Source organism: Salmonella sp. NW1250 (assembly GCF_051812965.1).
GTDB classification, from domain to species: Bacteria; Pseudomonadota; Gammaproteobacteria; order Enterobacterales; family Enterobacteriaceae; genus Salmonella; species Salmonella enterica.
Map to the genome: position 1 here is coordinate 1 of NZ_JAMNDD010000013.1, position 57498 is coordinate 57498.

The following is a 57498-nucleotide window of genomic DNA, read 5'->3' on the forward strand; positions in this document are numbered from 1 at the left end:
GACGCCCGGCGGGCGGTGATAGAGCGCAGTATCCGGCTGGCGCAGGAGAAATAAGACCCTGACGGCCCGGTGGCGTGGCGCCATCGGGCCTGGCTTGTTACTGCATTCCGCGTGTTTGTAAAAATAGAATGGTCGCCGCGACGCGCGAGCGCACGTTTAGTTTGCGAAGTAGATTACGAATGTGCACCTTAACCGTCTGCTCAGAAATATTCAGTACTGACGCAATCTGTTTGTTAGAAAGCCCCTGCGCCAGCTCATGCAAGACATCTAACTCTCGTTCGGTCAGGATACTAAAGGGATCTTCCTGCGCGCCAAACCGTTCGCGCTCACGCAGATATTCATTGACCCGATCGCTAAAGACTTTACCGCCGTTAGCGCCTTTGCGAATGGCCTCCAGCAGCACTTCCGGATCGCTATCTTTGAGCAGATAACCGTCGGCGCCGGCGTCGATCAGCGCGTAGATGTCGCTGGCGGAATCCGAGACGGTAAGAATAATAATTTGCGCCGTCACACCATCCCGGCGTAGCGCGTTCAGGGTATCTAACCCGCTCAGACCTTTCATATTCAGATCCAGCAGGATCAGATCGGGCTCAATGCGATTCGCCAGATCGATCGCACTCGCCCCGTCACCCGCTTCGGCAACGACATAAAAAGCCGGGTCCAGTTCCAGTAATTGACGAATACCTCGCCGCATAAGTGGATGGTCGTCCACAATAAGCACCTGAAAAGGTGTTACTTCAGGCATGCTATATCTCCTGAGTTTTATTAGAATGATTATTGTTTTCAGCGCGGAAATCGTCCAGATTTGCCACATTGTCAAGCGCGTAAATTTTACCCTAATTAGTGCATGGGTAAGTAGTAAAACCTGTGACAGGCTAGTAATTAGCTGAACGATAGAAAGGATAAAACAACCCGTTGTGAGAGAAAACAGAATACTCCCTGAAGTTGAATACTGGTCTGGACGCTTTTTTCGGACAATGTGACATAACAGAAGTGTGGCATATGTAGCTGCGCCCTTGCCCCCGTAAGTCCAGACTATCTTTACTGGCAGGAAACTCCTTATTAAAAGTCATAGCGTCTAAAGCTTGTCATTATTAACAAATTATTTTAATTGAATTTATTTATGGTTTTATTAATGTCAATGAAATACATCTGAGCAGAACGAATAAACCGCGACATCTGTTAAATTAAATATTAAGTCAATAGCAGAGGTATTTTTATGCGATAAAGAGATTCTGACGATATTCTTATCATAAATGAAAATGTGGTCAGGAATGAGAGTCATTCACTTATAACTTATCCTGGATGTGCCTGAACAACACTCGCGGCGTTTTGAGCACCCGTTGGGGCGACTCAAGGGGAGAGCGTAGTGAGTATGTTTTGATTTCTGCACACAGTCCATGTCCAGCCTGTTTGCATCAAAAATGCTGGTTGGAGTAATTATGAAAATAATATTAATACTGGATGCTATATCAGCCGTTTCTGTGAGCGTAAGCGTGGGGTAGAAAATTTTAAATATGTTAGCCGGTTAAAAATAACTATTGACATTGAAATGGTGGTGGAGTGTATATGAAGAGAATATTTATATATATATTATTACTTTGCGCATTCGCATGTTCTGCTAATGATAATGTTTTTTTTGGCAAGGGCAACAAGCATCAGATCTCTTTTGCTGGGGGAGAAAGTATAAGGAGAGGAGGGGTTGAGCACTTATATACGGCATTTCTGACATACAGTGAACCCAGCGATTTTTTCTTTTTACAGGCAAGAAATAATCTGGAGTTAGGAGGATTTAAGGCTAAGGGTAGCGATGATTGCAGTAAACATTCTGGCAGCGTTCCCTGCAATAAATATAACCAGGGCGTATTGGGTATCTCGAAGGATGTGGCGCTGGTTCATTTCGCTGGTATCTATACCGGTATTGGTCTGGGGGCTTATATAAAATCTAAGTCGCGAGATGATATGCGTGTCAATTCTGCATTTACCTTTGGAGAAAAAGCGTTTCTTGGCTGGAACTTTGGGGCTTTTTCTACAGAAGCTTATATCCGGCATTTCTCGAATGGATCACTCACGGATAAAAATTCAGGGCATAATTTTGTAGGTGCTTCAATTAGTTATAATTTCTAAAGTTGAATAACAATTAGCGAGTTGCTGGCTGAAGGAGTAATTCATCACCGTACGTTGTCTACAAAAACGTGTTGTGACTAGCCGATCGTTATCGGCCCTATGGCGACAGGGAGGCTAATTGTTAGTGACAAAGAAGTGGTAGGCCGTTTACCTTACCAGAACGTTTTATTATTGCTGCGACAGATTGCTTACTCATTTACCAGCCACTACAAACATTTCTTCCAGCATAGGGTGTAGATGCGCTTTTTCTGTTTTAGTACAAACATGGTTTACGTTATTTGCCTGCATTGACTTTACGTTGACCACTGCACAGGAAAGATGTCCGATCAGTTCATGCAAAATAACGTCTCTGGCATCAGCTAACTTTTTAATTGCAGGCATAAAAAAACCAGCCCTGAGAGGCTGGTTTTTAAGGGGAATTTTGGTCGGCACGAGAGGATTTGAACCTCCGACCCCCGACACCCCATGACGGTGCGCTACCAGGCTGCGCTACGTGCCGACTTGTGGGTGCTAATACTACCTCTTTCCAACGCGAATGCAAGGGGAAACGGTGCTAACTGATTTATAATTAATCAGTTAGCGATAAAACGTTTCTCTTCTGTTAGCACTTGCAGCAGCAGACTGAGCTGCGGCTTCTGATCTTTGATCTTCTCGCCGTGTAAGTCATAGGTCTGATAATGACCGTTATTATTGAGCACCAGAGTCATTTGCGGCGTCGTGATTGCCAGCGTACTGCCGTCTGCCGCCGTTACCCAGTTATGGCGACGTGGAACGGTAAAGATGTCCTGGCCCTGTGAATATTCGTTCGCTGGCGTGCTGACATGTAACAGGCGTTGCATCAACGTGGTCATCACATCGGTATGATCGGTAAGCACATTAATACGCTGCGCAGGCGTCCCCGGCCAGTGGATCACCAGCGGTACTTGCAGATGACCTTGCGACCAGTCGAAGCGATTTTCTTCCGGCGTCAACGGTATGCCGCGTCCTGCGGTAATGATCACGACGGTATTGTCGAATTTACCGGCCTCTCGCAGCGCGTTCAGAACCCGATTGATTTGCGCATCCACGTCGCTGGCGGCGCTAGCGTAACGCTTAACAAAATTCTTCTGATTACTGTCATCAATGTTAGTACCGTTAAACGATACCCATGAGAACCAGCGGTTATCTTCCTGTGCGTAGCGTCCAAGCCAGTCTATCCACTGGCTGGCCGTTTGCGCATCAGACTGCGTCTGCGCTGTCGGCATCGAGAAATCGGACAGTAATGCCTGACGGTAGAGCGGGCTGGCGAAGCCATCCGAAGAAAACAGTCCCAGTTGATAGCCTTGCTGATTCAACGCGGTAATGAGCGCCGCAGGGGTTCTGGTGGATAACACGCCATCCATATAGCCTGGCGATATGCCATAGAACAGGCCGAAAATACCGTTATCAGTGGTATTCCCTGAACTCATATGACGGGTGAAGTCGATGTTTTGCTCGGCAAATGTAGCCAGCTCCGGCATCTGCTTCTCAAAGCGGGAATAGTTCAGGCCGTCTACGGTAATGAGCAGCACATTCTGACCGGTGCCCATATCGCGATAGTGCAAATTGCTGAGCGGGTACTGAACGGAGACCGCTTCCGGATTGCCTTGCTCTACCAGACGGCGCTGATATTCCTGCGCATCCAGCAGACCGTGTTTTTCAAGAAAACGTCGCGCCGTCATCGGATAAGAGAGCGGCAGGTTTGCCCGCTGCATGGTAATCGGCCGGTAAAAATTAGCGTCTGCCCAGATGTAGATAAGATGCGATGCGATAAAGGAGACGAAAAAGAATGCCGCAAGCGGCCTTGCGAAATGGCGACGGCGCGTGAGACTGCGCAGCTTTTGCCAACTCCATGTCGCAAATAGCATCTCAATCAATAAGATAACCGGCACGCTAATAAACATAAGCTGCCAGTCGCGCGCCATTTCGTTCTGGTCAGGGTTGATGACCAGCTCCCAGACAATGGGATTAAGGTGCAGGTGAAAACGGGTAAAGACTTCGCTGTCAATAAGCAACAACGTCATACCCGCGGTCGCCAGAATGGCTGATAAAAACCGCATCAGCCGCTGGGACATCACGATAAACGTGAGCGGAAAAAGAATAAGCAAATAGGTGGCGAACACCAGAAAGCTAAAGTGCCCGACAATGCTCAGGTAGGAGTATATGCGACCCGCAAGCGTTGTCGGCCAGTCGGCGACAAACAGGTAACGGCTGCCGAGCAACGTAGCCAACAGTATATTGAACAGAGCGAACCAGTGCCCCCAGCTAACCATCTGGGAGACTTTTTCACGGTAGCGCTGACGATGAGTTACCATACCTGTCGCTTGTTTCTCCGGAGTCGGCTTTTTAGTGCGCGTTGTCTTCGCTAATCGAAGACTGCAAGGCGCGGGCAAAAGAGTTCGCAATCGCCTGGCGTTGAGCCGGCGCAACACTGGTGTTGATAAGGTTGGTGACCATATTTCCCAGCACCATCAGGGAAAGATCGGTCGGCGCCTTATGTTTTTCCAGTACACTGAGCAGTTCGCTCAGCAGTTGTTCAACATGTTCATCACTATAGCGGGAGAGTTGTGGCATAAATCAAAATCTGTTTGTTCATGAAAGGGCAACATATTACCGTAGCAACAGTTTTTTTTCTGCATTTTTATCCCCTAAATCATTCGCGTTACGGATAACGCCTGAAATGACAGGGCGATTGCTTGCGTCTTCCGGCAGGCGGTGGTTGAATACCGCCCGGTCTTAAAGGAGAGTTTATCATGAGTCTGGATATCAACCAGATTGCCCTGCACCAGCTTATCAAGCGCGATGAGCAAAATCTTGAGCTGGTCTTGCGCGATTCATTGCTGGAGCCGACAACCACCGTTGTCGAGATGGTGGCTGAACTGCATCGGGTCTATAGCGCCAAGAATAAGGCGTATGGCCTGTTTAATGAAGAGAGTGAACTGGCGCAAGCGCTGCGGTTGCAACGTCAGGGGGAAGAAGATTTTCTTGCCTTTAGCCGGGCGGCGACCGGACGCCTGCGTGACGAACTGGCGAAATATCCCTTTGCGGACGGCGGCATTGTATTGTTCTGCCATTATCGCTACCTGGCGGTGGAGTATCTGCTGGTTACGGTACTGAACAACCTGAGTAGTATGCGGGTCAATGAAAATCTGGACATTAACCCGACGCATTATCTTGATATCAACCATGCGGATATCGTGGCGCGTATCGATCTTACCGAGTGGGAAACTAATCCGCAATCGACCCGCTATCTGACGTTCCTGAAAGGTCGGGTAGGGCGCAAGGTTGCTGACTTCTTTATGGATTTCCTCGGCGCCAGCGAAGGGTTGAACGCCAAAGCGCAGAATCGCGGCCTGTTGCAGGCAGTGGATGATTTCACCGCAGAAGCGCAGTTGGATAAAGCAGAACGTCAGAACGTGCGTCAGCAGGTGTACAGCTACTGCAACGAGCAGTTACAAGCCGGGGAAGAGATTGAGCTGGAATCACTGTCTAAAGAGCTTTCCGGCGTCAGTGAAGTCAGCTTCAGCGAATTTACCGCCGAAAAAGGCTATGAGCTGGAAGAGAGCTTTCCGGCGGATCGCAGTACGCTGCGCCAGCTAACCAAATATGCCGGCAGCGGCGGCGGGTTAACGATTAACTTTGATGCGATGCTGCTGGGCGAGCGGATTTTCTGGGACCCGGCGACCGATACCCTGACTATCAAAGGGACGCCGCCGAATCTGCGCGATCAGTTGCAGCGACGCACGTCGGGCGGGAAATAAAGGCATACGACATAAAAGGACGCTGTAGTGAGTAAAGGAATACGTCAGAAGCCGCCTGTTAATTTCAGTTTATTTCGGCAGGTTTTGTATGCGCACATTGTCGCATTTTTGATGATGTTGGTGCTCGGGATGGTGTTCACCGTTCTCTCGTTGGTACTGTTTTATACTTATGGCGCCAACTGGTTACTGAGCTTGTTCATATGCCCGCTGTTCTTGTTAAGTGGTTTATTCATTACTGGATTTGCTTTTAAATCAACCTGGTCCAGCATACGTTACTATTACGACAAGGGGCAGTTGAAACGGTATGGACTCAATCTTGATGCAACTTTGACGCATAAAGAGAAGGTGGAAATACGCATCGATAATGCAAAGCGTCAAGTGCGTGTAGATGAACTGGAGCTCCATGTCTTATTTGATTTTCAGTTTGATAGCAAGACATGGAGCTGCGGCGACTTACTGACCAATGAAAAGGTATTTGATGCGTTGAATGACGGGCAAACTATACCAATACGAATTTTGCCATGGAAACCGGAAAGTGCCAGCGTTCGTCAACGGGCATTATTCAATCGGCTTAAAGGTATGAATACCGCGGCGGAAACTACAGATCCTCGATTAGGGGAGGCGCTAATTGAATGTGGCGAGGTGTAAGAAAGCAGAAAAGCAAAGTGGGTTCTCGTTGCTCTGCATGTCGTCAAATTCAATTAAACGCATAAAAAAACCCCGCCGGGGCGGGGTTTTTCTTCAACTTCCAGGCGATTACGCGCGAACGAAGTCGATGTGAGTCAGCTTCGGTTTGTAAGCGTGACGCTGTACAGCCTGAGCTTTAACTTTTACTTCTTTACCGTCAACAACGAGGGTCAGAACTTCGCTGTAGAATTCAGCTTTAGCTTGCATGTTCATCACCTGGTCGTGGTCCAGTTCGATAGCAATCGGGGCTTCAGAACCGCCGTAGATGATTGCCGGGAACTTGTTAGCGGCGCGCAGGCGGCGGCTCGCACCCTTACCCTGCTCTTTACGTACTTCTGCGTTGATAGTAAACATTTAAATCTCTCTTTAATAATTCCTGCTACAGGCGACCCAGCAACAGGTAAGTGATCTGCTTTGCGTATGCAAAGGCGGGCGGGATTCTATACTCAAATCGCCGTTACATCAATGAAAAGTACAATTAACCACGTAATTCGTGCGCCCGGCGGAAGCGGCCTTCATAGTCGAACACTTTTTCACGCACCTGCCAGTACTGGCCTTTCATCCGCGCGACCACAAAATCGGGATGCCGCAACAGCGCCTGCTGCGCGACAATATCCGCCGCCGTGATCCAGCGTAAAGGAACGCCGGGCGTGCGCGTATGCGGGCGAATAAATAGCTGTTCGAAAGCGGTACGCTGGGCGGGCGTGTGCAAGCGGAAGCGCTCACTGACATCCGCGCCGTCCTCGTCATAGTAAGTGATTTTCAGCCATTCGCCTTTCTCATCTTGCCCATGCTGCATCGTCATTCCGCTACAGCGCAGGACTAACGCATCCTTGAGCCTGAGCGCCGCTTTTAACATATCGTCCGGGTCGACCAGAATAGCGTCACATTCCCGGCAGCGTCGGGCGGCAATATCGTTTTCGGCATTACACTGCGGGCAGTTTTTGAAGCGAAAGCGAAAATCGCACTGCTCGCGATGGCCGTCGTCATCCTCAAACCAGCCCTGGCAGCGACGACCAAAGTGTTCAATCAGCGTGCCGTCGGCAGTGGTTTTCCCCCAGAAGGTGTTGGCAAAGCCGCAGGCCGGGCAAAATACCTGGACAGGAACGTTATCGCTTTTTCCCTTCGGGCTACCGACCTCCGGGGCATACAGGTCGTGCGGGTTGCCAGCGTAATCAAGAATCAGGCAATCGGTCTTTCCCGGCGCAAGGCGCAGACCACGCCCGACAATTTGTTGGTAAAGACTAACTGACTCGGTGGGACGTAGAATCGCGATGAGATCAACGTGTGGGGCGTCAAAGCCGGTGGTCAGCACCGAGACGTTAACCAGATAGCGAAAACGCTGCGCCTTGAAATTATCAATCAGCGCATCGCGCTCGGGCCCTGGCGTATCGCCGGTAATCAGCGCCGCGTCTTCCGCCGGAAGCAGACCGACAATCTCTTTCGCATGTTCGACCGTGGCGGCGAAAATCATCACGCCTTTGCGCGTTTGCGCAAATTCCATAATCTGGCTGATGATGTGCGGCGTAATCCGCTGCTGCTTTTTCAGCTCGCGGTTCAGGTCGGCTTCGCTGAACAGCCCATTGCTTTGGGCCTGCAGGCGGCTGAAATCGTATTGGACCACTGGCATATCAAGCCGCTCAGGCGGCGTCAGATAGCCGTGTTTAATCATATAGCGCAGCGGCAGTTCATAAATACAGTCGCGAAACAGAGCGTTGTCGTTGCCGCGCACCATACCGTGATAATGAAATTGATAAATCCAGCCTTTTCCGAGGCGAAAAGGCGTGGCGGTGAGTCCAAGCAGACGTAAGTGAGGATTAACTTTACTCAGGTGAGTGAGGATTTGCTGATACTGACTATCTTCATCGTCACCGATGCGGTGGCATTCATCGACAATCAACAGCGAAAACTCCTCCTGGAAGGCGTCAAGATTACGCGCCACCGACTGTACGCTGCCGAACACGACTTTGCCCTGACTCTCTTTACGTTTGAGTCCGGCGGCGAAAATATCCGCTTCCAGCCCCAGCGCGCAATATTTGGCGTGGTTCTGCGCGACCAGCTCTTTCACATGCGCCAGCACCAGTACCCGTCCGCGGGCGACGCGCGCCAGTTCGGCGATCACCAGGCTTTTACCTGCGCCGGTCGGCAGAACAATCACGGCGGGCGTACGGTGGCGGCGAAAGTGGCTGAGCGTGGCGTCTACGGCTTCTTGCTGGTAGGGGCGGAGTGTAAAAATCATGGTCTCACTACGTTAAACGGTTCCGGGAATAGTATGCCATGAATCATTTCCCTTGAGGGATATAGTTAGCCCGCTATACTGAGCGGATAGCAATTCCCTTTTTTCGGGTAGAATGCCCGATTTCCGTATTATTACAGGCTAAATCACACACATGCGACTTGATAAATTTATCGCTCAGCAGCTTGGCGTCAGCCGCGCTATTGCCGGGCGTGAAATTCGTGGTAACCGCGTTACCGTCGATGGCGACATCATTAAAAATGCGGCCTTCAAACTGCTCCCGGAACATGCGGTTGCGTATGACGGCAATCCCTTAGCGCAGCAACACGGGCCACGCTATTTTATGCTTAACAAGCCGCAGGGATACGTTTGTTCAACCGATGATCCCGATCATCCAACGGTACTGTATTTCCTGGATGAGCCGGTGGCGTATAAGCTGCATGCCGCAGGACGTCTGGATATCGATACTACCGGTCTGGTGTTAATGACAGATGACGGTCAGTGGTCGCACCGCATTACGTCGCCGCGCCATCACTGTGAAAAAACCTATCTGGTGACCCTGGAGTCGCCGGTGGCCGACGATACGGCAGCGCAATTTGCGAAAGGCGTGCAGTTGCATAATGAAAAAGATCTCACTAAACCCGCTACGCTGGAGGTGATAACGCCTGTGCAGGTCCGTCTGACCATCAGCGAAGGCCGTTATCATCAGGTGAAGCGGATGTTTGCCGCAGTAGGCAATCGCGTTGTGGAACTGCACCGCGAACGGATTGGCGCCATTACGCTGGATGAGAATCTGGCTCCCGGCGAGTATCGCCCGTTGACTGAAGAAGAAATCGCCAGCGTCGGCTAACTATCTCGTTAATTTCAGGAGTTCGATGTGACCACCCGGCAGCACTCTTCCTTTGCCATTGTCTTTATCCTTGGCCTGTTGGCCATGTTAATGCCGCTGTCGATTGATATGTATCTTCCAGCGCTGCCGGTGATTTCTGCGCAATTCGGCGTGCCTGCCGGTAGCGCGCAGATGACGCTCAGCACCTATATTCTGGGGTTTGCGCTGGGTCAGCTTATCTATGGACCGATGGCGGATAGCCTCGGGCGTAAGCCGGTCATCCTGGGCGGGACGCTGGTATTTGCTGCTGCGGCGGTCGCCTGTGCGTTGGCGCAGACTATCGATCAACTGATCGTGATGCGTTTTTTCCACGGTTTAGCGGCCGCGGCGGCAAGCGTCGTCATCAATGCGCTGATGCGGGATATTTATCCAAAGGAAGAGTTTTCGCGCATGATGTCATTTGTCATGCTGGTCACTACGATAGCGCCGTTAATGGCGCCCATTGTTGGCGGCTGGGTGTTGGTATGGTTAAGCTGGCACTATATCTTCTGGATACTGGCCATTGCGGCGATTCTGGCGTCAGTCATGATCTTTGCTTTGATTAAAGAGACGCTGCCCGTTGAGCGGCGTCAGCCTTTTCATATTCGTACCACAATAGGTAACTTTGCCGCGTTGTTTCGCCACAAACGCGTACTGAGCTATATGCTGGCGAGCGGGTTTAGTTTTGCCGGTATGTTCTCTTTTTTGAGCGCGGGGCCGTTTGTTTATATCGAAATTAATCATGTTCCGCCGCAGGATTTCGGCTACTACTTCGCGTTGAACATCGTATTTCTGTTTGTGATGACGATTATCAACAGCCGTTTTGTCAGACGGGTAGGGGCGCTAAACATGTTTCGGGCCGGGCTATGGATTCAGTTTGCGATGGCGGTGTGGATGGTTTTCAGCGCGCTGATGGGCATTGGATTCTGGGCGCTGGTGGTCGGCGTTGCGGCGTTTGTCGGCTGTGTGTCGATGGTTTCGTCCAATGCGATGGCGGTCATTTTGGATGAGTTTCCGCATATGGCCGGAACGGCGTCTTCGTTGGCGGGCACTTTCCGCTTTGGTATTGGCGCTATCGTCGGCGCGTTGCTGTCGCTGGCTACCTTTACCAGTGCGTGGCCGATGATTTGGTCGATTGCGCTTTGCGCCGCCTGTTCCATTCTGTTTTATCTCTACGCCAGCCGTCCCAAAAAACGGTGACGGGCGCGCTGTCCCTCAATGGCGCCGAAGAATGCGCAGGCGGCGTTGGGGGACGCTATCCGCTACACGATGGCAAAGCCAAACGGCTTTCATAGTTGATGTATATCAATTACCAATTCATCATTTTCCTCCTTTATGTTTATTTTATGTAAAATCCATTTATGTAAAAAGTCACATCATTGTAGTTAAAAAGGTTGAGTTAGATCGCAGAAACGGGTACATATAGCCCGCCGCTATCTCCGCGTCGGTAAAACTATTTTAACTCCCGCTTGCTGTAGAGCCACTGACGGAGAGAAGGGCGTTAGCAATCTGTTTAAGGACGGGTTGTCAATGATGTGTTAATATAAATGTAAGTAAATTGTGAAGTAATTGTGCTTCCGGGGAAAGAAAGTGAATACATTACAGCTCTCAATTGTTCACCGTCTGCCGCAAAACTATCGCTGGTCGGCGGGTTTTGCGGGGTCAAAGGTTGAACCGATTCCGCAAAACGGGCAGAGCACCGAGAATAGTCTGGTGGCGCTTAAACTGTTGAGTCCGGCAGGCGATAGCGCGTGGTCAGTGATGCATAAGCTCAGCCAGGCGCTAAGCGATATTGAAGTTCCTTGCTCCGTGCTGGAATGCGAAGGGGAACCGTGCCTGTTCGTTAATCGTCAGGATGAGTTTGCCGCCACCTGTCGGCTGAAAAATTTCGGCGTGGCGATAGCGGAACCTTTTTCTAACAATAATCCTTTTTAGGCGTCAGCTTAACGCGAGTAGCTGACGCGTATAGGCCTGTTGCGGTGCGGTAAACACGCGCTCGCATTGCCCCTGTTCAACCACCTCCCCCTGCCGCAGCACGATAACCTGATGGCACAGCGCGCGTACTACATGCAGATCGTGGCTAATGAAGATATAGGCCAGACGGTGCTTTTGCTGGAGCGATTTCAGGAGGGCAAGAATCTGCGCCTGAACGGTTTTATCCAGCGATGAGGTCGGTTCATCCAGAATAATAAGGGACGGTTTTAAAATCAGCGCCCTGGCGACGGCGATACGTTGACGCTGGCCGCCGGAAAACTCAGCGGGATAACGATGCCGCGTTTCCGGGTCCAGGCCGACTTCCATCATGACCGCTTTCACCTGCTGTTCGCGCTGCGCGCCTGAAAGCGTAGGCTGGTGGACGCGCAGGCCTTCTTCGATAATTTGCAACACGTTTAAACGCGGGTTTAGCGATGAGTTCGGGTCCTGGAATACGACCTGGATACGGTGGCGAACAGGTAAAAGCTGGCGGCGGTTTAACGTATCCAGCGATTGACCGTCAAACACGATGCGGCCTTCGGAGCGGATAAGCCGTAACAGCGCCAGACCGGTGGTGCTTTTTCCCGATCCTGACTCGCCGACCAGACCCAGCGTTTCACCTGGATGCAGGGTGAAACTGATATTGTTAACCACCACATTATGATCCACGACGCGCTTCAGAATGCCTTTGCGGATCGGGAAGGCGACGCGCAGCCTGTCCACTTCCAGCAACGGCGTCTGCCTGGCGGGGAGCGGAACCGGATCGCCTGTGGGTTCGCTGTTGAGTAGTTTTTGCGTGTACGGATGGGTCGGCGCGGAGAGCAGCGTGTCGGCGCGTTGGTTCTCTACGCAATTACCGTGTTGCATTACCGCCACTGAATCCGCCAGTTTTTTTACAATGCTGAGGTTATGGGTGATAAACAGCAATCCCATATTGAGCTCGCGCTGGAGTTCCCGCAGTAGAGATAAAATCTGCGCCTGTACGGAGACGTCGAGGGCGGTGGTCGGCTCATCGGCGATCAGTAATTCCGGCCGTGTTAACAGCGCCATGGCTATCATGACGCGCTGGCGTTCGCCGCCGGAAAGCTGATGCGGATAATCGCGCAGACGCTGGCTCGCCTGGCGGATACCGACCCGATCCAGACAACCGATCATCTCCGCCCTTGCCGCCTCCCGACGCATTCCCCGATGGAGCGACAGCACTTCATAGAGCTGTTTTTCCAGCGTATGCAGCGGGTTAAGTGAAACCATCGGTTCCTGAAAAATCATGGCGATTTTATTGCCGCGCACGCCGCGTAGCGTCTGCTCGCTGGCATGAAGCAATGATTCGCCGTGAAAGCGAATATCGCCGGAGAGGTAGACAGCGGGAGGGGTAGGCAAAAGACGCAGAATGGAAAGCGCCGTCACACTTTTTCCTGACCCGGACTCGCCGACCAGCGCCAGCGTTTCCCCGGCGTTCACCTGTAACGAAATGGCGTTAACGACAGGGCGCACGTGCTGTTGCTGACGGAAACCTACCGATAAATTTTCAATCGCAAGCAATGGAGATGTCATCTTATACCGCCTTAGCAGGATCAAAGGCGTCGCGTACCGCTTCGCCGATAAAAATCAGCAGCGATAGCAGAATGGCGACAGACAGAAAGGCGGCGATCCCCAGCCAGGGAGCCTGTAAGTTGTTTTTCCCCTGTAAAAGAAGTTCGCCGAGAGAAGGGGAGCCAAGCGGCAGACCAAATCCCAGAAAATCCAGCGACGTCAGGGTGGTGATGGAGCTACATAAAATGAACGGTAAAAATGTCAGGGTAGCGACCATCGCATTAGGCAACATATGGCGCAGGATAATGTCACGATCGCTGACGCCAAGCGCCTGCGCGGCGCGGATATAGTCAAAATTGCGGGTCCGTAAAAACTCGGCGCGCACCACGCCCACCAGACTCATCCAGCCAAACAGTACGGTTATGGCCAGCAGCCACCAGAAGTTAGGCTGCACTACGCTGGAAAGTAAAATAATCAGAAACAGGGTCGGCATCCCCGACCAGACTTCGATGAGACGTTGCCCCCATAAATCGACTTTGCCGCCATAATAGCCCTGTAGCGCGCCCGCCAGTACGCCCATGACGCTGGAGCAAATCGTTAACATCAGGCCAAATAAAATAGAAATGCGGGTGCCGTACAGGATGCGGGCGAAAACGTCGCCGCCATTCGCATCGGTGCCCAGCCAGTTTTTCGCCGAAGGCGGGGAGGGGAAAGGCTGCGTGGTGGCAAAATTAATGGTATTGGCGCCAAAGCGTACGGGGGCCCACAACACCCAGCCCCGATTCTCAAGCTGCCGTTGGAGCCAGGGGTCCTGATAGTCTGCCGTTGTCGCCAGCGGGCCGCCGAAATCGCGCTCGCTGTAATTTTTTACCAGCGGAAAATACCACTGGCCTTCATAGCGCACCAGCAATGGCTTATCGTTAGCAATCAGTTCCGCGCATAAGCTCAGGCTGAACACGATCAGGAAAATCCATAGTGACCAGTAGCCCCGGCGATTATGGCGGAAACGCGCCCAGCGGGCCTGATTGACCGGGCTTAATCGCGGCATTATCGTCCCTCAAAATCAATGCGTGGATCGACCAGCGTATAGCTGATATCGCTCAGGATATTCAGTAATAAGCCAATCAGGGTAAAGATATAAAGCGTGCCGAACATCACCGGATAGTCGCGCGAAACAGTTGCTTCATAACCCAGCAGCCCCAGGCCGTTGAGCGAGAACATGACTTCAATTAGCAACGAGCCGGTGAAAAACATACTGATAAAAGTGGCGGGAAACCCGGCGATCACCAGCAGCATGGCGTTACGAAAAACATGTTTCCAGAGAATGTTTTTTTCACTCACGCCTTTAGCGCGAGCGGTAACGACATACTGTTTACGCACCTCGTCGAGAAACGAATTTTTCGTCAGCATCGTCAGGGCGGCAAAACCGCCGATGACGGTCGCCAACACTGGCAGCGTAATATGCCACAAATAATCGGTGATTTTCTGGTACCACGGTAACGTGTCAAAGTTGGCGGAGACCAGGCCACGTAGCGGAAAGATATCGTAGTAGCTGCCGCCGGCAAAAAAGACGATTAATAAAATAGCGAACAGAAAGGCGGGGATCGCATAACCGATAATGATAAACGCGCTGCTCCACACATCAAAGCGACTGCCGTTATGGACGGCTTTGCGAATCCCCAGCGGGATAGACACCAGATAAATAATCAGCGTGCTCCATAATCCCAGGGTAATGGAGACGGGAAGACTATCTTTGATCAGCGTTAGTACGGATGCGCTGCGAAACAGACTGTCGCCGAAGTCAAAAGAGAGATAGTCCCGTAGCATCTTGAAATAACGCTCATGCAGCGGTTTGTCGAAGCCGTAGCGATGGGTGATCTCCGCGATCACCTCCGGATCGAGTCCCCGGCCGCCGCGATAATGGCTGTCGCTGATATTGCCGACGCCGGTTTGCGCATGACTGGCGCGAACGCCTTCGCCGCTGGCACCGGGCAACGCGCCGCCCTGACCAAATTCAATCGCGGCAATCGCCTGATCGACAGGGCCGCCGGGAGCGATCTGCACGATAAAAAAGTTAATGGTAATAATAGCCCATAGCGTGGGGATCACCAGTAACAGACGGCGGATAAGATAGGCACCCATTGATTCTTACTACCTCCTGGCTGCCGGTAGCTTGGCGGCTTTGTTGACATCATACCACCAGGTATCTAACCCGATGGTATATACCGGGCGAATCGCCGGATGGGAGAATTTATCCCACCAGGCGAGCCTGTCTTGCGCCATATACCACATCGGCAGCATGTAATAGTTCCAGGTCAGCACGCGATCCAGCGCCCGTCCCAGCGGCACCAGTTTCGCTTTATCACCCTGCGCTGCGATAATTTGCGCGATCAGCTTATCCACCACCGGGCTTTGTACGCCGGGAGCGTTATAACTGGAGTCAATGTATTCCGACGCCCATGAGATTTGTAGATCGGAGCTGGGCCAGGGCATCGCCCGCCATAGCCTCGGCATCATGTCATAGTCGCGGCTACGCATCCGGTTGGTGAGCTGAGAATTATCAACCTGACGGATAGTCATCGTAATGCCCAGACGCTGAAGATTATGCTGGAAGGGCAGAACCCACTGGCTATTACTGCTGGCAGGAAGGAGAAGTTCAAACGTCAGGGGCTTACCGGTGACGCTATTGACCCGTTGCTGTCCGTTGATCACCCATCCGGCCTGCGTCAACAAGGCGTCAGCTTTAAGAAGATTTTCGCGATCGTAGCCGTCGCCGTTAGAGACCGGCGGCTGATAGATCTGAGTGAAGACTTCAGGAGGAAGATCTTTTTTCATCGGCGCGAGTAATACCAGCTCATCGGCGTCAGGGTAATTTCTGGCGGCGTACTCGGTATTCTGGAAGTAACTGTTGGTTCGGCTCCAGGCATTATAGAACAGCGCTTTATTCATCCACTCAAAATCGAAGGCCAGGGTGACAGCTTCACGTACCCGCCGGTCTTTAAATACCGGGCGCTGAATATTAAAGGCCAGCCAGCGTGTGTCCTGCGCCGACTCGTTTTTCTGCTCTTCTTTAATGATGTAATGATTATCGAAATTTTTACCGATGTAGCGCGTTGCCCAGTTTTTAGCGTCGTTTTCCAGCCGTAGATCAAATGCGCCCGCTTTAAACGCCTCGAAAGCGACATTGTCATCAAGGTAGTAATCGTAGCGGATAGTGTCGAGGTTAAAACGTCCACGATTGACCGGCAGATTAGCCGCCCAGTAGTTTTTGACGCGTGAATAGACAATGTACTGGCCCATTTTCCACTGAGTAATCCGGTATGGCCCGCTGGCTAAGGGCGGCGTTGAAAGTGGATCGCTGAGTTTGTGATTTTTCCAGAATTTTTCGGGCATGATCGGTAGTGAAAACAGACTAAGCATGTCTTCTTTACCAGGCTTCGCCAGCTCAATTCGCACGGTTAAAGGCGCAATCGCCTTCACGGTAGTACCTTTATAGACCAGACGGAACTGCGGTACGCCTTCGGTCATAAACTTATGAAAGGTAAAGGCCACATCGCGGGCGGTAATGGGCGTGCCATCGTGAAAACGAGCGCGGGGGTTAATCGAGATTTCCACCCAGGAATAGTCGGCTGCATAGCGGGCATGGTCGGCAATCAGCGGATAATAGCTTCCGGGCTCATCATCCGAGGTGGTAAAAAGCGTATCGTAAAGGGCTTCGGTACGTACGCCGGGATTGCCGCGCAGCGAATAGCGATTGAAATTATCGAACGTACCAATGGCGGAAAGCGTCATCTGACCGCCTTTCGGCGCAGCAGGATTCACATAATCAAAGTGATCAAAGTTAAAAGCATACTTAGGTTCGCCGAGTACGGCGAAAGCGTAGCTTTCTTTGATTTCCTGGGCCTGGGCGCCAGCGCTAACCAGTGCGACAAGCAGAAGCATTACGCGCGCAATCATCTGAAGGCGGTTTCCTTATCGTATTGCCCGCTGCAAACCGGCAGGCGTTTCGCTGAATAATAAGTGACGTTGCGTCTGATGTGAATCCGTTAAAACCGTAAGGGGACTACCATTCAGGCACGGAAGGCGCCGACATCCACAGCACGAAATCTTTTAGGGGTAAAGGACGGCTAATCCAGTATCCCTGCAAGTAATTAACACCGTGATCGCGTAGCCAACGGGCCTGCTCCGGCGTTTCAACGCCCTCGGCCACCGTCAGCATATTCAGGCGTCTGGAGAGCGTCAGCACGGTATCCAGAACCGGAGACGTGACGGTTTCCGTGCCGATCGCCTGGATAAAGCCGCGATCGATTTTCAGATAATCTAAAGTAAATCGCTCCAGATAAATCAGGGCGCTATGGCCTGTACCGAAATCATCTATAGCGATTTCAAACCCGGCGGAATGCAGCCATTCGAACAGTTTGGCCGCTTCATACTGCTGGAGCATATCGCGTTCAGTGATTTCCAGCACGATATGAAAATGGTGCGCGGGCAGGGCGTCCCTGAGCCGGTGCATATCCTCTTTAAAACTGTCGCTGTGCAGATGTTCCGGCGCGATGTTAATGCCAAATTTGGCACCGACGGGCATCACCTTCTGTAGCGTGGGTGCGTCGCGGGCGATCAGCTCGAACAGATGCTGCGTTAACGGTACGATAAGTTGCTGCGCTTCGGCATAGTGGATAAAGGCATCCGGCGGAATCTCGCCTGCCGTAGGGTGACGCCAGCGCAGTAAGACTTCAAGCCCGGTGACGCTTAGCGTACGAGTATCGACGACGGGCTGATAAACCACATAAAACTGCTCGTGTTTGATCGCCGTTAAAATCTCTTTGCCCGGTCGCGTCCGGAGGGCATAGATAAAGTAACAGATAAACCCCGCTACGATGCCGCTAATGCAGCCCAGCATCAACGCATACCACAAGTCATTGTAGGTCCAGCTATCGGCATAAAGCTGTATTTTAAGCGGCAGGCCGTTGATAGTTGCCTGTCGTGAAGGCGTGCCCGGCAGCTCCGCGACGGTCAGCAGACGCGAAGAAAAGGTCGACAGCGCGGTATTGCCGACAATCAGCGCGATGCCGTTAAAATCGTCCTGGCGCGTGGTATAGAGTAAGTAGGGCGTCAGGTTAATATTCAGCGATGTGAATACGCCGCTGTCATTTAATAATGGGTTTCGATACCAAATCACCATTGTCGGTTTGTTGGGCATCATTGGCGTGCCGGGCAGAATCGCCATAGCAACGTCTTTGCGGATATCTATATCCGGTACCAGTTGCTGAAGCGGCATATTCATGGCGCCAGTGGCGGAAGAGCAGAACACTTTTTTATCTTTAATCAATAAGAAGGCGCGGACATTAAGGCTAAAAGCGGCTCTTGAGGTGAGTTCTGCGCCAACCTGCTGACAGGTGTTGATCGTCAACGGCTGAAGAATATCGGTGGTGGCTTTCAGGTCGGCGAAATAGCTGGCCAGGTAATGTTGTACATCAGAAAGGAGCGTATTGTATTTAACATCCCGTTTATGCCACGACAGGAAAAATTGCAGGCTACCAATAAGTAATGCTGCTGCCATCCCCGTAATGATACAGGTAAGCAGGATTTTCCGACCGGAAGAGGAGTCGCGTGTAAGCATAATTCCTGGTATGACCTGAAAAGGCGGATGCCGGTTAAACTGGTTGATTTATAAGACTATAGCCTGGATTACCCTGGATAGTCATGCTTTTCTGTGATGCGCAGGAAAGCGTATTGTCGCAGTAGGCGTTGGGGGAAACGACCTGAATGCCTGATGGCGCTATGTTTATCAGGCCTACGTTCGTGTGTTGTAGGCTGGATAAGAGGCCACACGTCGCCATTCGGCAAAACGGATTCAGAAGGGATAATAAGCAAAAGCACTGCCGAAGCAGTGCTTTTTATGTCGTCTCATCAGGTAAGCCAAGGGAGGTGCTGCCTGATGAAGATTAACTGCGGCTCAGAACTCGACGCGCTTCATTGTAGCGTTTTTTCCAGTACGGTTCGTTCATACTGGAGATAATGACGCCGCTACTGGTAGACGCATGGACAAACTGGTTATTGCCGATATAAATACCGACATGACGACCAGTGGAACCGGCGCGGAACAGAACCAGATCGCCCGTACGCAGGTTATTGCGTGAAACCGCTTTGCCCATTTCCTGCTGTTCATAGGTTGAACGCGGAAGCTCTAAACCAAACTGTTCACGGAAGGTGCGCTGTACAAAGCTGGAACAGTCGACGCCTTTCTTAGTGCTGCCGCCCAGGCGGTAACGCACGCCTTTCCAGTCAGCATACTGATCCATAATCCGCGACTTAACGTCGAGGTTACGCACCATATTTTCAAATTCATCCTGAGAAGCTTGCAGTGAAGAGCTATCGCTATTGCCCACAGCATGCGTCTCAGAATGCATATTCTTTGCGGTATTGGTGGTTGTGCTACAAGCAGAAAGCAGAACCGCAACTGCAATCGCAGGAATCCCGCGCAAAATATATCTCAAAATCGGTTGAGATTTGACCATGTTGTTTGTTTTCCCTTGAAGTCCTTAACGATAAATATCGTTATAAAAATGCCAAACGTGATGAGACTAATTACCTGCACAGCTTGAGACAATTCTTTGTGCACAAATCTGTGGCGGAACGCACAAATTTATTCGCAATGAGAATAATTATCTGGCGAGGCAAAACGAGTTTGAGATTACCCGATTGTTGCTGTCATTGCGAGCGATTTCGCGTGATTTTTTATAAGAATTTATGATACGAAAAGTGAACTATCAGCACGGGTCAAATTAAGCGCAAATCGTTTAAAAATCGTGCAATCTGTTCATTTTGCAGAGGAATAATATGACCGAAAAATGATGGGCTGGGGGAATATCATCATAAATTACCTTCAACGATGTAAAACTATCGCTGAAGGTAATGTTAATTGCATGGGTTATTTGTTTAAAATTTGTTTATTTCCACCCGGGAGATAATTCTCAAAAAGCGCTATCGCCCGGTCGCTGAGCGGGGTCATCAGCCACCAGGGGAGGCCAATCAAAATAACCGTGAGTGACCCGACCACAATATCGGTGAACCAGTGAGCGCCAATCATAACGCGCGGAAACGCGAAAACCACAAATATAATAAGGGCGATAATCCCCGCCGTTTTGCCGAAATAACGCAGCATAAAGGCGGAAAATATCAGCAGCATCATACCGTGATCGCCTGGGAAACTGTCTTTTGACGCGTCTTTTGTCGGGATGTGCAGCAACTCGCTGACGCGATAAATATGCTCAAAAGAGAGCGTTGGGCTGGCGCGCTTGACGGGGATCAGCGCCTGACCGAGTTGGTTAAGCACCACCGCTGTTAGCAGCATGACCAATCCGATTATCACAATGCGCCGCCGGCCCGACGCGTCTTCTTTTAGCCAGAAACTGAGCATCAGTCCGCCCATCGCCAGCAGCGAACAGCCGTCAAACGCCCGATTATTGGTAATAGCGACCCACCAGAGGAACGCGTGGCTTTCCACCAGTTTCTGGTTAAAGAAGTGGAATATGCCGGAATCAATGGTGAACCAGAAGCCGTGATTGACGGGAAGATACCATGACAAAAACAGCGCCAGACCGGCGGCATTAAGCAGAATTATCAAGGAATAGCGGGTTTTCATCGTCATTTCGCCATAGTTTTTAAACGGTGGCAACCTTACGCGTGCGTCGCTAAACGAAGCTTCAACAAGGCCGTCTGTAACGTATTCCAGTCGGTTTCTGTGTTTGAGATAAGTTCAACCCGGCTATCCGGCGGCGCGACACTCTGTGTTTCGATGTGCAGGTCATCGCCCTGGCGATTGATGCGTACCAGCCCCTCTTGTATGCGCATAACGCCTTTCACCCGGCCCACCGGCGCCAGACGCGCCCATTCGAGTAGGCCAATGGTGTCAAACACGGTATCGGCATCGAAAATCCAGCCGCAGGCCTGATGACCTTGTCCGCTATTGAGGCTGCGTCGCCAGCGCTGCTGGGCGGGCAGATTTAGCGCGGCGAGTCCTTTTTTACTGGCATGAGTGTGAGAATGCGCGGCGCTGGCCGGCAGTTCCGCCAGATTTTGTCGTGGTAAATCCAGAAGCTTACCGTCTATCTGTCCATGTTCGGCATGAATCAGTTGACGATCGCCGCCGTACTGTCGCCACCACTGTTGCAGGGCGGCATCGCTCTGTGCCGTGGCGCGATCGGTCTTATTGGCGATGATAATATCGGCTGAGGCGAGCTGATCGCGGAAATTTTCATTGGCGACGCTCTGTTGGTCCAGTAGCAGGCGAGGGTCAAGGATGCAGAGCGTAGCGCGTAAATCAATCCACGGCTCATAAACCGGCGCAGTTAATAAATCCAGAATCTGTTTTGGGTGTCCCAGTCCGGTTGGTTCAATCAGCAACCGGTCAGGTTTGCCCTGGCGCAGCAGCGTGTTGAGCCCCACCTGCATAGGCAATCCGTTGACGCAGCACATGCAGCCGCCGGGGATCTCTTTTAGCAGTGCGCCGCTGTCGGCAAGCAGCGCGCCGTCAATACCCACTTCGCCAAATTCATTGACCAGGACGGCCCACTTTTCAGCCGGATCTTTATGGGCTAATAAATGAAGGATAGAGGTGGTTTTTCCGCTACCGAGAAATCCAGTAATAAGATTGGTTTTGGTCACGTCAGCTCCAGAATATTGATACAACATAACAACTTTAATAATCCTGGCGAATAAACGTGAAAAAGAGAAGCGCTGAGTTGACGAAGTTGTGCTTCTGCCATCTTAAGAGCAGAAAATGTTAAATTTTTAACGTTTCTCTTTCCGGGCGCAGAACAGTCAATAAACAAAAGGGTCAGGCTGCGCCCTGGGGCGCAGCCGAAAAATGCGAAACTTAATCCGCGCGCCCCATATAACGGCGCTCTTCGATATGAATGCGGATTTTCTCACCTGCGCTCAGGTATTCGGGAACCTGAATCACCAGACCGGTGCTTAATGTCGCGGGTTTGTTACGTGCGCTGGCGGACGCTCCTTTAATACCCGGCGCGGTTTCGACGATTTCCAGATCCACGGTCTGCGGAAGCTCTAGCGCCAGCAGTTGGCCGTCCCAGGTCAGAACCTGCATATCCGGCATTCCGCCTTCAGGCATAAACAGCAACTCTTCTTCAATCTGATCTTTGGTGAAGGTATACGGCGTATAGTCTTCTTTATCCATGAACACATATTCGTTGCCATCGACATAAGAAAAGTCAACGCCGCGACGGCTCAGGGTGACGGTATCAACGATATCGTCGCCTTTGAAACGTTCTTCCACTTTCAGACCGGTGCGGACATCGGAAAAACGCATTTTATACAGTGTGGCGGCGCCACGGGCGGTAGGCGACTGAATGTCGATATCTTTCACAATCAGCAATTTGCCGTTGTAGTTCAGTACCATACCTTTTTTGATTTCGTTCGCTCTTGGCATCGAGGAGATCCTGTTGTAGAGATTATCTAAAATATCGCGTAAAACTACTCGCGCCGGGCCGTCCAGGCAAGTGGAATTGTCACTTTTGCTGGTGCAAAAAAGGTGATACTGTTCGCCCGCTTTCCGCTCCGCGTTCAACGAGAATAGGCGATGGCATGTCGCCCGGAGGGGGGAAGTGTGCTGTGTTGTCCCTTCTGTTTCCAGCCTTGTCTTCGGAATGTCTGAGGGCAGGCCTGATCATGATGACGTCCACATTTTAAATCTGGATTTTTCTTTGGACAAATTCTGTTATCTTTCATTTGGTTATAAATAGAGGGCTGAGCATGGACTGTCGTAGCGGTTGTGGCGCTTGCTGTATTGCGCCTTCAATTTCGTCGCCGATACCCGGAATGCCGTATGGCAAGCCGATGAATACCAGATGCGTGCAGCTTTCGGAAGATAACTTGTGCCTTATCTTTGGCTCGCCTTTACGCCCAAAAGTGTGCTCTGGTTTGCAACCGACAGGGGACATGTGTTTAACGACCCGGGAAGAGGCCATTATTTATTTGCTGGAACTCGAACAGAAAACCTTACCATGAGCTAAGCCGTTTTTGATAAACGTGCAGGGGCTTACGTTATATCCCGAAATAGTCTGCAAAAGCTGCGCCTCAAATTACCTCCTTTTACCATTAAATAGCGTAATACATGATTCCCTTATTTCGTGGCTTCTGAAGCGGTAGATGCCGCCGCTCAACCCCGTTGGTGCCTGAACGTGTACCGAATAAACCGATACATAAAACAAAAACGATCAATTTTATTTATATGATAGCTTTTATCTATTAAAAAGAGGGATTTTGATCGATTTTAATTATTTATAACGATCGATATCATGAATTTGATAGTTTATATCTATCATTGATGTATTTACCGATCGATATAACCAGTGTGAATGTGTTGTTATTTTCCTTTAAAATACTCGAATTCTTATGTGTGGGTTTTATCTTATGAAGAAATATACGTTCGCAGCCAGGGCGTTTATTTTTACGCTGGTGTTGCTTTTTGTTATTTCAGTATTCGGGTTGACTATTAGCGTTTTAAAAGGGATGTGAAATGCGGGGAGAAAATAGTGAAATTGATTTAGTCGACGTTTCCTTATTCCTTATAAGAAAATGGCTAAGTATCGTGATCGCTACCTTTATTTTTGTCGCCATTGGCTATGTTTTTGTGAGCGTGCAGCATGATACAAAGGTTGTGAGTATTACGATCAAACCTAATCTGGATACGCCTGCTACCTATGCGTTATGTGGCTATACTAATGATATTCAATGTAAAACAACGGTTATCCTTAACCAGTTTAGCCGTTTCTTGCCTGCGAACTATAAAAATAAAATAAGTTTTGACGCGAAAAAACAGCTTGTTCTTTTTAAGGCGCAGGGGAGGGAAGAAAGCGTCAATAATATTATTTCCACCCTGAAAAATAGTGTCGATAAAATGGCAGCATGGTATATCGATGATGGTGACATTAAACGTTATAGTGTGCATAAAAATATGTTACAAACGGAAACATATGCAAAGCTATCATTGTTGTCGGAGGCGGTTAAAAATAATGCTAACATTGAAGTGATAGATGTTGCTGTAACACCAAAATATAAGATGCGGCTGGTGTTGGTCCTTTGCGGGCTGATGGGCGTAATTTTCTCAATAACCGGTCTTTTATGTAGGAGGGCGCTAACAGAATATCGTATTGAGAAAAAGACAATGAATGACCGCGCATGAACATTGCGCAGAGATAAACTCTGCGCTGAAATGTGTCGAAGAGTAAAAGTATCAGGCTTGCAAGTTAAACATCTTTAATACGCGCCAGGCAGAACATGGTGGCGACAATCATAACTAACGCAAACCAGAAGACCGCATGATAATTCCAGATTTCTGCGGCGATTCCCGCCAACGAACCGGCAATGATCCAGCCGACGCGAATGGTATTGGTATACAGCGTGGTGGCTGAACCCGCCTGGCCTGGCATGAGATCCTGAAAATAGAGCATGCCAATCCCGCCAAGAATGCCGATGTAAATCGCGTTCAGCAACTGCAAGCCGAGCAACGTTGCCGGTGCGTGCGCCAGCAACATCCCCGCATAAAAGCACAGTCCGGCGACAACGGCGATGCACATTAACAGGCGTTTTCCCAACCGTTTGGCGAAGTAACCTGCAATCAGCATTGTGGGAATCTCCAGCCCGGCGGCGGTGCCCATCATCACGCCTGCAAGTTTTTCCGGAAGATGCAGCTCATTGATGATAAACAGCGGCATATTAATGATATACAGGCTGTTAGTTCCCCACATTAACGTACAGATGACAAACAGCAACAGCGTATCGCGGCGATTACGACGCGGTGCTTCCAGCGTGCCGGTCGCCAGCGGCGCATCTTTGCGCATTGACGGTAAAAAGAACCACACCATGACGCCGCAGACGATAAAAGCTACCGCCGCGCTCAAATACATCACCGTAAAGCTAAAACCCATCGCCAGCGCATAGGCCAGCGGCGGCCCAATGACCCAGGCCAATGAGACCTGGGCGCGGAGGATTGAGCTGAACATCACCGCTTCACGACCTGTACGATCGGCATGTTCACGGGCGAGCGCAAACATCTGCGGGTTGGCGGTAGAGCCGAAGCTACTGAGAAAGACGCCGATAAACAGCAAAATAAAGTAGTTGCGGTTCCAGGCAAACAGCACGCAGGCCAACATGCCCAGCACGCAACAGAAAACGATCAGTTTTTTGCGATCGCCTTTTTTATCTGAGCGACCCGCCAGAAACTGGCTCACGATAATGCCGATAACCGCGCTGCCGGTAAAAAAGAATCCCACCATGCCGGGACGGGCGTGAACCTCATCCGTCAGAAAAATACTGAGCGTCGGCGCCTGTAGCGCACCGGCAATACCGGTGAGAAAAGCGACGATCAAAAAGGCGGTAGACGCCAGGTCAAACGATTTAGGCGCAGCGGCGGCGGGACTGTTGTGCATGTTTCTATATCAGTGGTGTGAAGAGAGGCGGAGTTTACGCTGCCCGTCAGAAAATAAACAGGCGTCTGAATCAAAATCGACACGAAAAATCAAAATAGCATTCCAGTTTGTTACCAGGGGGGTGCTGACGCAAGCTGAAAGAAAAAAGCTGAAGCCTTTTATGCGTCAGCTATTGAGGGTCTGTTGGAGAAAAAATGTGCTTCACCTCAAAAAATTGCTACAAAACCGGTAACTTTTCTTGCGTGCTGAAGCAGAAAGATCCAGACTTCTTGAAACGTTTCAGCGCGATCTGGTTTTTTTGATAACTCAGATTGGCGCTTTTTTTCTCATAGTGGCTGAATCGTTTCAATTCAGCAAGAGAGGAGACACATGTTCCAGTTATCAGTTCAGGACATTCATCCGGGCGAGCAGGCCGGAAATAAAGAAGAGGCCATTCGGCAAATCGCCGCCGCGTTAGCGCAGGCCGGGAATGTGGCGGGCGGCTATGTTGACGGTATGCTGGCGCGCGAACAGCAAACCTCGACCTTTCTTGGCAATGGTATTGCGATTCCCCATGGCACAACAGACACGCGCGATCAGGTGCTGAAAACCGGCGTCCAGGTCTTTCAATTTCCGCAGGGCGTTACCTGGGGAGAAGGCCAGGTCGCCTACGTGGCGATTGGTATTGCCGCCAGTTCGGACGAACACCTTGGCCTGCTGCGTCAGCTGACGCATGTGCTGAGCGATGACTCCGTGGCTGAACAGCTGAAATCCGCGACAACGGCGGAAGAGCTGCGCGCATTGCTGATGGGCGAGAAGCAAAGTGAACAATTAAAACTTGATAACGAGACGATGACGCTGGATGTCATCGCCAGCTCGCTGGTCACATTGCAGGCGCTAAATGCGGCGCGTCTGAAAGAGGCGGGAGCGGTTGATGCGGCGTTCGTCGCAAAAACGATTAACGATAGTCCGATGAATCTGGGACAAGGCATCTGGCTGAACGACAGCGCGGAAGGCAATTTGCGCAGCGCTATTGCGGTAAGCCGTGCGACCCAGGCGTTTGACGTAGAGGGTGAAAAAGCAGCCTTATTAGTCACTGTCGCGATGAACGACGAGCAGCCGATTGCCGTGTTAAAACGCCTCGGCGACCTGTTGCTGAACAATAAAGCCGATCGTCTGCTGAGCGCCGACGCCGCGACGCTGCTGGCGTTGCTGACCAGTGATGATGCGCTGACGGATGACGTACTGAGCGCGGAATTTGTAGTGCGTAATGAGCATGGTCTCCATGCCCGTCCGGGCACCATGCTGGTGAATACGATTAAACAATTTAACAGTGAAATTACCGTGACAAACCTTGATGGAACCGGCAAACCGGCAAACGGACGTAGTCTGATGAAAGTGGTGGCGTTAGGCGTGAAGAAAGGCCATCGTCTGCGCTTTACCGCGCAGGGTGAAGATGCTGAACAGGCGCTGAAAGCGATTGGCGATGCGATCGCCGCCGGTCTCGGGGAGGGCGCATAATGAGCAGGCGTGTTGCCACCATTACCCTTAATCCGGCTTACGATCTGGTTGGGTTTTGCCCTGAAATCGAACGCGGCGAAGTGAACCTGGTGAAAACCACGGGTCTGCACGCGGCGGGCAAAGGCATTAACGTTGCCAAGGTGCTGAAAGACTTAGGCATCGACGTCACCGTCGGCGGTTTTCTCGGTAAAGATAACCAGGACGGTTTTCAGCAATTGTTCAGCGAACTGGGCATCGCTAACCGCTTTCAGGTGGTTCAGGGCCGGACCCGCATCAACGTGAAGCTGACGGAAAAAGATGGCGAAGTGACCGACTTCAACTTTTCCGGCTTTGACGTGACCCCCGCAGACTGGGAACGCTTTGTTAACGACTCCCTGAGCTGGCTGGGCCAGTTCGATATGGTCTGCGTCAGCGGTAGCTTACCGGCTGGCGTGAGTCCGGAAGCGTTCACCGACTGGATGACGCGTCTGCGCAGCCAGTGTCCATGCATTATCTTTGATAGTAGCCGTGAAGCGTTAGTCGCCGGTCTTAAAGCTGCGCCGTGGCTGGTGAAACCGAATCGCCGCGAACTGGAAATTTGGGCGGGTCGTAAGCTCCCGGAAATGAAAGATGTAATTGATGCGGCGCACGCGTTACGCGAACAGGGTATCGCTCATGTGGTGATTTCGCTGGGGGCGGAAGGCGCGCTGTGGGTTAACGCCTCAGGAGAATGGATCGCTAAACCACCGGCGGTTGACGTGGTAAGTACCGTCGGCGCAGGCGATTCCATGGTTGGCGGATTGATTTACGGCCTGCTGATGCGCGAGTCCAGCGAACATACGCTGCGTCTGGCGACGGCGGTTGCCGCGCTGGCGGTCAGCCAGAGCAATGTGGGTATTACCGATCGTCCTCAGTTGGCCGCAATGATGGCGCGTGTCGACTTACAACCGTTTAACTGACAGCAGGAGAGGCATAATGAAAACGCTGCTGATAATTGACGCTAATCTCGGCCAGGCTCGCGCTTACATGGCGAAAACCCTGCTTGGAGCGGCGGCGCATAAAGCAAATCTGGAAATTATCGATAATCCGAATGATGCTGAGCTGGCGATCGTGTTGGGCGAATCTCTGCCGAACGACAATGCTCTGAACGGCAAAAAGGTTTGGCTGGGGGATATTGGTCGCGCCGTTGCGCATCCGGAACTGTTTCTGAGTGAAGCCAAAAGCCATGCGACCCCTTACAGCGCCCCTGCTGCGGCTGCTCCTGCGGCGAGCGGCGGTCCGAAACGCGTGGTCGCGGTAACGGCCTGCCCGACCGGCGTCGCCCATACTTTTATGGCGGCTGAAGCCATTGAAACGGAAGCGAAAAAACGCGGCTGGTGGGTAAAAGTCGAAACGCGCGGCTCCGTGGGGGCCGGCAATGCCATCACCCCGGAAGAGGTGGCGGAAGCGGATTTAGTGATTGTGGCGGCGGATATCGAAGTGGATCTGGCGAAGTTTGCCGGTCTCCCGATGTACCGCACGTCGACCGGCCTGGCGCTGAAAAAGACGGCGCAGGAGCTGGATAAAGCCGTAGCGGAAGCAACGCCGTATCAACCGGCGGGTAAGGCATCGCAAGCGGCGACCGAAGGGAAGAAAGAGAGCGCTGGCGCATACCGGCATCTGTTGACGGGCGTTTCTTACATGCTGCCTATGGTGGTTGCCGGGGGACTGTGTATTGCGCTTTCCTTCGCCTTTGGTATTGAAGCCTTTAAGGTGCCGGACACGCTGGCGGCGGCGCTGATGCAGATTGGCGGCGGTTCGGCGTTTGCGCTGATGGTGCCGGTACTGGCGGGTTATATCGCTTTCTCCATCGCGGATCGCCCTGGCCTTACGCCAGGTCTGATTGGCGGTATGCTGGCGGTTAGCACCGGTTCCGGTTTTATCGGCGGGATCATTGCCGGCTTCCTTGCCGGGTATATGGCGAAGCTTATCAGTACCAAACTGAAACTTCCGCAAAGTATGGAAGCGCTGAAGCCAATCCTGATCATCCCGTTAATTTCCAGTCTGGTGGTGGGGCTGGCGATGATTTACCTGATCGGTAAACCGGTTGCCGGGATTCTGGAAGGGCTCACCCACTGGCTGCAAACCATGGGGACGGCAAACGCGGTGCTGCTGGGCGCGATTCTCGGCGGGATGATGTGTACCGACATGGGCGGCCCGGTGAACAAAGCGGCGTATGCGTTTGGCGTTGGTCTGCTGAGTACGCAAACTTACGCGCCGATGGCGGCGATCATGGCCGCAGGTATGGTACCGCCGTTAGCGCTGGGTCTGGCGACGATGGTGGCGCGTCGTAAGTTCGACAAAGCGCAGCAGGAAGGCGGTAAAGCGGCGTTGGTGCTGGGGCTGTGCTTTATCACTGAAGGCGCTATTCCGTTTGCGGCGCGCGACCCGATGCGTGTACTGCCGTGCTGTATCGTTGGCGGCGCGTTGACCGGGGCCATTTCTATGGCGGTAGGCGCAAAATTGATGGCGCCGCATGGCGGTCTGTTTGTTCTGCTTATCCCAGGCGCAATTACGCCGGTATTGGGATACCTGCTGGCAATTGTGGCCGGTACGCTGGTGGCAGGGCTGGCTTATGCCGTCCTGAAACGTCCGGAGACGGAAGTCGCGGCAAAAGCGGCGTAAGAGAAACACGCTAAAAAAGGCAGAGCGCGCTCTGCCTTTTTTATTGCCTGAAGAACATTAAGCGTCAGGCCACCGCTTCGGCAATTTGCTGGGCTTTTAACCACGCAATCTCTTCCGCCCAGATATCAGGATTGATGGTCTCCAGTATCAGCGGAATACCGTCAAAACGCCCATCCTGCATAATCCAACGAAACGCATCGTGGCCGATATTGCCTTCACCCAGGCTGTGATGACGGTCAACGCGGCTACCGAAGGCGCTTTTGGCGTCGTTCAGGTGCATTCCGCGCAAATACTGAAATCCGACAATTTTCCCGAATTCGGCGAATGTTTTTTCGCACGCCTCTGGCGTACGCAGATCGTATCCGGCGGCAAAGGCATGGCAGGTATCGATACAGACGCCAACGCGCGACTTATCTTCCACGCCGTCGATGATGGCGGCTAACTGTTCAAACTCAAACCCCAGATTACTGCCCTGACCGGCTGTATTTTCGATAACCGCCGTAACGCCCTCGGTCTGCGCGAGGGCAATATTGATGGATTCCGCGATCCGCGCCAGGCAATCCTCCTGTGCAATCTGCATCAGATGGCTACCGGGATGAAAATTAAGCAAGGTTAAGCCGAGTTGTTCACAGCGCTGCATTTCATCGAGAAAGGCATCGCGTGATTTTTCCAGCGCTTCACTGACCGGATGGCCCAGATTAATCAGGTAACTATCGTGGGGAAGAATTTGCGCCGCCGAGAAATGATACTTTTCACAGGCGATTTTAAAGTCATCAATGACCTGGGGAGTAAGGGGGGCGGCACGCCACTGACGCTGGTTTTTTGTGAAAAGCGCAAAGGCCGTTGCGCCAATTTCAGCCGCGCGGGCAGGGGCGTTAGCCAGACCGCCAGCAGCGCTGACGTGCGCTCCGATGTATTTCATAAAAGACTCCTGTTAAACCCGCTAACGGTTCATTACGAACGTTATGATAACGGGTTAACAGGCGTGAAACGTAATAATTTATGCGATAAGGCTATGGATTAGGACGTTAATGGCGCCACCGCCAATAATCAGCCAGGCGAATAATGCCAGCGCCATCAGCAGCGGTTTCGCCCCCGCTTTTTTCAATGCGCTAACGTGAGTGGTCAGACCCAACGCCGCCATTGCCATCGCCAGCAGCACCGTGTCCAGCGTCACCAGCATATCCACCACGGCTTTCGGCAGCAGGTGGAAAGAGTTGAAGATCGCCACTACGATGAAGAAAATAGCAAACCACGGAATGGTAATTTTGCTTTTTTCCGCGCCGGTCGCCGGTGAAAGCTGTTTAACGCGTGCCGCCAGAATGATCAGGAACGGCGCCAGCATCATGACACGCAGCATCTTAGCGATAACTGCCGCATTTTCCGCATCCGGGCTAACGGCATGACCCGCTGCGACCACTTGCGCGACTTCATGCATGGTTGAGCCGATATAGATGCCGTAAGTTTCCGGGCTGAACCAGTGCGCCAGCAGCGGATACATTGCCGGGTAAAGGAAAATAGCGATGGTGCCGAAAATAACGACAGTCGCGACGGCTACAGTAACCTTACTGGCTTCCGCTTTTACCACCGGTTCTGTCGCCAGTACCGCCGCCGCGCCGCAGATACTGCTACCGGCGCCAATCAGCCAGCTGGTATGCCTGTCCAGACCAAAGACTTTTTGGCCTAAGAAGCAGGCCAGCATGAACGTGCTGGAAAGCGTTAATACGTCAATCACAATACCGCTAATACCCACGTCGGCGATTTGTGAAAAGGTAAGGCGGAAGCCGTAAAGGATAATCCCTAAACGCAGCAGATGTTGTTTTGCAAACAGCACGCCGCCGTCGCATTGTTTCCATATTTGTGGATAGACGGTATTCCCGATAACCATACCCAGCAGGATAGCCAGGGTCAGGGCGCTGAACCCCGCGCCTGCAACGGCAGGGATAGCGCCGCCCCACAGGGCGACTCCTGTAATGACGGCGCTCAGAGCGAGCCCCGGTATAAAATGCCACATTGTACGACGATGATTCTGCAAGGTGAGTTCTGTCATAACCTTCTCCTGTATATGGACAATAAGGTTACGGTGATCTGGTTTAAAAATAAAATTGATTATATATTTATAATTAATCTTTATAAGTGGTAAGTGAAACGCTATCGGTGGGATACGACTATGCATATTACGCTACGACAACTTGAAGTGTTTGCTGAAGTACTGAAAAGCGGTTCAACAACCCAGGCGTCGGTCATGCTGTCATTATCGCAGTCCGCCGTTAGCGCCGCGCTCACCGATCTGGAAGGTCAGCTCGGCGTACAGTTGTTTGATCGGGTGGGGAAACGGCTGGTGGTCAACGAACATGGGCGCTTGTTATATCCGCGCGCGCTGGCATTGCTGGAGCAAGCGGTAGAAATTGAGCAGCTATTTCGTGAAGATAACGGCGCGATACGGGTTTATGCCAGTAGCACCATCGGCAATTACATTTTACCCGCCATGATTGCCCGCTATCGCCAGCATTATCCGGCCTTACCGCTGGAACTCAGCGTGGGAAACAGCCAGGACGTGATTAACGCGGTGCTGGATTTTCGGGTTGATATCGGCCTGATTGAAGGGCCGTGTCACAGTACAGAGATTATCTCTGAGCCGTGGCTGGAAGATGAGCTGGTGGTCTTTGCCGCGCCGTCCTCGCCGCTGACGCAGGGGCCGGTGACGCTGGAACAGCTTGCGGCATCCCCATGGATTTTACGCGAGCGCGGTTCCGGTACGCGGGAAATTGTCGATTATTTGCTGTTGTCGCATTTGCCGCGCTTTCATATGGCGATGGAGTTGGGGAATTCAGAAGCGATCAAACATGCGGTGCGTCATGGACTGGGGATAAGCTGTTTATCGCGCCGGGTGATTGCTGAACAACTTCAGGCGGGAACCCTGGGCGAAGTCGCGGTGCCGTTACCGCGCCTGGTGCGCACGTTGTGGCGTGTTCATCATCGGCAGAAACATCTTTCTAACGCGTTGCAGCGTTTTTTGAGTTACTGTGAATAAAGGTGAAGAGGAGGGCTGCCCGGGCGGCATCGCCATTTTTAGTATCCGCTTACGTATACGTTATTCTCTGCTTTACTTATAATCCGTGGCCGGTCATGAAGGTCTCTTATAACCGCGCATTTGTGTCGGAAGGATAGTATTTCGTCTGTTACAATCGCGCCTCATTTTTTGGATGGATAGCATTTTCACATGGGTTCCAAAACTAAAACCACAGAAGCGCCCGCGCTACGTCGCGAATTAAAGGCGCGTCACCTGACGATGATTGCCATTGGCGGCTCCATCGGGACAGGTCTTTTCGTTGCATCTGGTGCGACAATTTCTCAGGCGGGGCCAGGCGGCGCGCTGTTTTCTTATATTCTGATTGGTTTGATGGTCTACTTCCTGATGACCAGTCTTGGCGAGCTGGCGGCCTATATGCCGGTATCTGGCTCGTTTGCGACATATGGTCAGAACTATGTGGAAGAAGGCTTTGGTTTCGCGCTGGGCTGGAACTACTGGTACAACTGGGCGGTGACTATCGCTGTTGACCTGGTTGCCGCACAATTGGTGATGGGCTGGTGGTTCCCGGACACGCCGGGCTGGATCTGGAGCGCGCTATTCCTCTGCGTCATTTTCTTGCTGAACTACATTTCCGTGCGCGGTTTTGGCGAGGCGGAGTACTGGTTCTCGTTAATTAAAGTCGCGACCGTTATTATCTTCATCATCGTTGGCGTAGCGATGATTATCGGTATCTTTAAAGGTGTCGAGCCGGTCGGCTGGAGCAACTGGACGACGGGCGATGCGCCTTTTGCTGGCGGTTTTGCGGCAATGATTGGCGTCGCGATGATCGTGGGCTTCTCTTTCCAGGGAACTGAGCTGATTGGTATTGCCGCCGGGGAATCTGAAAACCCGGAGAAGAATATTCCGCGCGCGGTGCGTCAGGTGTTCTGGCGTATTCTGCTGTTTTATGTTTTCGCGATTTTGATTATCAGCCTGATCATTCCTTATACCGATCCAAACCTGCTGCGTAACGACGTCAAAGACATTAGCGTCAGTCCGTTTACCTTAGTGTTCCAGCATGCGGGCTTGTTGTCTGCGGCGGCGATAATGAATGCGGTTATCCTGACGGCGGTACTGTCTGCGGGTAACTCCGGGATGTATGCCTCGACCCGTATGCTCTACACCCTGGCCTGTGACGGTAAGGCCCCGCGTATTTTTGCGAAATTGTCCCGCGGCGGCGTACCGCGCAATGCGCTTTATGCCACCACCGTGATTGCCGGTCTTTGCTTTTTGACCTCAATGTTCGGCAACCAGACGGTCTATCTGTGGCTGTTGAACACCTCCGGTATGACGGGCTTCATCGCCTGGCTGGGGATTGCCATTAGCCATTATCGCTTCCGTCGCGGTTACGTGATACAAGGGTATGATGTGAATGATTTGCCGTACCGTTCCGGGTTCTTCCCGCTGGGGCCGATTTTCGCCTTTGTACTGTGCCTGATTATTACGTTGGGGCAGAACTATGAAGCGTTCCTGAAAGATACCATCGACTGGGGCGGCGTCGCGGCGACCTATATCGGTATTCCGCTGTTCCTGCTTATCTGGTTCGGCTACAAGCTGATAAAAGGTACGCATTTCGTGCGCTATAGCGAAATGCACTTCCCGGAACGCGTTAAAAAGTAACGCGGTATTCTCGTCATAGGCCGGATAGGCTTTATGCCGCCATCCGGCACGGACTGCCTGAACCTGACCCTTCTAACCCTCTCATTCGAGAGGGTTTTTTGTTTTTTCTTTATGATTGGTTCAAATGACATAATTATTAACAATTAAATTGATAATTATTATCGTTTGCTTTATCGTTACTCTCGAAATCAGAAAGGATGAAGATTCGGGCGCGACCGTCACTCATGAGCCCGACTCGCCTGCATAAAAAGAGTTCGCCGTGATAACCGTTATCGCAGGCGAAACGTAATGCGTTGTGAGCGATACCGATTTTTTTTGTCGTATTTACCTCATGGAGAAATGGAATGTTTAGGTTTAACCCTTTCGTTCGGGTAGGGCTTTGTATGTCCGCAGTTACGTTGGCCTGGCCGGTTGCCGCGGCAACGGATGATGGTGAAACCATGGTCGTTACCGCGTCCGCCATCGAACAAAATCTGAAAGATGCGCCAGCAAGTATCAGCGTCATTACCCAGCAAGATTTACAGCGCAGGCCCGTGCAAAACCTGAAAGATGTCCTGAAAGAGGTGCCGGGCGTACAGCTCACTAACGAAGGGGATAACCGTAAAGGCGTGAGTATTCGTGGTCTGGACAGCAGTTATACGCTGATCCTGATCGACGGTAAGCGCGTTAACTCCCGTAACGCGGTCTTCCGCCATAATGATTTTGATCTGAACTGGATACCGGTTGACGCTATCGAACGCATTGAAGTGGTGCGTGGCCCCATGTCCTCGCTGTATGGCTCCGATGCGCTGGGCGGCGTGGTCAACATTATCACCAAAAAAATTGGTCAGAAATGGCACGGCAGCGTCACGGTTGACTCCACTATTCAGGAACATCGCGACCGTGGCGATACCTATAACGGTCAGTTCTTTACCAGCGGTCCGCTGATCGACGGCGTGCTGGGAATGAAAGCCTACGGTAGTCTGGCGAAACGCGAAAAAGACGAGCAGCAGAGCTCCGCCACCACCGCTACGGGTGAAACGCCGCGCATTGAAGGATTTACCAGCCGGGATGGAAACGTCGAGTTTGCCTGGACACCAAACGAAAATCATGACGTTACCGCAGGCTACGGTTTTGATCGCCAGGACCGGGACTCCGACTCGCTGGATAAAAATCGTCTGGAACGGCAAAACTACGCGTTGAGCCATAACGGACGTTGGGATCTCGGCAACAGCGAGCTCAAGTTCTACGGCGAAAAAGTGGAAAACAAAAACCCCGGCAACAGTAGCCCTATCACGTCAGAAAGCAATTCGATTGACGGGAAATACGTTCTGCCGTTAGCGTCTGTCAACCAGTTCCTCACCTTCGGCGGCGAATGGCGTCACGATAAACTGAGCGATGCGGTGAACCTGACCGGCGGTTCCAGTACTAAAACCTCCGCCAGCCAGTATGCTCTGTTCCTTGAAGATGAGTGGCGCATCTTCGAACCGCTGGCGCTGACCACCGGTATTCGTATGGATGACCATGAAACCTATGGCGATCACTGGAGCCCGCGTGCTTATCTGGTCTATAACGCAACGGATACCCTGACGGTGAAAGGTGGGTGGGCCACGGCCTTTAAAGCGCCGTCGCTATTGCAATTAAGTCCGGACTGGGCGACCAACTCCTGCCGTGGCGGATGCCGCATTATCGGTAGCCCGGATCTGAAACCTGAAACCAGTGAAAGCTGGGAGCTCGGCCTTTATTACCGTGGCGAAGAAGGCATACTGGAGGGCGTGGAAGCGAGCGTTACCACGTTCCGTAACGATGTGGACAATCGCATCAGCATTAGTCGTACCCCTGACGTTAACGCCGCGCCCGGCTATTCCAACTTTGTCGGTTTCGAAACCAACAGTCGGGGACAGCGCGTTCCGGTCTTCCGTTATTACAACGTGAATAAAGCGCGTATTCAGGGCGTGGAAACCGAGTTGAAAGTTCCGTTTAACGAGGCGTGGAAACTGTCGTTGAATTACACCTATAACGACGGACGCGACGTCAGTAATGGCGGGAACAAGCCGCTTTCCGATCTGCCGTTCCACACCGCGAACGGTACGCTGGACTGGAAACCGGCGCAGCTCGAAGACTGGTCATTCTACGTATCAGGGAATTATACCGGGCGTAAGCGGGCCGACAGCGCAACGGCGAAAACGCCGGGCGGGTACGTGGTCTGGGATACCGGCGCGGCATGGCAGGCGACGAAAAACGTTAAACTGCGTGCGGGCGTTCTGAACGTGGGCGATAAAGATCTCAAACGCGACGACTACGGTTATACCGAAGACGGACGTCGTTACTTTATGGCGGTGGATTACCGTTTCTGACAGAGACTGGCGACAGCCGCGTTTTGCCGCTGTCGCCAGAATGTTATAACCGATGCAGCCTGGAGAGCAGCGCCAGCGACAGAGTCGTTAGCAGAATGGCGATCACCGCATAGATATAAACGCCCGACCACGCCCAGCTATTTTTCACCATAATTACCGGCACACCGGCCATTGCCGCGCCGACATAGCTGAACAATCCCCGAAAGCCGGTAATCGATCCCGCCGCATCCTTATGGGTCACATCCAGACAGCCGACGGCAAAAAGCATATGCGGTCCGTATAAGGCGAAGCCCATGATGGTGAACAGAATCGCGGTGAGGGTGTAAGAGGTATCCTGAACCAGCGGCACCAGCACGATGCATATGCACAGCGCTAACGCGAAGATTAACCCGGTCATCCAGCGGTTACTTTTGAACATAAAGTCAGACAAGTAGCCTGCCAGCAACCCACCTGCCAGTCCGCCCGCCTCAAACCAGGAAATAATCGAGTTCGCTTTTATCAGACTCCAGCCGTGAACCTGCGAATAGTAAATCTGCGGCCAGTCGTTAAGAATAGTGCGCGCAATATAAACCGACATATCACCGATAATAATGATCCATACCAGTGGATTGGTCAGGATATATTTCACAAAAATCTGCCAGAAGCTCAGGTTGACCGGGCTGGCCTTGACCTGGGCCAGTTCCGTCGGGTCGTTACGCCACTGCCCCACGTTGGGCAAACCTAACGTACCGGGACGATCTTTAATGGTAAATAGCGCCACTATCCCCATCAGCAGTGAAATGGCGCCGGGAACATAAAACCCCATTTTCCAGCTACCGCTAAAGGCGATAGCAAAGCTGGTCAGCAGCGGCGCGAGGCTGCCGCCGATATTGTGCGCCGCTTCAACGATAGCCCACCAGCGTCCCCGTTCGTTTTTCGAAAACCACGAGGCCATAATTTTCGCCATCGGCGGAAAGCTGGTGCCCTGTAAGATCGCGTTGAGACTGTACAGCACGTAGAATGCCGCCACGCTGTCGGAAAAGCCGAACAGAATATTTACAATCCCCACGCCAATCAGCACCGGGCCGGTCATAGCTTTCGGGTTAATTTTATCGACCAGCATCCCGCCGACAAACTTCATCGCGCCATAAAGAATGTAAAAAATAGAAGACATAATGGCGAAGTCTTCTGCGGTCAGCGACGTTTCCGTCAGCATGGCCGGCATCGCGGCGGAGAAGTTTTTACGGGTAAGATAAAAGACGGCATAAGAGATAAAGACCGAGGTGATAATCTCAAAACGAAATTTTTTATAGGTCTGGTCTATCTCTTTTTTCTCTTTTACAATCGGCTTATCGGGCTGGCTGAAAATAAATGTTTTTATACTCATTTTAAAATTCCCTTCCGGCGAGGTGAGTCGCGTTATAATTCATCTTCAATAAGAAAAAGAAGCAATTCGAAACCGTGATAATTAATCTGATGGTGGATTTTTTCCCGTACAACCGGCTTCGCTTTCCAGGCAATACCGGTGCCAGCATGTTCTAACATCGGCAGATCGTTGGCGCCATCACCGCAGGCAATAATATTCTCCGTGGCAATATTTAACCGGGCAGCCAGGTCAACCAGCGTCTGTTTTTTGTTTGCGGCGTTCATAATCGGCAAGGTAATGTTATCCGTCAGAACGTTATCGCGTATTTCAACCGTATTCGAAAAGGCATAATCCAGTTGATACCGTTCTTTTAGACGCTGGGTGAATATATCCAGTCCCCCGGAGATAATCGCGGTTTTAAATCCTTTGGCCTTGATGACTGGCAGAATAGTTAACAGGCCTGGCGAAAGGGTCATGCGATCGCATACGGCGTTCAGCACTGCTTTCGGTGTGCCTTTCAACATTCCGATACGTCGGGTAAAACTGGCGTTAAAATCAAGATTGCCTTCCATCGCCTGTTGGGTAATGGCGGTGATTTGCGTCGACATGCCAAGCTCGCGGGCAATTTCATCCACGCCTTCTTCCGCAATAAATGTCGAGTCCATATCAAACGCGATAATACCGTTAGCAGGCAGTGGCTGCGGCTTAATAAAAAAATCAAACTGCCATTGCAATGAGAGTTCGCGTAAATAGCGATAAAATTCAGGCGTCAGACATTCCGCTGGCAGCGTAAGCTTTAAATAAGCGGTATTGATAAGCGCGGCATAACGTTTATCAAATAATAGCGGAAATGGCATGGTGACGGCATTAAATAACGTTTCCTGTAATTTTTTCTGAAACGTATCGATATCCTGTGTAGTAATAAAATAAATAATGCTCATATGATAACTCCCTTAATTTACGGGTATTATAATGACTCTTTTGCGGCGTGGAATCTTGTGCTATCACAGATATCACAGCCAGAAAAGGGCTAAAAAAGCGTTGTTTTTGATACCAGGTAAAGTTCAGACACAAAAGGTATCACTTTTGATATGCCAACTGTGCGAGGATGTTATTTATTACTGAACGCGAATGACACTGAAAGGATTGATATAACGATGGAGAGTTGCCTTGATATATTCAAAATAGTAATAGGTCCATCCAGCTCACGTACCGTAGGGCCGATGCGCGCCGCCTGTCACTTTATTTCATTGCTCAGAGAACAAGAGACGTTGCCGCTAATTCGGGAAATTGAAATCGAGCTGTATGGCGCGTTATCGTTAAGCCGCAAGTGCCACAATGTGGATACCGCCCTTTATCTTGGGCTGCTGGGTTGCCAGCCGGAGAATGTCGATCTCCGTTCGCATATGGCGGTGATTAAGCGTGCGGAAAATGAAAACAAAATCGAACTCCCGCTCTCCGACGCGGGCGGAATCACGATAAAAGTCAAGATTATCGCCAATCACCAGGCGCATCCAGGCCATCCTTATGCCATGACGTTTCGCGCCAGAGATGATTATTTCACGGTGTATGAAGAGACCTGGTTTTCGACCGGCGCCGGACAAGTTCGCAAACATGGCGAGCCGCTGACGCCATCGCTTCCTTTGCGTACAGTGTCGCCCTTTGAATTTAGTCATGCCGCGCAGTTGCTGGCGCTGTGCCGACGTAATGGCCTGTCCGTTGCGGCGCTGATGATGAAAAATGAGCTGTGCCGCCACTCGCCACAGACGTTGCAGAATTATCTGGCGCAAATATGGGACGTGATGCAGCAGGCGGTTTATCGCGGCCTGCATACTGAGGGGGTATTACCCGGTCCCTATCAGGTACCGCGGCGCGCCTGTGCGTTACATAAGACGTTACAGGCTAACCGTTCCACCAGCGATTTTTTAACCGCGCTGAACTGGGTCAATGCCTTCGCGATTGCGGTAAGCGAAGAAAATGCCAGCGGCGGACAGATTGTTACCGCGCCAACCAATGGCGCGTGCGGCATCATTCCGGCAGCGCTCTGCTGGTATGATAAATTTGTCACGCCGCTGGAGCCCGGTGCTCTGACCCGTTTCTTCCTGACCGCCGCCGCTATCGCGATGTTGTTTAAACAAAACGCCTCTATTCTGGGATCTGAAGTTGGCTGTCAGGGGGAAATCGGCGTGGCGTGCTCAATGGCGGCGGCGGGCCTGGCTGAACTGATGGGCGCATCCGTGGAGCAAACGCTGAGCGCCGCTGAAATTGCCATGGAACATCATCTGGGATTGACCTGCGATCCGCTGGGCGGACAGGTACAAATTCCCTGCATAGAGAGAAACGCCATCTCTGCCGTGAAAGCGATAAACGCGGCGACGATGGCGATGAGTCGCGTAAGCGAACCCTGTATCTCGCTCGATGAGATCATTGCTGCGATGTACGAGACCGGTAAAGACATGAGCGCTAAATACCGTGAAACGTATCATGGTTCGCTGGGGAAAATTCAGCCGCGCAAGAGAGGGTAACAGCGTGAAATACAATACGATGAATAACGACGAGATTATCCTGTCGTTGTGCGCCCGCTTAAAGGAGACGCGTCTGTCTCTTTCGATGACCCAGCAGCAGCTTGCCGATCGCGCGCACGTTGGCATCGCTACCATCAAGCGTATCGAGAAGGGGGGAGGGCTCAATCTTGATACGTTAATTTCTCTCCTGCGGGCGCTGGATAAGTTGCATAATCTTGATGCGGTGCTGTTTGAATCCGAGCTGCGTAATTTTCACGAAAGTTATGAAGGCGGAGAGGGCAGCGGCCGCCTTCAGGTACGCCAGCAGGCCGCGGATTTAAATAATAAATCTTCCGCGCCGCAGTCGGAGGAGGTGAACTACAGCGCGGCGCTGGAAAATTCATTATGTTGGTGACGTCTCACGCTCGCCCCGTAAATACCGGGCATGAAAGCGCAGATGGTCCTCGATGAAGGACGCAATAAAATAATAGCTATGATCGTAGCCAGGCTGGATTCGTAGCGTCATCGGCCAGGCGGTTTGCCGCGCGGCTTCCGCCAGTACGGCTGGCTGAAGTTGATCGGCGAGGAATTGATCGCTGTCGCCCTGATCGATGAGCACAGGAATGGCGTCCTGCGGCTGGCTGGCCAGCATTAATTCGCAGCTATCCCACTCACTCCAGGCTGATTCATCTTCGCCGAGATAAGCGGTAAGCGCTTTGATTCCCCACGGCACGCGGCTGGGGTTGACGATAGGCGCAAAAGCAGAGACGCTGGTGTATTTGCCCGGATTTTTCAGCGCCATGATTAATGCGCCGTGGCCGCCCATCGAGTGCCCGCTGATGGCGCAACGGTCGCTGACGTTAAACTGTGTCTGGATAAGCGCCGGAAGCTCATCGCGCAGGTAATCGTACATGCGATAATGGCTGGCCCAGGGCGGCTGTGTGGCATTGAGATAAAACCCGGCGCCGTGGCCTAAATCGTATCCGCTATCGTCGGCGACCTGTTCACCGCGTGGACTGGTATCCGGCATCACCAATACAATGCCCAGTTCTGCTGCGATACGCTGCGCGCCTGCTTTGGTGGTAAAATTCTCATCATTGCAGGTCAACCCGGACAACCAGTACAGTACCGGAGGCGGTTCATTATCCTGAGTCGGCGGAAGAAAAATGCTGAATGTCATGGCGCAGTTTAGCGTGGCGGCATGATGACGCCAGCGCTGCTGCCAGCCGCCAAAACATCGGTGCTCTTCGAGCATTTCCATGCGAGGGCTCCTTTTATAGTGAACCTGATAAGGTATGCAGATTCTTCATAATACAGATTATTCACCGCGTTGTGAGTAACTTTCACTTCCGTAATACATAAACATGCTTCATCATTTAAATAACGTTGCGTTAACAAATATGCCCTTTGTCCTGCCAGCATTCTCGCACCGGAAAAGATGTCATGAAAGGCAGCGACAATTTCAACAATTATGGGCGTGAATACTGGATTATGTGCGCTACCTCACGCACAATAATCACACTGTCACAATATTGACAAACTTTGCCCCATGCAGGGCAGAGGCGCCACACCTGCAGGAGAACACGATTAATGCCATCACTCAGTAAAGAAGCGGCCCTGGTTCATGACGCGCTGGTTGCCCGGGGGCTGGAAACGCCGCTGCGCCCGCCTATGGATGAACTGGATAATGAAACGCGAAAAAGCCTAATCGCAGGGCATATGACTGAGATTATGCAGTTGCTGAATCTCGATTTGAGCGATGACAGTCTGATGGAAACGCCGCATCGTATCGCTAAGATGTACGTTGACGAGATTTTCGCCGGCCTCGACTATGCCAATTTCCCGAAAATTACCCTCATTGAAAATAAAATGAAGGTGGATGAAATGGTCACCGTCCGCGATATCACGCTGACCAGCACCTGTGAACATCACTTTGTGACCATTGATGGCAAAGCGACCGTCGCGTATATCCCCAAAGATTCCGTGATCGGCCTGTCGAAAATTAACCGCATCGTGCAATTCTTCGCCCAGCGTCCGCAGGTTCAGGAACGTTTGACCCAACAAATTCTGACGGCGCTGCAAACCTTGCTCGGCACCAATAATGTAGCGGTATCGATTGATGCGGTGCATTACTGCGTGAAAGCGCGCGGTATTCGTGACGCAACCAGCGCCACGACGACGACGTCGCTGGGTGGATTGTTTAAGTCCAGCCAGAATACGCGCCAGGAGTTTCTGCGTGCCGTTCGCCATCATCCATGATTAAGGCGGAGACGATGGAGCGTAATGTCACGCTGGATTTTGTACGTGGCGTCGCTATCCTCGGTATCCTGCTTCTTAACATTAGCGCCTTTGGATTGCCGAAGGCGGCTTATCTCAATCCCGCCTGGTACGGCGCGATCGTTCCCGAAGACGCCTGGTCCTGGGCGATTCTCGATATTGTGGCGCAGGCTAAGTTTCTTACGCTGTTCGCGTTGTTGTTTGGCGCGGGGCTACAAATGCTGCTTCCGCGTGGTAAACAGTGGATTCAGTCGCGCTTAACGCTATTGGTACTGTTAGGTTTTATCCATGCGTTATTCTTTTGGGACGGCGACATTCTGCTGGCCTACGGTCTGGTCGGGTTAATTTGCTGGCGACTGGTACGCGACGCGCCTTCGGTAAAAAGCCTGTTCAATACCGGCATACTCCTTTATCTGGTCGGGATTGGCGTGCTACTGCTGCTGGGCGTGGTATCGAGTAGCGAAACCAGCCGCGCCTGGACGCCGGATGCGTCGACAATATTGTATGAAAAATACTGGAAGCTGAACGGCGGCATGGAGGCTATCAGCAACCGGGCAGAGATGCTGTCGAATAGTTTACTGGCGCTCGGCGCGCAGTATGGCTGGCAACTGGCAGGTATGATGCTGCTGGGCGCCGCGCTAATGCGTAGCGGCTGGCTGAAAGGTCAGTACAGTCTGCGGCACTATCGCCGTACCGGGGTTCTGCTGGTGGCGTTAGGGCTAATGATCAACCTGCCTGCGGTCATTTTACAATGGCGGCTGGACTGGGCGTACCGCTGGTGCGCCTTCTTATTGCAGGCGCCGCGCGAACTGAGCGCGCCGTTGCAAACGCTGGGCTATGCCGCGCTGATGTTTGGCTTCTGGCCGCAGCTTAGCCGATGCAGACTGACGCTTGCCATTGCCTGCGTAGGGCGAATGGCGCTGACCAATTATCTGCTGCAGACGATCATCTGTACCACGCTGTTTTATCAGTTTGGCTTATTTATGAAATTCAATCGACTGGAACTCTTGTTCTTTGTCGTTCCTGTATGGGCAATAAACCTTCTCTTTTCCGTCATCTGGCTACGTTTCTGGCGACAGGGACCGGTCGAGTGGTTATGGCGTCAACTCACGTTGCGCGCGTCAGGATCGCTCAGATAACGATCTGGATCACATTCATTAACAAAATGGCTGTAACCGTTTCCATCCCTGTGATGTTTCTCACGCAGCCCTGGGCAGGGTGCTGACAAAATAGCCGCCTGCTAACGGGGCATTTGTGAGCATTTTTGAACTCAAACAGGGCAGTGAATATGATCACCATTCGTGATGTAGCGCGCCAGGCTGGCGTGTCTGTAGCGACCGTTTCCCGCGTACTGAATAACAGCGCGTTGGTCAGTCCCGACACCCGTGACGCCGTTATGCAGGCCGTCACCCTGCTGGGATATCGGCCAAATGCGAATGCGCAAGCGCTGGCCACTCAGGTGAGCGACACCATCGGCGTCGTGGTCATGGATGTTTCCGATGCCTTTTTCGGCGCTCTGGTGAAAGCCGTAGATCTGGTCGCGCAGCAGCACCAGAAATATGTTCTCATTGGCAACAGTTATCATGAGGCGGAAAAAGAGCGCCATGCGATTGAAGTCTTGATCCGTCAGCGTTGTAACGCATTGATTGTTCACTCAAAAGCCTTAACCGATCGCGAGCTGAGCGACTTTATGGATCAGATCCCCGGTATGGTGCTGATTAACCGTATCGTGCCGGGTTATGCGCATCGTTGTGTCTGTCTCGACAATGTGAGCGGCGCCAGAATGGCGACCCGAATGTTGCTGAATAATGGACATCAACGCATCGGCTACCTGGCCTCCAGCCACCGTATTGAAGATGACGCGATGCGCAGAGAAGGGTGGTTACACGCGCTGCAAGAGCAGGGGGTTGCTGCGTCGGAGAGCTGGATTGGCACCGGCACGCCGGATATGCAGGGCGGCGAGTCGGCAATGGTTGAGTTGCTGGGACGCAATCTGCAACTGACGGCGGTATTTGCCTATAACGATAACATGGCGGCGGGCGCGCTGACGGCGTTAAAAGATAACGGCATCGCCATTCCCTTGCATCTGTCTGTCATCGGTTTCGATGATATCCCTATTGCTCGTTATACCGATCCTCAGTTGACTACCGTGCGCTATCCTATTGCTTCTATGGCGAAAATCGCGACCGAGCTGGCGTTACAGGGGGCTGCAGGCACGCTGGATATCACGGCGACGCACTGCTTTATGCCGACCCTGGTGCGGCGCCATTCGGTGGCGTGGCGACAGAATGCGGTACTGATCACTAACTGATTACGCCCCGCATGTAACCGTTTTCAATCTGTGAGTAAATTCACAGTTTATTAACATTGTGATAGCTATGATGACAACGTTTGTCGCACTGTAACTAATGTGTAACAGTTAGTTGTCAGTTTTGCTGGGGTATTTCGCTTATAAAAACCGTTATCACAATATCCCGCGACTACCGGACAAAAATAAAGAGTTGAATAAGAGCTTATCCCATTAGGGCTATTTTACTTGCCATTTTGGACCTGGGCAGTGCTCGCCAAAACGCGTTAGCGTTTTGAACGCCGCTTGCGGCGGCCCGAAGGGCGAGCGTAGCGAGTCAAACCTCACGTACTACGTGTACGCTCCGGTTTTTGCGCGCTGTCCGTGTCCAAACTGGCTGCGCCAATAACGCCTGGTGGGATAGGCTCTAAATACGCTTCGGCGTTCAGTAACATGCGTTAACTTGCTGAACAGCCGGGCATTTTTTTACGCTATACCCTACATAATAAAACCGGAGCTACCATGAATAAGAAGGTATTGACCCTTTCTGCCGTGATGGCAAGTCTGTTATTCGGCGCGCACGCGCACGCGGCTGATACTCGTATTGGCGTGACGATTTATAAATATGACGATAACTTTATGTCCGTGGTGCGTAAGGCTATTGAAAAAGATGGCAAATCCGCGCCGGATGTTCAGCTACTGATGAATGACTCGCAAAACGATCAGTCCAAACAGAATGATCAAATTGACGTTTTATTGGCGAAAGGGGTTAAAGCTCTGGCGATTAACCTGGTCGACCCGGCAGCCGCCGGTACGGTGATTGAGAAAGCGCGCGGGCAAAATGTGCCGGTGGTGTTCTTTAACAAAGAGCCTTCCCGCAAAGCGCTGGACAGCTATGACAAGGCGTATTATGTCGGGACTGACTCTAAAGAATCCGGTGTGATTCAGGGCGACTTGATTGCCAAACACTGGCAGGCGAATCAGGGTTGGGATCTGAATAAAGACGGTAAAATTCAGTATGTTCTGCTGAAAGGCGAGCCGGGGCACCCGGATGCTGAAGCCCGTACGACGTATGTGGTGAAAGAGTTAAATGATAAAGGTATTCAGACCGAGCAACTGGCGTTAGACACCGCCATGTGGGATACCGCGCAGGCAAAAGATAAGATGGATGCCTGGCTGTCTGGCCCGAACGCTAACAAGATTGAAGTGGTTATCGCGAATAACGATGCGATGGCGATGGGCGCGGTAGAGGCGCTGAAAGCGCATAATAAATCATCGATTCCGGTCTTTGGCGTCGATGCGTTACCGGAAGCTCTGGCGCTGGTGAAATCGGGCGCGATGGCCGGTACGGTACTGAATGACGCCAACAATCAGGCGAAAGCGACATTCGATCTGGCGAAAAACCTCGCCGAAGGCAAGGGCGCGGCTGACGGCACCAACTGGAAGATTGAGAACAAAATCGTGCGCGTGCCTTATGTCGGCGTGGACAAAGACAATCTGAGCGAATTTACCCAAAAATAACTTTTCCGTCTGTGGGCGCAATTTTGTTGCGCCCTGAAACCGTGGAAGGGTGACGCGCCGCAGACCGGATAACGTATTTCTTTTGCCATCCGGCGCGGATAGTCATAATTAAAAAGGCCGACAGGGTATCATTATGGGCAGCACGATCTCTCCGTCGTCGGGTGAATATTTGTTGGAAATGCGTGGCATTAACAAATCATTTCCCGGCGTGAAAGCGCTTGATAATGTCAACTTAAACGTTCGTCCGCACTCTATTCATGCATTAATGGGCGAAAACGGCGCAGGCAAATCAACATTATTAAAATGTCTTTTCGGTATTTACCAAAAAGATTCCGGCAGCATTGTATTTCAGGGAAAAGAAGTGGACTTCCATTCGGCGAAAGAAGCGCTGGAGAATGGGATTTCGATGGTACACCAGGAGTTAAACCTGGTATTACAACGTTCGGTCATGGATAACATGTGGCTGGGGCGTTATCCCACCAAAGGTATGTTTGTCGACCAGGATAAAATGTACCAGGATACCAAAGCGATATTTGATGAGCTGGATATCGATATTGACCCGCGCGCGCGCGTAGGAACGTTATCCGTTTCGCAAATGCAGATGATCGAAATTGCGAAGGCGTTTTCCTATAACGCTAAGATCGTTATTATGGATGAACCGACCTCATCGCTAACTGAGAAAGAGGTTAATCATCTGTTCACCATTATTCGCAAGCTGAAAGAACGCGGCTGCGGCATTGTTTATATCTCGCATAAAATGGAAGAAATTTTTCAATTGTGCGATGAAATTACTATCTTGCGCGACGGTCAGTGGATTGCCACCCAGCCGCTGGAAGGGCTGGATATGGATAAGATCATTGCGATGATGGTCGGGCGTTCCCTGAACCAGCGCTTTCCGGATAAAGAAAATAAGCCGGGCGACGTGATCCTGGAGGTTCGTCACCTGACCTCGCTACGCCAGCCTTCCATTCGCGATGTCTCCTTTGATTTGCACAAGGGCGAAATTCTGGGCATTGCCGGTCTGGTTGGGGCAAAGCGTACCGATATCGTCGAAACGCTGTTTGGCATTCGTGAGAAGTCGTCCGGGACAATCACTTTACATGGCAAGAAAATTAATAATCACACTGCGAACGAAGCGATTAACCACGGTTTTGCGCTGGTGACAGAAGAGCGTCGTTCTACCGGAATTTATGCCTATCTGGATATCGGATTTAACTCATTAATTTCGAATATCCGTAATTATAAAAATAAAGTGGGGTTACTGGATAATTCCCGGATGAAAAGCGACACCCAATGGGTCATTGATTCCATGCGGGTAAAAACGCCGGGGCATCGCACGCAAATTGGTTCGCTTTCCGGCGGCAATCAGCAAAAGGTGATCATTGGTCGCTGGCTATTAACGCAGCCGGAAATATTAATGCTGGACGAACCGACCCGCGGCATTGATGTCGGCGCAAAATTTGAAATTTATCAGCTTATTGCGGAACTGGCGAAAAAAGGCAAGGGGATCATCATTATCTCTTCTGAAATGCCGGAGCTGTTAGGGATTACCGATCGTATCCTGGTGATGAGTAACGGTCTCGTTTCCGGCATTGTCGATACTAAAACAACAACGCAAAACGAAATTTTGCGTCTTGCTTCTTTGCACCTTTAAGATCAGGGGCTCCTTATGAGTGCGTTAAACAAGAAAAGCTTTTTGACCTGGCTGAAAGAGGGCGGAATTTACGTCGTTCTTTTAGTGCTGCTGGCGATTATTATTTTCCAGGACCCGACTTTTTTAAGTTTGCTGAATTTAAGTAATATTCTGACGCAATCTTCGGTACGTATTATTATCGCGCTGGGCGTGGCGGGACTCATCGTCACCCAGGGGACAGACCTGTCGGCGGGGCGTCAGGTAGGGCTGGCGGCGGTTGTGGCGGCAACATTACTGCAATCAATGGAAAACGCCAACAAAGTGTTTCCGGAAATGGCGACCATGCCGATTGCGCTGGTCATCCTGATTGTCTGCGCGATTGGCGCGGTTATTGGCCTGGTGAACGGCATCATCATTGCTTACCTGAACGTGACGCCGTTTATTACCACGCTTGGCACGATGATTATCGTTTATGGGATCAACTCCCTTTACTATGACTTTGTCGGCGCTTCGCCCATTTCCGGCTTTGACAGCGGCTTTTCCACCTTTGCACAGGGCTTTGTGGCGATGGGCAGTTTCCGGCTCTCATACATCACCTTTTACGCTCTGATTGCGGTAGCGTTTGTCTGGGTGCTGTGGAATAAGACCCGTTTTGGTAAAAACATTTTTGCTATTGGCGGCAACCCGGAGGCGGCGAAAGTTTCTGGCGTAAACGTGGCGCTGAATCTGCTGATGATTTATGCGCTCTCCGGCGTGTTTTATGCCTTCGGCGGCTTACTGGAAGCAGGGCGTATTGGTTCTGCCACCAACAACCTCGGCTTTATGTATGAACTGGATGCGATTGCCGCGTGCGTGGTCGGGGGCGTATCGTTTAGCGGCGGAGTGGGGACGGTCTTCGGCGTGGTGACCGGCGTCATTATCTTTACCGTCATCAACTATGGCCTGACCTATATCGGGGTAAACCCGTACTGGCAGTACATTATCAAAGGCGGCATTATCATTTTCGCCGTGGCGCTGGACTCGCTGAAATACGCGCGTAAGAAGTAGTTATCCAGACCTATTACTTTGCTTATCAGATAACCCGGCGCAGCGAAACTGCGCGCCGGGCTTCATACCGCGAGCTACAGCGTTAACGCGTGCTCTTTTTCGCCTTTTTTAAATTTGACCTCGCCTAAATCAATACAGGCGACCGGGCAGACATGACCGCACAGCAGACAACCGACGCATTTTTCCGTATTGCAATGCGGCGTGCGGCTGTGTTCATCCCACTCCATCGCCTGATGGCCGCCGTCATAGCAGGAGATATAGCAACGTCCGCAGCCGACGCATTTCTCCTGATTAATCCGCGGATAGACGATATAGCTGCGATCCAGATCTTCCGCCGGGATAATATTGCCATTCGCCAGCCCGATCATCTCCTGTAATGAGGCAAATCCCTGATCGGCCAGATAGTGGCTGAGGCCGCTCGCCATATCTTCTACAATGCGGTAACCGTATTGCATAATGCCTGTCGTCACCTGTAGGGTCGCCGCGCCCAGCAGCAGAAATTCGGCAGCGTCTTCCCAGGTTTCAATGCCGCCGATACCGCTAATCGGGAAATCGCGCAGTTCAGGGTGCATTCGCAACTGCTGGATAAAACGCAGCGCAATGGGTTTCACCGCTTTTCCTGAATAACCGGAGATACTGGATTTACCGTTAACCACCGGCATCCCGATTTTGCGGTTCAGGTCGATGTTAGTAATGGACTTCACGGTGTTGATGGTGGCGATACCGTCGGCTCCGCCGCGTTTGGCGGCCAGCGCGACTTCGCACATATCGCCAATATTCGGCGTCATTTTCGCCAGCATTGGCAAAGATGAACCGCGTTTTACGGCGCGGCAGTATTTTTCAACCAGCTCCGGGCTTTGCCCTACATCGCTTCCCATGGCGTGCGAGGTCATCTGCGGGCAAGAGAAGTTACACTCAATCATATCCGCGCCGGCTTCTTCAACCAGACGCGCCAGTTCCTGCCACTGCTGCTCATTTTCTCCCATGATGGAAGCAATCAGCACCTTATCCGGATAATCCTGTTTTAACCTTCGAATGGCGGCCAGGTTCTCTTCCAGCGGATGCTCAGCAATTTGCTCCATGTTTTTGAAACCAATAAAACCGGTATCTTCTTTCGTCAGGTGATCAAAACGTGGAGAGACTTCGTTGGCAATAAAAAAACCAATGGTTTTAAAAACGATCCCGCCCCAGCCGGTATCATAGGCTTTGGCGCACATCTCATAACAATTGCCTACCGGAGAAGAAGAAAGGCAAAACGGATTGGGAAACTTAACGCCGCAAAAGGTAACAGACAAATCTTTTGTTAACATGAGCAGGCCTCCTCTAAATAATGATGAATAGCCTGAGCGGCTTCTTTTCCGGTTTTTACCGCATAAACGACGGTCTTATCACCTTTAACAATATCGCCAGCGGCAAAGATCGCCGGGTCGTCGGTTTGATAATTGTGCGTGTCGATAATATTACGCTGCGCTTTTATCTCCGCAAAGGCATCCAGTCGCGCGTGCTGCCCCACGGCCAAAATAATATTTTCCGCTTCCAGCGTCAGTTCTCCTGAATGGCGTACATGGTGGAAGGTCACTTTATTTCCGCTGACGGCGACAGGCGTAAAACCATCAATAATCGATACGCCTAATGCCTGCGTGCTGGTAAATTCTTTTTCGCTGGCGGGGAATTCGGTTAATTCTTCCCGCGCCACGCAGGTGACGGAAGGACAGCCGAGAATTTTTAACGTACTGGCGACATCCATCGCTACGTCGCCGCCGCCAATAATTAATGCGCTACGCGGAACGCTAATATCGCCGTCGGCCTGACGGGCGCGCTGTAAAAAATCAACGGCAATCTCTACGTGACTGGCTTGCTCAAATAACGGTAAATCAGAGCCACAGGACATCCCGACGGTCATCAGCACGGCGCGATATTCGGCTTTGAGTTGCGCAAGCGATAGCGACCCGCCCACCTCACAATTACATTTAATATTGACGCCCATTTCTACAATGCGGGCAATTTCCTGATCGAGTACGCTTTGCGGCAGACGAAATGCCGGGATGCCGTGACGCAGCCATCCGCCGGGCTGCGGCTGTTTTTCGTAAATGGTGACGTCATAGCCTAAATGCGTGAGCGTCACGCTTGCCTGCAAACCTGCCGGACCCGCGCCAATAATCGCGACTTTCCCGCGTGTTTTACTCCCGGGCTGATAAATCTGCATGGCAGTCTGCTGTTCAAAATCGGTAATAAAACGTTGCAGGCGTGCAATATCAATAGGTTTATCTATTCCGGAACGTGTACATCCGCGCTGGCATAATTTTTCCGTCGGACAGACTCTGGCGCAGACAGCGCCAAGCGCGTTATTTTCCCGGATAGTTTCCGCTGCGCCTTTAAAATTGCGAAAGTAAATAGAACGAATAAATTTCCCCGGATCGGTTTGCGCCGGGCAAGCCTGACTACAGGGCGCATCGTGACATAATAAACAACGCGAAGCCTCTTTTATTGCCAGTAATGGCGTAAAACCAGGCGTGAGTTCATCCAGATAATTTTGTTGCGGCATATAATCTTCCTTAATGCTTGAATAAATTAAGGCGAAACGCAAATAACGCGTTTTAATGATCAAAAATCTACCGCCAGCCTAAGCATTGAAAGAAGGGTATTCTGTGAAAGAATTCACAAAAAAATGAAACCAGAATGCAAAACAGCATTTGTTCCTTATATCATAATAATAACTATTCTCAATTTTAAAGGGATAATAAATAGATTAACGATAAAAAAGAAGATAAATAATCATTCCAGTAAATAAAAAACCGCAACCGGTATAAAGAAAAAGATAAGACCAATATTGTACGGGATCGGCATGGCGATAGACATAAACCGGTTTTCGCGCATTTTTGACAACTTTATCTACCGCGCCGGTTCGCCAGCCTTTCCAGGCCTCACGGAAGCAAAAAAGCGGGAGTAGCAGAAAGGCTAATATGACAAATATCGTCTGTACATCCATGATCATTTCCCTTTTTTCTTTTCCAGTTCAAGCAATTGTTCCGGTGTAACTGCCGGATACCCCTGGGCGTCATTCGGCACCTGATGCTGCGTGGGAATAGGTACCAGCGGGCCTAAAAAACGCGGTTCGCGTTTAAAAATATAGAGATCCGCCAGCGCGCTAAAGCGGGCGCCAAATTCGCGCAGGCGCACTGTCAGCATATTTTTGGGCGAAGGTACCGCGTAACACTGCGCCTGAATGCCCATATGCAGCGCAATAAACAAGGCGCGTTCGCAGTGGAAGCGCTGAGTGATGATAATAAAGTCGTTGGTATCAAACACTTTGCGGGTACGCACAATGGAGTCAAGCGTACGGAAGCCAGCGTAATCAAGCACAATGTCCGCAGGATCGACGCCCGCCGCGATAAGGTCTTTGCGCATGGTCATCGGTTCGTTATAGCTTTGCAGGGCATTGTCGCCGCTGAGCAGCAGGTAATTGACTTTACCGCTATTGTAAGCGTTTAACGCGCCCTGGATACGATAACGATAGTACTGATTAATGACACCCTTGCGATAGTATTTGGCTGTCCCTAACACGACGCCAACCTGGCGGTAGGGAAGATCCTGTAGCTCGTCATAGATATAGGGCGCTGTTTTCCAGCTCATCCACCGATCGAGGCCAAGCACCGTCAACAGCAGCAAGCCTACCAGGACCAACAGGCTGTAAAACACGCGCTTTAACATGCAGGAAACTCGATACCAGGATGAAAGTACGATCAGGCTACTGTACCCGAAGACGTAGCGCAAGAAACCGCCGTCTGATTGCGGAGATTTTCAGCATGATTTCCCTTGTATCGGGTCGCGGGAGAGGAGAGTCAGGCCGGATAAGACGCCAGTGCGTCGCTATCCGGCACATTTGCTTAGCCGAGAAGCACGCGGTCAATATTATGGCAACCTAACGCTTTCAGCGTTGCGGCGGTGGCATCCCATTGAATTAATGCTGCATCGCCTTTTTCCGCCAGAATCGCGCGCTGAATATCCGCATAGTCATAGCCATTGAGACTCAGCAGGTTTAGCGCGCCTTGCAGTGGGGGAAGCGTAGGGTTAAAGGCGGCGTTTTCCGCATAGCTGCCGGTGAAAATACGGCCATCTTTACATTCCAGCGCCACGCCGCTCGGTGAGTGGCTATAAGGCATATGGCTCTTATTGGCTGCCGTAATCGCCGCTTGCGTTAGCGTATCGCCCGTTAACGTAAAGCCATGATCCTGCTCGTCCATCAGCAGCGTTTTGATCTCCAGATCTTTTGGCCCGAAAGCGTCAGGCAGATAATCGCGTAACGTATGCGGCGCGCGGCCCGGCAGATGAATGCGCAGATCCAGACCGCTGTTCAGCTCGTTCATAAACTGGCGACAGTGGCCGCAAGGCGTGTAGTTAACGGTGACGGCGGCGAGCCCTTTTTCGCCGCGTAGCCAGGCGTGGCTAATCGCGCTTTGTTCAGCATGCACAGTTTGTTGCATGGTGGCGCCCAGGAACTCCATATTCGCGCCGAAATACCAGTTGCCGCTAACGCCGCGCGCAATCGCGCCGACGTTAAAATGGGACAAATCGGTACGGGCGCAGGCCGCCGCCAGAGGTAACAGTGCGAAAGCCAGCGCGTCTTCGTCCAGTCCCGCCGTATTTTTAAGCGTCGAGACCTGCTCTGCGGTCAGCATGGCGGGAAAATGGTGGTCCGCCAGGATAGGGGCCAGCGCTGATTGCAAATTATCCGCAAGCTGGGCAAAAGCAGTTTGAAAACGTGGATGCATGGCGTTGCCTCATAACAATGTAATGGAACCGTAGTTTACGGGCCTGCTATGTCTTAATATGTGATCTAAATCTCATTGCTTATGCAACTTGTGAAACTTAAATGAAAAATGCGCGACGTATCGCAAATTTTAACCCGGTCTTTTGTCCCGTCGTTAGCGCATTACCGCCAGAATGAGCGGAAACAAAAAGGGTGCTACCAGCGAGGTAATAATGCCGCAGATCACCAGCGCCAGGGAGCTAAACGCGCCTTCCTGGTAATCCAGCTCGGCGCAGCGCGCAGTACCGAGCGCATGTGAGGCGGTCCCCATTGCCAGCCCGCGTGCGGCTTTAGTACGGATGTGCATCGCGTTTAACAGCGTGTGGCCAAACACCGCGCCCAGAATACCGACAAAAATTACGCATACCGCGCTGATCGCGGGGATGCCGCCGATGCTGCCGCCCACCGCCATCGCGATAGGCGTAGTCACGGATTTAGGCAGTACCGATGCCGCGATTTCAGGCGTTGCGCCCATCAGCAAGGCAACGGATGTTCCGGTAATCATCGCTACCAGACTGCCGACAAAACAGATACTAATAATGGATTTCCAACGCGCGCGAATCTGGTGCAATTGTTCATAAAGGGGATAGGCCAGTGCCACTACCGCCGGTTGCAGCAGATCGTTAAGTACTTCGCTGCCTTTGAAGTAGTGCTCGTAGGGAATACCGGTCAGCAACAGAAAAGGAATAATGACTACCATTGCCACCAGCAGCGGATTCAGCAACGGCATTTTAAAATGCGCCGCCAGTCGGCGGGCGGCGAAAAATACCGCCAGCGTCAGCGGTAACGACCACCAGATATATGTCATCATTTTTTCGTTCCCTTCTGCCCAACCACTTTACGCTCACCGTGTATCAGATGTGAACTCCAGCTTACGACCACAAAAACGACCAGCGTACTGATAGCGCAAGAGACCACCACCGGGCCGAATTGCGCGCGCAGTAAGTCAAAATATTGCATGACCCCAACGCCAATCGGCACAAACAGCAACGCCATATAACGAATCAGCACATAACAGCCGGGGTTAACCCACTTCGCCGGCAGAATTTGCAGCGCCAGCAACACAAACAGAATTAACATCCCGATAATGCTGCCGGGAATAGTGATAGGAAGCAGTGATGCAAGAAAAATGCCTGCGTACAAACAGGCATAAATCAATACAAAAGCGCGTATATATTGCCAGATAATATTCAGTGACTTACTCATGTTTAAAGCCCTTGATGAGATGGATTCATCATACAATTAAACGTTAAAACGTGCTACCGATCACATCATGAATTCTTAGCATAGTGGGTATAGACAGCAGGAACATCGGGCAATGCCCCTGGTCGGCGGCGTTAAACCTGGGCTAAAAAATACAAAAAGCGACTCAGGGCCAAAGACGGCGTCTCATTCTTACGCCAGAACATCCCTACGCTGCCTTTTTGCTCAATTTTTGGCAAGTTTAAAATCGCCAGTTGCCCCTGGCTGGCATAGCGTTGCGCCAGCCGTAAAGAAAGAATAGAGATCATATCGCTGCTTTGCAGCAAATTGGTGCTGACGTTCATTGACGCCGATTCAATGGTGTTTTCCGGGAGCATGACGCCGTTATCGACGAGGGCGTTATCAATACTGATGCGAATAGGGGTGCCGGTTGGCCAGACTATCCACCGCCAGTGCGCCAGATCGCTCCAGGCGATCTGCGCTCGCGCGGCCAGCGGATGGTGCGGACGCGCCACAAAGCAGACCGGCTCGGTATAAAGTACCTGATAATTAAGCGGCAGTTGCAGGGCGCGTCCGCCGACACGCCCTACCACCACATCCACCTGACCGGCAAGCAAATCGTGCAGCAGCGGCGTCATTACCTTTTCTTCAATATTCAGATGCAGCGTCGGCATTTCGTTAAGCAGGCTCAGAATCGCCTGTGATACGCAGTCAGTCGCCACGGGCGAACAGCCGATCTTCAGGCTGCCAACCAGGCCGCCCTGCTTGAAACGGGCGATTTCATACTGTGAACGCTCCAGATCGTTAATTAGGCGCTGGGCGTGCTGGAGCAGTAATTTACCGCCTTCCGAGGGGCGTAGCCCTTTACTGTGGCGCTCAAAAAGCGTGATGCCTATCTCATCTTCGAGTTGAGATAGCCACTTCGATAGCGCCGGCTGGGAGATATTCATCATCCGGGCGACGTGCGTCAGGTTGCCCTGTTCGCCCAGCGCAACCAGCGTTTGTAGGTGATGTAATTTCAATTTCTGCGCCCAGTTCGCCATTCGCTATAACCTCCAGGTTATGTCTCTGCCTGAAAAGCCATTGTACATTTTATCGCTCACTCTACAAACTCGTAACATAGCAAACATAAAAACAACATCTATCTCCCTGCACTGAGGCATTAGCTATGACTCAACGACGTGATCTACAAGCCCTTATTGATGCCGCGCCCGTCGGCAAAATGCAGTGGCGCGTTATCATCTGCTGTTTTCTGGTGGTTATGCTCGACGGTTTCGACACCGCCGCGATTGGCTTCATCGCCCCGGATATTCGTACTCACTGGCAGCTAAGCGCCAGCGAACTTGCGCCGCTGTTTGGCGCAGGGCTGCTGGGGCTTACGGCTGGCGCGCTGCTATGCGGGCCGCTGGCGGATCGCTTTGGCCGCAAGCGGGTCATTGAGCTTTGCGTAGCGCTATTCGGCGCATTGAGCCTGCTTTCCGCTTTCTCGCCGGATATAGAAACCCTGGTGTTGCTGCGCTTCTTAACCGGTCTGGGACTGGGCGGAGCGATGCCGAATACCATCACCATGACGTCGGAATACCTTCCCGCTCGTCGACGCGGAGCGCTGGTCACGCTGATGTTCTGCGGTTTTACCCTGGGGTCGGCGATGGGCGGGATTGTGAGCGCGCAACTGGTGCCGCTGATTGGCTGGCACGGAATTCTGGCGCTAGGCGGCATCTTGCCTTTGCTGCTGTTTTTCGGCCTGCTGTTCGCGCTGCCGGAATCTCCCCGCTGGCAGGTACGTCGCCAACTACCGCAAGCCGTTGTCGCCAGGACGGTCAGCGCCATTACCGGCGAGCGCTATCACGATACACAATTCTTTCTGCATGAGACGGCAGCCGTCGCCAAAGGCAGTATTCGCCAGCTTTTTGCCGGGCGACAGCTTGTCATTACCCTGATGTTATGGGTGGTGTTCTTTATGAGCCTGCTCATTATCTATCTGCTTTCCAGCTGGATGCCGACGTTACTTAACCATCGCGGTATTGATCTGCAACAGGCGTC

Annotated in this window: 53 protein-coding genes, 1 tRNA gene and 1 pseudogene (1 of these 55 only partly in view); 24 read left to right on the forward strand and 31 right to left on the reverse strand. The window is 51.7% G+C overall.

Translation table 11 applies throughout. The annotated features are described in order from the left end of the window. Positions 1–97 precede the first annotated feature (97 nt). The gene (gene narP / locus NBA72_RS19420) at positions 98–745 is read right to left on the reverse strand and encodes a nitrate/nitrite response regulator protein NarP (RefSeq protein ID WP_001115500.1); all 648 of its coding nucleotides are present in this window, start codon (positions 743–745) and stop codon (positions 98–100) included. A gap of 818 nt (positions 746–1563) precedes the next feature. Between narP and pagL the strand changes: the two genes are divergently transcribed. After that, positions 1564–2127: a lipid A 3-O-deacylase PagL gene (gene pagL / locus NBA72_RS19425; protein ID WP_077684044.1), complete on the forward strand. Its 564-nt coding sequence runs from the start codon at positions 1564–1566 to the stop codon at positions 2125–2127. Positions 2128–2319: 192 nt separating this feature from the next. On the opposite strand, the gene NBA72_RS19430 is transcribed toward pagL, so the two are convergent. The 5 genes and pseudogenes from NBA72_RS19430 to NBA72_RS19450 form a co-directional block, all read right to left on the reverse strand. Next, positions 2320–2508 (reverse strand): virulence protein MsgA, encoded by a 189-nt coding sequence (locus tag NBA72_RS19430; RefSeq protein WP_042949173.1) that lies wholly within the window; start codon positions 2506–2508, stop codon positions 2320–2322. Continuing rightward, a pseudogene (locus tag NBA72_RS19435) lies at positions 2502–2594 on the reverse strand (hypothetical protein); the annotation flags it as partial. The pseudogene NBA72_RS19435 and the gene NBA72_RS19430, both read right to left, overlap by 7 nt. Continuing rightward, a tRNA-Pro gene (locus tag NBA72_RS19440) sits at positions 2550–2626 on the reverse strand. The pseudogene NBA72_RS19435 and the gene NBA72_RS19440, both read right to left, overlap by 45 nt. A 73-nt stretch (positions 2627–2699) precedes the next feature. Next, entirely contained in the window at positions 2700–4460 is a 1761-nt protein-coding gene (yejM, locus tag NBA72_RS19445; RefSeq protein ID WP_000256155.1) for an LPS biosynthesis-modulating metalloenzyme YejM, read from the reverse strand. Between the two features lie 31 nt (positions 4461–4491). Beyond that, entirely contained in the window at positions 4492–4719 is a 228-nt protein-coding gene (locus NBA72_RS19450) for a YejL family protein (RefSeq protein WP_001135904.1), read from the reverse strand. Between the two features lie 179 nt (positions 4720–4898). Here NBA72_RS19450 and yejK point away from each other — a divergent pair, with 179 nt between their 5' ends. Together yejK and NBA72_RS19460 are read left to right on the forward strand one after the other, a co-directional pair. Further along, a complete protein-coding gene (yejK, locus tag NBA72_RS19455) occupies positions 4899–5906 on the forward strand; it encodes a nucleoid-associated protein YejK (protein ID WP_000050806.1) in 1008 nt (335 codons plus the stop codon). 27 nt (positions 5907–5933) lie between these two features. Beyond that, on the forward strand, positions 5934–6554 hold the full coding sequence (locus tag NBA72_RS19460; RefSeq protein WP_000033429.1) for a hypothetical protein: 621 nt from the start codon (positions 5934–5936) through the stop codon (positions 6552–6554). A gap of 108 nt (positions 6555–6662) precedes the next feature. Here NBA72_RS19460 and rplY read toward each other — a convergent pair whose 3' ends face one another. Both rplY and NBA72_RS19470 read right to left on the reverse strand, forming a co-directional pair. Then, positions 6663–6947 carry a 50S ribosomal protein L25 gene (rplY, locus tag NBA72_RS19465; protein WP_000494192.1) on the reverse strand — a complete coding sequence of 95 codons (285 nt, stop codon included), beginning with the start codon at positions 6945–6947 and terminating at the stop codon, positions 6663–6665. Between the two features lie 124 nt (positions 6948–7071). Beyond that, entirely contained in the window at positions 7072–8832 is a 1761-nt protein-coding gene (locus NBA72_RS19470; RefSeq protein WP_042949012.1) for a DEAD/DEAH box helicase, read from the reverse strand. Between the two features lie 151 nt (positions 8833–8983). On the opposite strand from NBA72_RS19470, the gene rsuA reads away from it, so the two are divergent. From rsuA to NBA72_RS19485, 3 genes are all read left to right on the forward strand, one after another. Beyond that, positions 8984–9679: a 16S rRNA pseudouridine(516) synthase RsuA gene (rsuA, locus tag NBA72_RS19475; RefSeq protein ID WP_001234836.1), complete on the forward strand. Its 696-nt coding sequence runs from the start codon at positions 8984–8986 to the stop codon at positions 9677–9679. Between the two features lie 27 nt (positions 9680–9706). Further along, positions 9707–10897, forward strand: a complete 1191-nt coding sequence (locus NBA72_RS19480) for a Bcr/CflA family multidrug efflux MFS transporter (protein WP_000213349.1) — start codon at positions 9707–9709, stop codon at positions 10895–10897. A 390-nt stretch (positions 10898–11287) separates the two neighbouring features. Next, complete coding sequence (locus NBA72_RS19485) at positions 11288–11632, forward strand: YejG family protein (RefSeq protein ID WP_001094639.1); 345 nt, start codon at positions 11288–11290, stop codon at positions 11630–11632. Between the two features lie 3 nt (positions 11633–11635). Here NBA72_RS19485 and yejF read toward each other — a convergent pair whose 3' ends face one another. From yejF to yeiP, 9 genes are all read right to left on the reverse strand, one after another. After that, entirely contained in the window at positions 11636–13225 is a 1590-nt protein-coding gene (yejF, locus tag NBA72_RS19490; RefSeq protein ID WP_042949013.1) for a microcin C ABC transporter ATP-binding protein YejF, read from the reverse strand. A 1-nt stretch (position 13226) separates the two neighbouring features. Beyond that, positions 13227–14252 carry an ABC transporter permease gene (locus NBA72_RS19495; protein ID WP_001137748.1) on the reverse strand — a complete coding sequence of 342 codons (1026 nt, stop codon included), beginning with the start codon at positions 14250–14252 and terminating at the stop codon, positions 13227–13229. Continuing rightward, entirely contained in the window at positions 14252–15346 is a 1095-nt protein-coding gene (locus NBA72_RS19500) for a microcin C ABC transporter permease YejB (RefSeq protein WP_000501623.1), read from the reverse strand. The genes NBA72_RS19495 and NBA72_RS19500 overlap by 1 nt, the downstream gene beginning before the upstream one ends. 9 nt (positions 15347–15355) lie before the next feature. Further along, positions 15356–17161 carry an extracellular solute-binding protein gene (locus NBA72_RS19505; protein ID WP_000561742.1) on the reverse strand — a complete coding sequence of 602 codons (1806 nt, stop codon included), beginning with the start codon at positions 17159–17161 and terminating at the stop codon, positions 15356–15358. Between the two features lie 106 nt (positions 17162–17267). Beyond that, the gene (locus NBA72_RS19510; RefSeq protein ID WP_000957763.1) at positions 17268–18824 is read right to left on the reverse strand and encodes a cyclic di-GMP phosphodiesterase; all 1557 of its coding nucleotides are present in this window, start codon (positions 18822–18824) and stop codon (positions 17268–17270) included. A 325-nt stretch (positions 18825–19149) separates the two neighbouring features. Then, entirely contained in the window at positions 19150–19722 is a 573-nt protein-coding gene (mepS, locus tag NBA72_RS19515; protein ID WP_000241015.1) for a bifunctional murein DD-endopeptidase/murein LD-carboxypeptidase, read from the reverse strand. A gap of 413 nt (positions 19723–20135) precedes the next feature. After that, complete coding sequence (locus NBA72_RS19520) at positions 20136–20855, reverse strand: phosphatase PAP2 family protein (protein ID WP_000178091.1); 720 nt, start codon at positions 20853–20855, stop codon at positions 20136–20138. A gap of 29 nt (positions 20856–20884) precedes the next feature. Then, positions 20885–21871 (reverse strand): CobW family GTP-binding protein, encoded by a 987-nt coding sequence (locus tag NBA72_RS19525; protein ID WP_000169350.1) that lies wholly within the window; start codon positions 21869–21871, stop codon positions 20885–20887. 211 nt (positions 21872–22082) lie between these two features. Next, positions 22083–22655, reverse strand: coding sequence for an elongation factor P-like protein YeiP (gene yeiP / locus NBA72_RS19530; protein ID WP_001136822.1), 573 nt, complete (start codon positions 22653–22655; stop codon positions 22083–22085). A gap of 323 nt (positions 22656–22978) precedes the next feature. On the opposite strand from yeiP, the gene NBA72_RS19535 reads away from it, so the two are divergent. From NBA72_RS19535 to NBA72_RS19545, 3 genes are all read left to right on the forward strand, one after another. Then, entirely contained in the window at positions 22979–23233 is a 255-nt protein-coding gene (locus NBA72_RS19535; protein WP_010989043.1) for a YkgJ family cysteine cluster protein, read from the forward strand. Between the two features lie 387 nt (positions 23234–23620). Further along, entirely contained in the window at positions 23621–23743 is a 123-nt protein-coding gene (locus NBA72_RS19540) for a membrane protein (RefSeq protein ID WP_001519564.1), read from the forward strand. 1 nt (position 23744) lies between these two features. After that, positions 23745–24410 (forward strand): GNVR domain-containing protein, encoded by a 666-nt coding sequence (locus NBA72_RS19545; protein WP_042949014.1) that lies wholly within the window; start codon positions 23745–23747, stop codon positions 24408–24410. A 64-nt stretch (positions 24411–24474) separates the two neighbouring features. Here the strand turns inward: NBA72_RS19545 and setB are convergent, their stop codons facing one another. Next, positions 24475–25656, reverse strand: coding sequence for a sugar efflux transporter SetB (gene setB, locus NBA72_RS19550; RefSeq protein ID WP_020899020.1), 1182 nt, complete (start codon positions 25654–25656; stop codon positions 24475–24477). Positions 25657–26025: 369 nt separating this feature from the next. Between setB and fruB the strand changes: the two genes are divergently transcribed. Genes fruB through fruA form a run of 3 tightly spaced genes read left to right on the forward strand, consistent with a single transcriptional unit; the run spans position 26026 to position 29799 of the window. Then, complete coding sequence (gene fruB, locus NBA72_RS19555) at positions 26026–27156, forward strand: fused PTS fructose transporter subunit IIA/HPr protein (protein WP_042949015.1); 1131 nt, start codon at positions 26026–26028, stop codon at positions 27154–27156. Next, positions 27156–28094, forward strand: coding sequence for a 1-phosphofructokinase (gene fruK, locus NBA72_RS19560; RefSeq protein ID WP_000091249.1), 939 nt, complete (start codon positions 27156–27158; stop codon positions 28092–28094). The genes fruB and fruK overlap by 1 nt, the downstream gene beginning before the upstream one ends. 16 nt (positions 28095–28110) lie before the next feature. Continuing rightward, positions 28111–29799, forward strand: coding sequence for a PTS fructose transporter subunit IIBC (fruA, locus tag NBA72_RS19565; RefSeq protein ID WP_000854408.1), 1689 nt, complete (start codon positions 28111–28113; stop codon positions 29797–29799). Positions 29800–29863: 64 nt separating this feature from the next. Here fruA and nfo read toward each other — a convergent pair whose 3' ends face one another. Beyond that, entirely contained in the window at positions 29864–30721 is an 858-nt protein-coding gene (gene nfo, locus NBA72_RS19570; RefSeq protein WP_000873910.1) for a deoxyribonuclease IV, read from the reverse strand. A gap of 78 nt (positions 30722–30799) precedes the next feature. Beyond that, positions 30800–31849 carry a YeiH family protein gene (locus NBA72_RS19575; protein WP_000137966.1) on the reverse strand — a complete coding sequence of 350 codons (1050 nt, stop codon included), beginning with the start codon at positions 31847–31849 and terminating at the stop codon, positions 30800–30802. Positions 31850–31969: 120 nt separating this feature from the next. Here NBA72_RS19575 and yieE point away from each other — a divergent pair, with 120 nt between their 5' ends. The 3 genes from yieE to cirA all read left to right on the forward strand — a co-directional run bounded on the left by yieE (position 31970) and on the right by cirA (position 36828). Then, a complete protein-coding gene (yieE, locus tag NBA72_RS19580) occupies positions 31970–32833 on the forward strand; it encodes a DNA-binding transcriptional regulator YeiE (protein ID WP_000548316.1) in 864 nt (287 codons plus the stop codon). Between the two features lie 189 nt (positions 32834–33022). Beyond that, on the forward strand, positions 33023–34492 hold the full coding sequence (lysP, locus tag NBA72_RS19585; RefSeq protein WP_000534999.1) for a lysine-specific permease: 1470 nt from the start codon (positions 33023–33025) through the stop codon (positions 34490–34492). A 344-nt stretch (positions 34493–34836) separates the two neighbouring features. Further along, positions 34837–36828 carry a catecholate siderophore receptor CirA gene (cirA, locus tag NBA72_RS19590; protein ID WP_000488251.1) on the forward strand — a complete coding sequence of 664 codons (1992 nt, stop codon included), beginning with the start codon at positions 34837–34839 and terminating at the stop codon, positions 36826–36828. 43 nt (positions 36829–36871) lie between these two features. Here the strand turns inward: cirA and NBA72_RS19595 are convergent, their stop codons facing one another. Together NBA72_RS19595 and serB are read right to left on the reverse strand one after the other, a co-directional pair. Next, positions 36872–38194, reverse strand: a complete 1323-nt coding sequence (locus tag NBA72_RS19595; RefSeq protein WP_023202760.1) for an MFS transporter — start codon at positions 38192–38194, stop codon at positions 36872–36874. A gap of 32 nt (positions 38195–38226) precedes the next feature. Continuing rightward, entirely contained in the window at positions 38227–39114 is an 888-nt protein-coding gene (gene serB, locus NBA72_RS19600; protein ID WP_042949016.1) for a phosphoserine phosphatase SerB, read from the reverse strand. A 216-nt stretch (positions 39115–39330) separates the two neighbouring features. Here serB and NBA72_RS19605 point away from each other — a divergent pair, with 216 nt between their 5' ends. Next, positions 39331–40698 carry an L-serine ammonia-lyase gene (locus NBA72_RS19605; protein ID WP_023199587.1) on the forward strand — a complete coding sequence of 456 codons (1368 nt, stop codon included), beginning with the start codon at positions 39331–39333 and terminating at the stop codon, positions 40696–40698. Between the two features lie 4 nt (positions 40699–40702). Beyond that, positions 40703–41092 (forward strand): helix-turn-helix domain-containing protein, encoded by a 390-nt coding sequence (locus tag NBA72_RS19610; protein WP_000876817.1) that lies wholly within the window; start codon positions 40703–40705, stop codon positions 41090–41092. Here the strand turns inward: NBA72_RS19610 and fghA are convergent. Continuing rightward, positions 41081–41938 (reverse strand): S-formylglutathione hydrolase, encoded by an 858-nt coding sequence (gene fghA, locus NBA72_RS19615; protein WP_042949017.1) that lies wholly within the window; start codon positions 41936–41938, stop codon positions 41081–41083. The two genes, NBA72_RS19610 and fghA, sit on opposite strands and share 12 nt — an antisense overlap. A 329-nt stretch (positions 41939–42267) precedes the next feature. Here fghA and folE point away from each other — a divergent pair, with 329 nt between their 5' ends. The 6 genes from folE (at position 42268) to mglC (ending at position 49442) form a co-directional block, all read left to right on the forward strand. After that, a complete protein-coding gene (gene folE / locus NBA72_RS19620) occupies positions 42268–42936 on the forward strand; it encodes a GTP cyclohydrolase I FolE (RefSeq protein ID WP_001139611.1) in 669 nt (222 codons plus the stop codon). A gap of 14 nt (positions 42937–42950) precedes the next feature. After that, a complete protein-coding gene (gene yeiB / locus NBA72_RS19625; RefSeq protein WP_042949176.1) occupies positions 42951–44093 on the forward strand; it encodes a DUF418 domain-containing protein YeiB in 1143 nt (380 codons plus the stop codon). A gap of 149 nt (positions 44094–44242) precedes the next feature. Continuing rightward, on the forward strand, positions 44243–45265 hold the full coding sequence (gene galS / locus NBA72_RS19630; RefSeq protein ID WP_000628634.1) for an HTH-type transcriptional regulator GalS: 1023 nt from the start codon (positions 44243–44245) through the stop codon (positions 45263–45265). 498 nt (positions 45266–45763) lie between these two features. Then, complete coding sequence (gene mglB / locus NBA72_RS19635) at positions 45764–46762, forward strand: galactose/glucose ABC transporter substrate-binding protein MglB (RefSeq protein ID WP_001036942.1); 999 nt, start codon at positions 45764–45766, stop codon at positions 46760–46762. 133 nt (positions 46763–46895) lie between these two features. Next, positions 46896–48416: a galactose/methyl galactoside ABC transporter ATP-binding protein MglA gene (mglA, locus tag NBA72_RS19640; RefSeq protein ID WP_000535913.1), complete on the forward strand. Its 1521-nt coding sequence runs from the start codon at positions 46896–46898 to the stop codon at positions 48414–48416. A gap of 15 nt (positions 48417–48431) precedes the next feature. Then, positions 48432–49442 carry a galactose/methyl galactoside ABC transporter permease MglC gene (gene mglC, locus NBA72_RS19645; RefSeq protein WP_001275101.1) on the forward strand — a complete coding sequence of 337 codons (1011 nt, stop codon included), beginning with the start codon at positions 48432–48434 and terminating at the stop codon, positions 49440–49442. A gap of 74 nt (positions 49443–49516) precedes the next feature. Here mglC and preA read toward each other — a convergent pair whose 3' ends face one another. The 8 genes from preA to NBA72_RS19685 form a co-directional block, all read right to left on the reverse strand. Further along, positions 49517–50752, reverse strand: coding sequence for an NAD-dependent dihydropyrimidine dehydrogenase subunit PreA (preA, locus tag NBA72_RS19650; RefSeq protein WP_000956095.1), 1236 nt, complete (start codon positions 50750–50752; stop codon positions 49517–49519). Continuing rightward, positions 50746–51987 (reverse strand): NAD(P)-dependent oxidoreductase, encoded by a 1242-nt coding sequence (locus NBA72_RS19655; protein ID WP_042949179.1) that lies wholly within the window; start codon positions 51985–51987, stop codon positions 50746–50748. The genes preA and NBA72_RS19655 overlap by 7 nt, the downstream gene beginning before the upstream one ends. 204 nt (positions 51988–52191) lie before the next feature. Further along, on the reverse strand, positions 52192–52437 hold the full coding sequence (locus NBA72_RS19660) for a DUF2542 family protein (RefSeq protein ID WP_000605187.1): 246 nt from the start codon (positions 52435–52437) through the stop codon (positions 52192–52194). Continuing rightward, positions 52434–53153: an outer membrane permeability protein SanA gene (sanA, locus tag NBA72_RS19665; protein ID WP_000920081.1), complete on the reverse strand. Its 720-nt coding sequence runs from the start codon at positions 53151–53153 to the stop codon at positions 52434–52436. The genes NBA72_RS19660 and sanA overlap by 4 nt, the downstream gene beginning before the upstream one ends. A 176-nt stretch (positions 53154–53329) precedes the next feature. Next, entirely contained in the window at positions 53330–54214 is an 885-nt protein-coding gene (gene cdd / locus NBA72_RS19670; protein WP_000553526.1) for a cytidine deaminase, read from the reverse strand. Positions 54215–54367: 153 nt separating this feature from the next. After that, positions 54368–55063, reverse strand: coding sequence for a CidB/LrgB family autolysis modulator (locus NBA72_RS19675; protein ID WP_000989296.1), 696 nt, complete (start codon positions 55061–55063; stop codon positions 54368–54370). Further along, positions 55060–55458 (reverse strand): CidA/LrgA family protein, encoded by a 399-nt coding sequence (locus NBA72_RS19680; protein WP_000045719.1) that lies wholly within the window; start codon positions 55456–55458, stop codon positions 55060–55062. The genes NBA72_RS19675 and NBA72_RS19680 overlap by 4 nt, the downstream gene beginning before the upstream one ends. Positions 55459–55589: 131 nt before the next feature. Continuing rightward, positions 55590–56498, reverse strand: coding sequence for a LysR substrate-binding domain-containing protein (locus NBA72_RS19685; protein ID WP_000024658.1), 909 nt, complete (start codon positions 56496–56498; stop codon positions 55590–55592). Positions 56499–56623: 125 nt separating this feature from the next. Between NBA72_RS19685 and mhbT the strand changes: the two genes are divergently transcribed. Next, on the forward strand, positions 56624–57498 hold the 5' portion of the coding sequence (gene mhbT / locus NBA72_RS19690) for a 3-hydroxybenzoate transporter MhbT (protein ID WP_023201136.1). The gene runs 484 nt beyond the window's last position; only the first 875 of its 1359 coding nucleotides appear in the window; the start codon lies at positions 56624–56626; the stop codon falls past the right edge of the window.

Excerpts from the sequence above, each read along its gene's own strand:
- narP (WP_001115500.1), bottom strand. The coding sequence starts at position 745 with ATGCCTGAAGTAACACCTTTTCAGGTGCTTATTGTGGACGACCATCCA.
- NBA72_RS19430 (WP_042949173.1), bottom strand. The coding sequence starts at position 2,508 with ATGCCTGCAATTAAAAAGTTAGCTGATGCCAGAGACGTTATTTTGCAT.
- yejM (WP_000256155.1), bottom strand. The coding sequence starts at position 4,460 with ATGGTAACTCATCGTCAGCGCTACCGTGAAAAAGTCTCCCAGATGGTT.
- NBA72_RS19450 (WP_001135904.1), bottom strand. The coding sequence starts at position 4,719 with ATGCCACAACTCTCCCGCTATAGTGATGAACATGTTGAACAACTGCTG.
- yejK (WP_000050806.1), top strand. The coding sequence starts at position 4,899 with ATGAGTCTGGATATCAACCAGATTGCCCTGCACCAGCTTATCAAGCGC.
- rplY (WP_000494192.1), bottom strand. The coding sequence starts at position 6,947 with ATGTTTACTATCAACGCAGAAGTACGTAAAGAGCAGGGTAAGGGTGCG.
- NBA72_RS19470 (WP_042949012.1), bottom strand. The coding sequence starts at position 8,832 with ATGATTTTTACACTCCGCCCCTACCAGCAAGAAGCCGTAGACGCCACG.
- rsuA (WP_001234836.1), top strand. The coding sequence starts at position 8,984 with ATGCGACTTGATAAATTTATCGCTCAGCAGCTTGGCGTCAGCCGCGCT.
- yejF (WP_042949013.1), bottom strand. The coding sequence starts at position 13,225 with ATGACATCTCCATTGCTTGCGATTGAAAATTTATCGGTAGGTTTCCGT.
- NBA72_RS19495 (WP_001137748.1), bottom strand. The coding sequence starts at position 14,252 with ATGCCGCGATTAAGCCCGGTCAATCAGGCCCGCTGGGCGCGTTTCCGC.
- NBA72_RS19500 (WP_000501623.1), bottom strand. The coding sequence starts at position 15,346 with ATGGGTGCCTATCTTATCCGCCGTCTGTTACTGGTGATCCCCACGCTA.
- NBA72_RS19505 (WP_000561742.1), bottom strand. The coding sequence starts at position 17,161 with ATGATTGCGCGCGTAATGCTTCTGCTTGTCGCACTGGTTAGCGCTGGC.
- NBA72_RS19510 (WP_000957763.1), bottom strand. The coding sequence starts at position 18,824 with ATGCTTACACGCGACTCCTCTTCCGGTCGGAAAATCCTGCTTACCTGT.
- mepS (WP_000241015.1), bottom strand. The coding sequence starts at position 19,722 with ATGGTCAAATCTCAACCGATTTTGAGATATATTTTGCGCGGGATTCCT.
- NBA72_RS19520 (WP_000178091.1), bottom strand. The coding sequence starts at position 20,855 with ATGACGATGAAAACCCGCTATTCCTTGATAATTCTGCTTAATGCCGCC.
- yeiP (WP_001136822.1), bottom strand. The coding sequence starts at position 22,655 with ATGCCAAGAGCGAACGAAATCAAAAAAGGTATGGTACTGAACTACAAC.
- NBA72_RS19535 (WP_010989043.1), top strand. The coding sequence starts at position 22,979 with ATGGACTGTCGTAGCGGTTGTGGCGCTTGCTGTATTGCGCCTTCAATT.
- NBA72_RS19540 (WP_001519564.1), top strand. The coding sequence starts at position 23,621 with ATGTGTGGGTTTTATCTTATGAAGAAATATACGTTCGCAGCCAGGGCG.
- NBA72_RS19545 (WP_042949014.1), top strand. The coding sequence starts at position 23,745 with ATGCGGGGAGAAAATAGTGAAATTGATTTAGTCGACGTTTCCTTATTC.
- setB (WP_020899020.1), bottom strand. The coding sequence starts at position 25,656 with ATGCACAACAGTCCCGCCGCCGCTGCGCCTAAATCGTTTGACCTGGCG.
- fruB (WP_042949015.1), top strand. The coding sequence starts at position 26,026 with ATGTTCCAGTTATCAGTTCAGGACATTCATCCGGGCGAGCAGGCCGGA.
- fruK (WP_000091249.1), top strand. The coding sequence starts at position 27,156 with ATGAGCAGGCGTGTTGCCACCATTACCCTTAATCCGGCTTACGATCTG.
- fruA (WP_000854408.1), top strand. The coding sequence starts at position 28,111 with ATGAAAACGCTGCTGATAATTGACGCTAATCTCGGCCAGGCTCGCGCT.
- nfo (WP_000873910.1), bottom strand. The coding sequence starts at position 30,721 with ATGAAATACATCGGAGCGCACGTCAGCGCTGCTGGCGGTCTGGCTAAC.
- NBA72_RS19575 (WP_000137966.1), bottom strand. The coding sequence starts at position 31,849 with ATGACAGAACTCACCTTGCAGAATCATCGTCGTACAATGTGGCATTTT.
- yieE (WP_000548316.1), top strand. The coding sequence starts at position 31,970 with ATGCATATTACGCTACGACAACTTGAAGTGTTTGCTGAAGTACTGAAA.
- lysP (WP_000534999.1), top strand. The coding sequence starts at position 33,023 with ATGGGTTCCAAAACTAAAACCACAGAAGCGCCCGCGCTACGTCGCGAA.
- cirA (WP_000488251.1), top strand. The coding sequence starts at position 34,837 with ATGTTTAGGTTTAACCCTTTCGTTCGGGTAGGGCTTTGTATGTCCGCA.
- NBA72_RS19595 (WP_023202760.1), bottom strand. The coding sequence starts at position 38,194 with ATGAGTATAAAAACATTTATTTTCAGCCAGCCCGATAAGCCGATTGTA.
- serB (WP_042949016.1), bottom strand. The coding sequence starts at position 39,114 with ATGAGCATTATTTATTTTATTACTACACAGGATATCGATACGTTTCAG.
- NBA72_RS19605 (WP_023199587.1), top strand. The coding sequence starts at position 39,331 with ATGGAGAGTTGCCTTGATATATTCAAAATAGTAATAGGTCCATCCAGC.
- fghA (WP_042949017.1), bottom strand. The coding sequence starts at position 41,938 with ATGGAAATGCTCGAAGAGCACCGATGTTTTGGCGGCTGGCAGCAGCGC.
- folE (WP_001139611.1), top strand. The coding sequence starts at position 42,268 with ATGCCATCACTCAGTAAAGAAGCGGCCCTGGTTCATGACGCGCTGGTT.
- yeiB (WP_042949176.1), top strand. The coding sequence starts at position 42,951 with ATGGAGCGTAATGTCACGCTGGATTTTGTACGTGGCGTCGCTATCCTC.
- galS (WP_000628634.1), top strand. The coding sequence starts at position 44,243 with ATGATCACCATTCGTGATGTAGCGCGCCAGGCTGGCGTGTCTGTAGCG.
- mglB (WP_001036942.1), top strand. The coding sequence starts at position 45,764 with ATGAATAAGAAGGTATTGACCCTTTCTGCCGTGATGGCAAGTCTGTTA.
- mglA (WP_000535913.1), top strand. The coding sequence starts at position 46,896 with ATGGGCAGCACGATCTCTCCGTCGTCGGGTGAATATTTGTTGGAAATG.
- mglC (WP_001275101.1), top strand. The coding sequence starts at position 48,432 with ATGAGTGCGTTAAACAAGAAAAGCTTTTTGACCTGGCTGAAAGAGGGC.
- preA (WP_000956095.1), bottom strand. The coding sequence starts at position 50,752 with ATGTTAACAAAAGATTTGTCTGTTACCTTTTGCGGCGTTAAGTTTCCC.
- NBA72_RS19655 (WP_042949179.1), bottom strand. The coding sequence starts at position 51,987 with ATGCCGCAACAAAATTATCTGGATGAACTCACGCCTGGTTTTACGCCA.
- NBA72_RS19660 (WP_000605187.1), bottom strand. The coding sequence starts at position 52,437 with ATGATCATGGATGTACAGACGATATTTGTCATATTAGCCTTTCTGCTA.
- sanA (WP_000920081.1), bottom strand. The coding sequence starts at position 53,153 with ATGTTAAAGCGCGTGTTTTACAGCCTGTTGGTCCTGGTAGGCTTGCTG.
- cdd (WP_000553526.1), bottom strand. The coding sequence starts at position 54,214 with ATGCATCCACGTTTTCAAACTGCTTTTGCCCAGCTTGCGGATAATTTG.
- NBA72_RS19675 (WP_000989296.1), bottom strand. The coding sequence starts at position 55,063 with ATGATGACATATATCTGGTGGTCGTTACCGCTGACGCTGGCGGTATTT.
- NBA72_RS19680 (WP_000045719.1), bottom strand. The coding sequence starts at position 55,458 with ATGAGTAAGTCACTGAATATTATCTGGCAATATATACGCGCTTTTGTA.
- NBA72_RS19685 (WP_000024658.1), bottom strand. The coding sequence starts at position 56,498 with ATGGCGAACTGGGCGCAGAAATTGAAATTACATCACCTACAAACGCTG.